The following is a 55,189-nucleotide window of genomic DNA, read 5'->3' on the forward strand; positions in this document are numbered from 1 at the left end:
AATCCGTCTGGGGATTGGGGTAGTTCGACCTGTGGCTGATTTGTGCAACAAAGCCGCTTACGATCCACAAAACTGGCAGTTACTGCGGATATCGGCTTGGCGTGACGAGCAGGACATCACTCACCTGGACATGGATGGGGAGCGTTACCAGATAGGCTATGTTGCGATGAAGGCATGAGCCTTCCTGCTTGTGACGATTAAAACCCATCCAATGCGCAATGGCCTGTTCTCCGTGGAGCCTAGTCATTTTTTGAAAATGCACGTAGATCGGGCAGGCATAGCCGATGACTGCGGGGCAGGGCTTGCTCTATCTTTTGCTTGGCAGGGAGGGTGTCTGGGACGGGACCGGGAGGAGCGACAAGTGGTTTTGCGGAGCACGGCCAGAATTGCGGAGTAAAGCAAACGGGCCTCGTATCGCTACGAGGCCCGTGGGTATTGGTGCCGGCGGCAGGAATCGAACTCGCGACCCCCTGATTACAAGTCAGGTGCTCTACCAACTGAGCTACACCGGCGAAGGGCTCGAACTATAACGGTTCAACCTTGCCATGGCAAGTACTGAAACATTATTTTTTCTGCTGCTTCTTGTGCTTTTTCGCTACCTGCTTGTTTTGATGAGACTTCTTGCCGACGGTATGTTTGGCTGGGCCTTTGGAGGCTTGCTTGGCGCGGGCCTTGCTGGCTGGTTTGCGCGCATGCGGCGCTTTGCTTTTCTTGCCGGCGGCCGCTTGATGTTTACCGGCACTTTTTGCACCCTTGCGATGCTTTGTGCTCGGGGCAGGGCTGGTGGTTTCCGTAGCGGCTTTATGCTTAGTTGGCTTGTGCGCGCTTTTTGCCGGGGCGGTCTGGTAATCGCCGGGCAGGGGGATGTCTTCAGTTTCGGCGTGCGCGAGCGGGCTTAGCAGCAAGGCACCCAGCAAGCTCAGGGCCGAAGCAAAAATGCGATGGTTCATGTCTGTCTCTTGGCCTCTCGGGCCAGGGTCGTTGGCACAAGGGTGCAATACTAGCACGCCTTTCCCAATGATTATCAGTGGCTTGCAAACGAACGTTTGCCGAAGGCCCGTAGGTTTGCCGAGGGCACCGTGCAACCCCGGATGATTCGGGGCGGATTATTCGCCGATGCACATGCGCGAAGAGGCGCTCTCGTGCTAGAATCTAGGCTATTTTTGATTCCCGAAAAGATAGCCATTTACCCATGACAGACCAGCTTTTCGCCAAGGAAACGATCCCGATCAGCCTCGAAGAGGAAATGCGCCGCTCCTACCTTGATTACGCCATGAGCGTGATTGTGGGCCGGGCGCTGCCGGATGTGCGGGATGGTCTCAAGCCCGTGCATCGCCGAGTGCTGTTCGCCATGCACGAGCTGTCCAATGACTGGAACCGCGCTTACAAGAAGTCGGCCCGTATTGTTGGCGACGTCATCGGTAAATACCACCCTCACGGCGATTCCGCCGTGTACGACACCATCGTCCGCATGGCGCAGGATTTCAGCTTGCGTTATCCGCTGGTGGACGGGCAGGGCAACTTCGGGTCTGTTGACGGCGACAACGCCGCAGCCATGCGTTACACCGAAATCCGCATGGCGCGCATCGCACACGAACTGTTGGCGGACATCGACAAGGAAACCGTCGACTTCGGCCCCAACTACGACGGCTCCGAGCATGAGCCGCTGATCCTGCCCGCCAAGATCCCGAACCTGCTGATCAATGGCGCCTCCGGCATCGCCGTGGGCATGGCCACCAACATCCCGCCGCACAATCTCACCGAGGTGGTGGACGCCTGCCTAGCCCTGCTCGGCAATGGCGAACTCACCATCGATGAGCTGATCGACATCATTCCGGCACCGGACTTCCCTACGGCGGGCATCATCTACGGCACCGCTGGGGTGAAGGAAGGCTACCGCACCGGCCGCGGCCGCGTGATCATGCGCGCGCGTACGCACTTTGAAGATATCGGCAAGGGCGATCGCCAAGCCATCATCGTTGACGAGATTCCGTACCAGGTAAACAAGGCTCGCCTGCTGGAGCGTATTGGCGAGCTGGTGCGCGACAAGCAGATCGAGGGCATTTCCGACCTGCGCGACGAGTCGGACAAGTCCGGCATGCGCGTGGTGATCGAGCTCAAGCGCGGCGAAATGCCGGAAGTGGTGCTCAATCATCTGTACAAGATGACCCAGCTGCAGGATAGCTTCGGCATCAATATGGTGGCGCTGGTCGATGGCCAGCCGCGCCTGCTGAACCTGAAGCAAATCCTGGAAGAATTCCTGCGCCACCGCCGCGAAGTGGTGACGCGTCGCACTATCTACGAATTGCGCAAGGCGCGTGAGCGCGGCCACATCCTGGAAGGCCTGGCCGTCGCCCTGTCCAACGTGGATGAGATCATCGCCCTGATCAAGGCCTCGGAAACGCCGCCGGCCGCCAAAGCCGCGCTGATGAGCCGCGCCTGGCGCTCGCCGCTAGTGGAGGAGATGCTCTCCCGCGTGGATCAGAACATGGCGCGCCCGGAGGGGCTGGGCGAAGATGTCGGCCTGTCGGACGAAGGCTACCGCCTGTCCGAGAATCAGGCGCAAGCCATTCTGGAAATGCGCCTGCAGCGCCTTACCGGCCTTGAGCAGGACAAGATCGTCGGCGAATACCGCGAAGTGATGGCGGTAATTCTGGATCTGATCGACATCCTGGCACGGCCTGAGCGCATCAATCAGATCATTTCCGATGAACTGAACGCCATCAAGACCCAGTTTGGCGACGGTCGCCGCTCTGAAATCGAGCCATTCGGCGGCGACATCAATATCGAAGACCTGATCACCCCGCAAGACATGGTGGTCACCATCTCGCATACCGGCTACATCAAGGCTCAGCCGATCGACGACTACAGCGCCCAGCGCCGCGGCGGTCGCGGCAAACAGGCGGCAGCTACCAAGGACAACGACTTCATCGACACACTGTTCGTGGCCAACACCCACGACTACGTGCTGTGCTTTTCCAGCCTTGGTCGCTGCTACTGGCGCAAGGTATACGACCTGCCGCAAGGCGGCCGTACCAGCCGTGGCAAGCCGATGGTGAATGTATTGCCGTTGGCCGAAGGCGAGAAAATCAACGCGCTGTTGCCGGTGAAGGAATTCCGCGACGACCAGTACGTATTCATGGCCACTGCCGACGGCACCGTGAAGAAAACGCCGCTGCGCGCATTCTCCAAACCGCGCGCGGCCGGCATCATCGCCATCAATCTGGACGAAGGCAATTATCTGGTGGGCGTGGCGCTGACCTGCGGCAAGAGTGTCGCTGGCCTCGCCGAAGAGGACGACGAAGTCATCGCTGAAGACAGCGCCGTCGACGACGCCGAGCTGATCGAGGACGCGCAGGCCGTGGAGGGCGATCAGGTCATGCTGTTCTCCGACGCCGGCAAGTCCGTCCGCTTCAGCGAAAGCCAGGTTCGCCCGATGGGCCGCACTTCTCGCGGCGTGCGCGGCATGAGGCTGGGCGAAGGCCAGAAGCTGATCTCCCTGCTGGTCACCAACTCGGAAGACCAGATGGTGCTGACCGCCAGTAATGGTGGCTACGGCAAACGCACCCGCACTGGCGATTTCCGCCTGACAAGTCGTGGCACGCAAGGTGTAATCGCCATGGATCTGACCGAAAAAACCGGTCTGAAACTGGTGGCGGCCAGTCTTGTGGAAGAAACCGACGACGTGATGCTGATCACCACCGGCGGCGTGCTGATCCGCACCAAGGTGGCGGAAGTGCGAGAGACCGGCCGCTCCGCACAAGGCGTGCGACTGATCAATCTTGACGAAGGCGAACAGCTGATCGGCCTGGAGAAGGTGGCCGAAGCGGAGCCCGAAGAGGAGATTGACGGCGAACAGGCAGCTGCGGAAGGAGACGCTGAGGCATGACGCCGACGCCGGCCAATAGGGAAGTGCTGGAGACGATGAGCAAGCTCTTCGTCTCCTTGCCCCACTGCGCCACACTGGGTTTCCAGTATCTTGGCACCGATGGACGCAAGCCGGTGCTCAAGGTGGAGTGGCGGGAAGACCTGGTGGGCAATCCAGTCACGGGGGTTATCCACGGCGGGGTCATTACCTCGCTGGTGGATACCACCAGCGCCGTATCGGTAACCGCGCACCTGCCGGACTTCGAAACCATCGCCACGCTGGACCTACGCATCGATTACCTGAAAGCCGCCACGCCAGGCAAGGCAATTCACTGCCGCGCCGAGTGCTACCGGCTGGCCAGCCAGATCGCCTTCACCCGCGCAGTCTGCTATCACGACGATCCGGCCGACCCGATCGCCCACGGCGTCGCCACGTTCATGCGTGAATCCAGCCGGGCATCCATGCTGCAGGAGCCGGCGCAATGAGCGACTTCATGGAGAAATTCGCGGCGCTGCGCGACAGCAAGGACTTTGCTGCGCTGATCGAGGCCATTCCCTATGCCCGCCTGATGGGGGTGGAGATTGCCGAAGACGAGCAAGGCGAGCTGCTGTTCAGCCTGCCGTTTCACCCGCGCAACGTCGGCAACACAGCCTTGCCTGCGCTGCACGGCGGATTGATCGGTGGATTTCTGGAAAATGCCGCCTTGCTGCATTTGATGTGGCATCGCGAATCGCAAGAAACACCCAAAATAGTGGACTTCTCGCTGGACTATCTGCGCTCCGGCCGCTCGCAAACGCTGCACGCACGCTGCGAAATCACCAAGCAAGGCAAGCGGGTAGCCAATATGCTGATCGAGGCATGGCAGGAAGATCGCAGCAAACCCGTCGCCGTGGCGCGGGCGCATTTCCTGCTGTCTTAGCGACAGACCCAACGACGCGCCTGCCGCAACCGCGCGGTCGGGCCACATGACCAGACTGCAAGGATCGAGGACAGACATGGCCAAGGTGTACAACTTCTCCGCCGGCCCGGCGGTATTGCCCCATCAAGTATTGGCGGAAGCCCAGAGCGAGATGCTGGACTGGCACGGTTCGGGCATGTGCGTGATGGAAATGAGCCATCGCGGCAAGGAGTTCATGGAGATCATCCATGACGCCGAACACGACCTGCGCGAACTGATGGGCGTTCCCGGCAATTACAAGGTGCTGTTCCTGCAAGGTGGCGCCTCCATGCAGTTCTCCATGGTACCGCTCAACCTGCTGGGCGAGAAAACCTCGGTGGATATCGTCAATACCGGGCATTGGTCCAAACTGGCCATCAAGGAAGCGCGTCGCTATTGCAATGTCAATGTGGTAGCCAGTAGCGAAGACCGCAATTTCGCCTACGTGCCGGACGAGTCCGTCTGGCAGCGCGACCCCAATGCCGCCTACCTGCACTACACCTCCAACGAAACCATCGGCGGCCTGCAATTCGACCACGTGCCGGCTTCGGCCAACGATGTGCCGCTGGTCTGCGACATGTCGTCCGACTTCCTCTCCCGCGAAGTGGACGTCAGCCGTTTCGGTCTGATCTACGCCGGCGCGCAGAAAAACATCGGTCCCGCCGGACTGGTGGTGATGATCATCCGCGAAGATCTGCTGGGACACGCCCGCGCCGACCTGCCCACCATGCTCAACTACCAGGTACATGCCGATGCGGATTCCATGTACAACACGCCGGCCACCTATCCGATTTATATTGCCGGCCTGGTGTTCAAGTGGCTGAAAGAGCAGGGCGGCGTCAAGGGTATGGCCAGTCGCAACGAAGAAAAAGCCGGCTTGCTCTACCACATGATCGAAAGCAGTGGCGGCTTCTACAGCACGCATATCGATCCGGCCTTCCGCTCGCGCATGAACGTAGTATTCCGCCTCAAGGATGAGTCGCTGGAAGAAACCTTCTTGCTGGAAGCGCGGAAAAACGGGCTGGTGCAACTGAAGGGGCATCGCGTGGTGGGCGGCATGCGCGCTTCCATCTATAACGCCATGCCGATTGAAGGCGTGAAAGCACTGGCCAATTTCATGCAGGATTTTGCCCGCCAACACGGCTGATTGTTCTGACTGGCGAACGAATTGTGCAAAACCCTGCGCGGTGCGCGGGGTTTTTTGTACCTGAATCCGGTTTATGATGATGAACTAAGAACAGTTGACTGGCAGCCTTATGCTCGTCACCGCAGCGCCAGGCCAAAGGGTAGCAAAACAAAATGGCCGCGCACCCACACAACAAGAGACATCACATGGATCGCTCACTGCATCGCCTGCTGCTGGCTGGCGGCCTCATCGTTTCACTTGCCATGGGCATCCGTCACGGCTTCGGCTTCTTCATGCCGCCAATGACCTCGGCCTTTGGCTGGACCCGCGAGAGTTTTGCCTTCGCGCTTGGTATGCAAAACCTGCTATGGGGGCTGGCCCAGCCCTTTGCCGGCGCACTGGCGGATCGTCACGGCCCAGGCAAGGTGCTGCTGGGCGGCGGCGTGCTGTATGCGCTGGGCCTGCTGCTGATGACCGTTTCGTCAACGCCGGGCCTGTTTTCCCTGTCCGCCGGCGTTTTGCTTGGACTGGCGCTGTCCGGTACCACCTACAGCGTCATTTTTGGCGTACTGGGGCGCAGCGTGCCGACCGCCTACCGTTCTCGCGCCATGGGCTTGACGGCTGCAGCCGGCAGTTTTGGCCAGTTCGCCATGGTGCCGATCGAGCGCTCTCTGATCGACGGCATGGGCTGGCTGCCCGCGCTGGTTGTGCTGGCGGCTTGCGCCTTATTGATGCTGCCACTCAGCCGCATACTCTCCACCGAAGCGAAACGCTTTGCCACGGAGCCGGTTGCCCATGCGCATCCCAATATCTTGCAGGGCATGTTGCACACCTTCAGTCGCGCCTGGACGGAGCCGGGCTTTCGTCTGCTGATGGCGGGCTATTTCGTCTGCGGTTTTCAAGTAGTGTTCATCGGGGTGCACTTGCCGGCTTACCTGCGCGATCACGGTCTCGGCGGTAATGTGGCCAGCATGGCGTTGGCTCTGATCGGGCTGTTCAATATTTTTGGCACCTTCCTGTTTGGCGAAGCCGGCAGCCGCTATTCCAAGCCCTACCTGCTGGCCGGCATTTATCTGGCGCGCAGCATCGCCATCGGCGCGTTTTTGTACTTCCCGCTCAGCACGGGCAGCGTGCTGATTTTTGCAGCCGTCATCGGTTTTTTATGGCTATCCACCGTACCACTGACCAATGGCGTCATTGCCAGCCAGTTTGGCGTGCAGCACCTTGGCATGCTGTCCGGCGCCGTCTTCTTCTCGCACCAGGTGGGCAGCTTCCTTGGCGTCTGGCTGGGGGGCAAGCTATACGACCTTAACGGCAACTACAACGTGGTGTGGGGAATCGCCATCGTGCTCGGCATCCTTGCCGCGCTGGCCAATTTGCCGGTGCGAGAAACGGCATCCCGCGCCTTCGCCGCCGAGAACGCCAGATGAAGCGCTGGCTGGCCGGTGCGCTGCTGACAGGGGTTTTGCTTTTGCTGCTGCTGCAATACCACAATCCGCGTTTTGTATTGTCGTTCGCGGATCTGATCACCCAATGTTTCTGAATAAGGTCGACATGTTGAAAAAAGACTGGTTCGATGCGCTGCAAGCCATCTGGGAAGAGGGCGAACGCCAGGATGCCGTCGCCACGGAGCGATCCCGTAAGAATCTATTCATCACCCCCGATACGGGGCGCTTTCTCTATCAACTCGTTCGCAGCAAGAATCCGGCGCAAGTATTGGAGATCGGCACCAGCAACGGCTATTCCACACTCTGGCTGGCGCTGGCGTTGCGAGACCAGCCCGGGCTCATCACCAGCCTGGACATCCTTGCCGCCAAGCAGGCCCAGGCTTCGGCCAACCTTGAGCGGTTTGGCCTCGCGGGCAAAGTTTCGCTGGAGCTGACCGATGCCGGAGACTGGCTGCGCGCCGCGCCTGACGCCAGCATCGATCTGGTGTTTCTGGATGCGGATCGCAGCCGTTATGCCGAATATTGGCCGGATTTGCAGCGCGTCCTGCGTAAAGGCGGTCTTATCGTGGTGGATAATGTCCTATCGCACGCCGACGAGTGCGCTGAATTTATCGGTCAGGTGCTTGCGACGAATGGCTATCTCGCGGAAACTTACCCGATTGGAAAAGGCCAGTTTGTCATTGTGAAAGACTGATTCGTGTCAGAAGAACTGCTCAAGCAACATCGCGACGCCATCGACTCCATCGATGTCCAGATTCTCAACCTGCTTAACCAGCGCGCCAGTCACGCCCGCGAGATTGGCGAGATCAAGGGCGGCGGCATCATCTATCGGCCAGAGCGCGAAGCCCAGGTACTGCGCCGGATCAAGGCACTGAACCCCGGCCCGCTGCCTAGCGAAAGCGTGGCCCGCCTGTTCCGTGAAATCATGTCGGAGTGCTTGGCGCTGGAAAAGCCGCTCTCCATTGCCTACCTCGGCCCGGAAGGCACCTTCACCCAACTGGCCGCCACCAAGCACTTTGGTCATGCGGCGCATACCGTGGCCTGCGCTTCGGTTGACGAAGCCTTCCGCTTGGTCGAGTCCCGCGCGCTGGATTACGTTGTCGCGCCGGTGGAAAACTCCACCGAGGGCGCCGTCGGCCGCACCCTGGACCTGATGGTGAGCTCCCAATTGAAAATTTGCGGCGAGGTAGTGCTGCGCATTCATCACCATCTGCTGCGACAAAGCGAAGGACTGGACGGCATTACACGCGTTTATGCCCACGCCCAGGCACTGGCTCAGTGTCACGAATGGCTGAACAAAAACCTGCCCGCCGGCGTCGAGCGCGTTTCCGTGGCCAGCAACGCTGAGGCCGCCCGCCTTGCCAGCGAGGACCCGCGCTTCGCCGCCATCGCAGGCCAGGCCGCCGCCGAGCGCTACGGCCTGCTGAAGTTGGCCGAAAACATTGAAGACGAGCCCAACAACACCACGCGCTTCCTGGTGCTGGGTCATCAAGAGGTCGGCGCAACCGGACAGGACAAAACCTCCATCGTCGTGTCCGCGCCCAATCGCCCGGGCGCGGTGCATTACCTGCTGGCCCCGGTGGCGGAGAACGGCGTCTCCATGACCAAATTCGAATCGCGCCCATCGCGAGCCGGGCTGTGGGACTACGTGTTCTTCATCGATATGGAAGGCCATCACGGCGATGCCAATGTCGCCGCCGCGCTAGCAGGGCTTGCAGAGCGCACTTCCTTTGTGAAGGTGCTAGGTTCCTATCCGCAAGCGGTGCTCTAAACCCTGTTAGCAGCCCGCCACGCGCCGGCGCTGCCACATACATCACCGGGCGGGAAGCATCCAGCCCGGTTTTCATTTTGGAAGGCATGTCATGAAATCAATCTGTCTGTTTTGCGGCTCCAACAAAGGGGTCAAGCCCGAGTACCAGACAGCGGCGCGCGAGTTTGGTCGCACCCTGGCCGAGCAAGGCATCACACTGGTTTATGGTGCCGGCAAGGTTGGCTTGATGGGCGTGGCGGCCGACGCTGCGCTCGAGGCCGGCGGGAAGGTCATTGGCATCATTCCGGAATTCCTCAAGGCCAAGGAAGTGGCGCACCTGGGCCTCACCGAACTGCATGTCACTGAAACCATGCACCAGCGCAAGGCCATGATGGCCGAGCTCTCGGATGGTTTTGTCGCATTGCCCGGCGGCTTTGGCACTTTTGACGAACTGTTTGAAATTCTCACCTGGGGGCAACTGGCCCTGCATCGCAAACCGGTAGGCCTGCTGGATGTGGCCGGCTTCTACCAGCCGCTGCTTGCCATGGCTCGCCACGCCTCGAGCGAGGGCTTTGTCTCTTCGGCCAACCTGGAACTGTTTGCCGCCGACAGCAACGTCACCGGCCTTCTGCAACGCATGCGCGAGTACAAACCGATGACAACCGACAAATGGCTTGATCTGTCGCGCGCCTGACCCCATCTTCTGCACATCGCCATCACACAGGCATTCACCATGACGGCAACTCGCAGATTGCGCCGCTGGCTCAGCGCCCCTCTTGTCTGGCTGGCCGCGCTTGTCATCGCCTTTGAAGAGCTGGCCTGGGACGAACTATCGTCCCTGATGGGCTGGCTTGGCCGTTTACCAGTGCTGCGCGAACTGGAGCAGTGGATCGCCAGCCGTTCGCCAAAAATATCCTTGCTGTTGTACCTGGTGCCGATGCTGGCACTGCTGCCGGTCAAGCTGCTGGCAGTGTTCGCCATCACTCAGGGCTATGCCATATTCGGCCTGCTGGTCATCCTGCTGGCCAAACTGGGCGGCACCGCCATTTTGGCGCGGCTTTTCACACTGACTCAGCCGCAACTGATGCAGCTGCCCTTGTTTGCCTTATGGTATGCGCGCTTCTTGCGCTTCAAGGCCTATATCAACGAGCGGCTGGCAGAGTCGCCCACCTGGCAAGCCGCTCATCGCGGCATCCAACAGGTGCGCGCCATGCTTCGCCGCCCGTCGCGCTGGCGTCGCCGAGGAAAATGGTTGTCACGACGCTGGCCGGTTCTGAGAAAATAGCAAATCGACTCAAGGAGAATCCAACATGAAACGCATGGCTGTGGTCCTGTCTGGTTGCGGCGTCTACGACGGCTCGGAAATCACCGAGGCTGCTGGCGTTGTCATCGCGTTGTCCCAAGCGGGCTGGCAGGCTGCCTTTTTCGCGCCGGACCGGGATCAAATGCATGTGGTGGATCATGCCAAAGGGCAACAGGCTGGCGAAAGCCGCAATATGCTCAGCGAGTCGGCGCGTATTGCGCGCGGCGACATCAAGCCGCTCAGCCTGCTTGAAGCCGGCGATTTTGATGCGCTGATTTTCCCCGGCGGTTTTGGCGCAGCCAAAAACCTGACCCGCTTTGTAGAGCTGGGGCCAGCCGCGACGCTTTTTCCGGACGTATCACGCGTAGTCAATGCTTTCATGCAGGCGGGGAAGCCTGTGGCCGCGCTTTGCGCCGCGCCGTTGGTGCTGGGCCTTGCAGCCCGCGACGCCGGCCTGAACGGCGTGCGGATCACTTTTGGCCATGAAGAAGAGGGGCGAGACATGATTGCCGCGCTGCAAGCCTGGGGGCAACAGCATGAAGAAAAGCCGGTCAGCGAAGCCTGCGTGGACGCCGAGCGGAAATTCATCAGTGTGCCGGCCTATATGTACGGTGCCGCCACGCCGGCACAGGTGTTTGCCGCCTGTCAGTCGGCCGTAGCCGCTGTTGATCAATTGCTTGTCGGGAAGTTTGCATGATCATTGTCATGAAAGGTCCGGCCACCGAGTCGGATATTCAGTCCGTTATCGACAAGATTCGCCATGCCGGGCTGACCGAGCATGTGTCGCGCGGTACGGAGCGCACCATCATCGGTGCAGTGGGCGATGAACGCTCGCTGTCGCCAGAAATGTTTGAACTGATGCCGGGCGTTGAACGCGCCATGCGAGTGCTCAAGGATTACCGCATTGTGGCGCGCGACGTACATCCTGCCAACACGGTGGTGCATGTGCGAGGCTTGGCCATAGGCGGCCCGGAGCTGCAGATATTTGCCGGGCCGGCGGCGGTGGAGTCCGCAGTGCAGATGGATGCGGCGGCGGCCATTGTTAAACAAACCGGCGCGCGCTTACTTTGTGGCGGCGCGTTCAAGCCGCGAACCAGCCCTTACGCTTTTCAGGGCTTGGGCATGGAAGGACTGGAGTTGCTGCGCGATAGCGCGCGAGGGCAGGGTTTGCCGATGGTGACCGAGCTGCTGGATGTGCGGCAACTGGAGGCGTTTCTGGAATACGACGTGGATGTCATCCAGATCGGTGCGCGCAATATGCAGAATATCGGTCTACTCAAAGAAGTGGGTCGCATCAACAAGCCGGTGATTCTCAAGCGAGGTCTGTCCGCCACGTTGAATGAATGGCTGACCGCCGCCGAATATATCGCCGCCGGCGGCAACCACAACATCATTTTTTGCGAACGCGGTATCCGCAGCTTCGAACCGAGCTATCGCAACACCTTGGACATCAGCGCCATTCCAGTGCTGAAACGGGAAACCCACCTGCCCGTCATTGTCGATCCATGCCACTCCGGCGGCAAAGCCTGGATGGCGCCAGCGCTGGCCAAGGCATCGCTGGCCGCGGGGGCGGATGGCTTGTTGCTGGAAGTTCACCCCGAACCCGCCAGTGCGCTGTGCGATGGGGACCAAGCGCTGTCGCCAGATGAATTCCAGCAGCTGATGACAGAGCTGAGCTCGCTGGCTGCGGCGCTTGGACGCCCGCTGGCTTGAGTCTGCGCACGTCTCCGTGGTCTGAAACAAAAAAACCGGTCATCTGACCGGTTTTTTTGTTTCTACATTATCTCAAGTCCAGCCAAGCAGTATGGGGGCCAGCCAGTGGCCCAGCCCCATCAGCACCAGAGGCATCAACAACAGGCAGCCCAGCAACACCACCCACGGCAACGAAGCTGCCTGCCTGCGCCGGAAAATGTCGGCATAGAATCGGTAGAAGATGTAACTAAGCACTACCACCAACGGCGGCAACATCACATAGGCGGCCAGGGGTCGCCACTCCAGCCACGGCGACAGCAGCGCCGTGCCCGCCGTCAAGGTTAGCTGGGAACTGAACAGGGCGGCCAGACGAGGCTCCTCACCGGTGAAATGCAGCCCTTGCCGACTGATTCGACCCACACCCAGCACCCAAAATGCGGCGGCAATCGACACCCAGACATAACCGAAGACGAAGGGCAACCAGATCGGGCGCAGAGGCTGGATCGGGTCGGAATGGCGAAACATGAAGGACAACACAAAATATCCGGCAACAAAAGAGGCGACGGCTACGCCGCTGCGACCCGCAATCAGACGCCAATACACGTGCAGCAAGTAGCTGGCCACCAAGGCCATCAGCAGCCAGCCGGTAGGAGTTGCCGTCATGCCTTGCCCAGTACGCGCGTTAAAGCGGCAGAGATGAGCTGGCCCATCTGGGCCAGATAGTGGGTGTGCATGTCGAAGGTAAACCGCTGCGGATCATCGCTGGCCAGCACCAGAATGCCAAAGGCCGCGCCGGTCGCATCCTGCAAGGCAATCTGGCTGAAGGACTGCAACACAGGCATTGGCGGAAACCAGCCCAGCACTTCGTCGTTGACGTATGGCCCGCAATAGGGCGCGGACAGGTTGCGCGCCAAAGCCAGCACTTCGTGCCGGGCGTTGTAACAGGGATTGGCTTCGGCATTCGGATGCCACAAGCGAATGGCCAGCCGGTTAATGCCGAAATCTTCGTGGAAGCATTTTTCCAGCGCCGCAATCACATCCGGCAGGGTGGCCGCGAGCTGCAGCGCCAGCGACATGCGATGTGCGCAGCCGATGATGCGGTCATTGGCTTCGCCGTGGCGGATCAACTGATGCAGACGGGCTTCCAGCTGGCGATTCTTGTCTTTCAGCTCCAGCATCTGCCGTTCGGCAAGGGAGACCACCACGCGGTCTTGCGCGGCCGGCGCAGGGCGCAGGCCGAACTGTTCCGCGTGATGCAGCAGAAAGTCAGGATGGTTTTCCAGATAAGTCAGCACCTCGTCGCTATGCATCAGCGGTTTCCTTTTCTGTAATCAGTGTTGTTGCTAGATATCAATCTCGCCCTGGAACACGGTAACGGCTGGGCCGGTCATGCGAACCGGGTGGCCTTCGCCATGCCATTCAATCTGCAAATCGCCACCGCGTGTATGCACTTGCACCTTGGCGTCCAGCAAGCCGCGACGAATGCCGGACACTACCGCCGCGCAGGCACCCGTGCCGCAGGCCAGCGTTTCGCCTGCGGCGCGCTCGTAAACGCGCAAGCGGATTTCGTGACGGGAAACAATCTGCATGAAACCGGCGTTGACCCGCTCGGGAAAGCGATGATGGTTTTCGATCAGGGCGCCCAGCTTGCCTACCGGGGCGGAGTCCACATCATCGACCACCTGGACGGCGTGCGGGTTCCCCATCGAGACCACGCTGATGTCGCAAGCGTGACCTTCGATGTCCAGCGGATGCGTGATGGCTTCGCCTTCCGCGACGAAGGGAATCTCCACCGGGCGGAAGCGGGGTATGCCCATGTCCACCACTGCCTGATCCTTGCCCAGATATTCGGGGATGATCACACCGCGCGCGGTTTCCACACGGATTGCTTTCTTGTTGGTAAGCTTCTGGTCGCAGACAAACTTGGCGAAACAGCGCGCGCCATTGCCGCACTGCTCCACTTCGCCGCCGTCATTGTTGAAAATGCGGTAGCGGAAGTCGTTGCCGTCGGCAATGGGAGGCTCGACCAGCAGCAGCTGGTCAAAGCCGATGCCAAAATGGCGGTCGCCAAGGCGGCGAATCTGGTCGTGCTCGAGATTGATGGCCTGGCGGACCCCGTCAATGACCATGAAGTCATTGCCAAGCCCTTGCATCTTGCTGAATTTGAGTCGCATCGAAGTGTGTTCAGGTTGCGGATTAGGCCGAAATGCCTTCCATCATAACCGATAGGTTGCCCCTGTCCAGCGCTGAGATGCCGGTGTGATTGACACCTTACTAACCAGTAAGTAAAGTCGCCAAATGAAAGCAGAAACTGATTCCCGCACCGATACGCGCAAACGCATTCTCGACATCGCCGAGGAATTGCTGCTGACCCGCGGCTACAACGCCTTCAGCTACCAGCACATCAGCACCGAGCTGGGCGTGCGCAACGCCGCCATTCACTATCATTTTCCCAAAAAGAATGATCTTGGCGTGGCGCTGATTCAGCGCTACCGCCGTCGTTTCCAGCGCTTTATCGATGCGCAGGCCGAGCTCAGCCCCGCCGAGCAGTTGGAGCGCTATTTCACCCTGACCGACGCTTACTTCGACAGGGATCAGCAAATTTGCCCCAGCGGCATACTCACCACGGAATACCAGACCCTGCCCGACGACATGCGCGCAGAGGCTAATGCCTTTGTCGATGAAATGCGCGACTGGGCAGTGCGCATCGCCGAATCGGGGCGGACTGACGGCAGCATGCGGTTTGCCGGCACGCCGGAGGCGATGGGGCTATTGATGCTTGCCGCGCTTCAAGGCGGGCTGCAACTGGCGCGCACAGACACCACCGTGCTGGCCACCTTGAAAACACAGGTCAAGTCGCTGCTCGGCTTGGTCTGATCACTCACTCCATGACAATACGATAAAGGGCTGACACGCATGGAATACAAGAAAAACAGCATGAGCAGAATTGCCGACAAGGCAGGGCGCTTGCCGGTGGGCTTGCGCAGCACGGTGTTGAGCTTGCTCTTCGGCAAACTGGTGCCGTTTCTCTCTACAGCCGGGCTGCGCTTCGAGCAGGTAGGACACGAACAACTGACCGTCTCCATCCGCAATCGCCGCAAAGTGCAGAACCATATCAAGGGCGTGCATGCCGCAGCCATGGCGCTGCTGGCCGAAACCGCCACCGGCTTCGTCGTCGGCATGAATGTGCCGGACGACAAGCTGATGCTGCTCAAGTCGATGAAGGTGAACTACACCAAGCGCTCTCAAGGGAATATGCGCGCCGTGGCGCGCCTGACGCCGGAGCAGATTCAACTGATGCACGATACCGAAAAGGGTGATGTGCTGGTGGAAGTGACCGTGACCGATGAGTCCGGCGAATCGCCGGTACAGTGTGAGATGGTCTGGGCCTGGATTCCCAAAAAGCGTCCGCAACCGCAAGCCTGAGGAGAGCGCAATGCCGCAATGGAATACGCTGGACATCGCCATTCACGACAAGGTGGCGCTGATCAGTTTTAATCGGGCCGACAAGGCCAATGCGCTCAATCAGGCCATGTGGCAAGAACTGAAGCATGCCATGGAGTGGGCCGATGGCGAGCCGACAGTCCGTGCAGTGGTGCTGGCCGGCAAGGGCAAGCATTTTTGTTCTGGCATCGACCTGAGCATGCTGATGGGTGTCCAGGCGGCAGTCCAGGACGAGTGCGAAGCGCGCAAGCGGGAAAAACTGCGTCGTCTGATTTTGGATCTGCAAGCCTGCGTCAGCAGCCTCGAACAGTGCCGCAAGCCGGTGATTGCGGCCATTCACGGCGCCTGTCTTGGCGGCGGGCTGGACATCGCGCTGGCGGCAGACTTCCGCCTGGCGGCGGCCGACGCAGTATTTGGCGTGCGCGAAGTGGACATCGGCATGGTGGCGGACGTTGGCACGCTACAGCGCCTGCCTGGCGTGGTCGGGCAGGGCATCGCACGAGAGATGGCGCTGACCGGGCGCGACATGTTGGCCGAAGAAGCCTGTCGAACGCAGCTGGTGAACCGGGTATTGCCCGATGGCGCCGCCGTGCTGGCGGACGCACTGGCCACGGCAGCCCTGATCGCCGGCAAGTCGCCGCTGGCGGTGCGCGGCAGCAAGGAAATCCTTAACTACGGCCGCGATCACAGCGTGGCGGACGGCCTCAACTATGTGGCTACCTGGAATGCCGCCATGCTGCTGTCCGAAGACATCCAGAAAGCAGGTATGGCAGCCATGACGCGGCAGCAGGCAAGCTTTCGCGACTAAGCCATTCCAGTCCGCGGGCCACAAAAAACGGCACCAGATGGTGCCGTTTTGTTTTTTTACGTACGCCGTTTATTGCGCAGCGCTGGCGGCCTGCGCGGCCGGCTGCTTGACTGATTCCCACTTGCCAGCCTTCAGCTGGTACAGGGATACCGTGCCATTGCGGATATTGCCCTTGTCGTCAAAGGCGATTTCGCCGGTGACACCCTTGAAGTCGGTCTTGCCGATTTCCGGCAAATACTTGGCGGGGTCGGCGGAGCCGGCGCGCTTCATCGCTTCGATCATCACTCGAGTGGCGTCGTAGGTATAAGGCGCATACGCCTGGATTTCCGCATTGAAGCGCTTCTTGAACTTGTCGTTGAAGGCAGCGAATCCGGGCATGCTTTCTTTTGGCGAACCCGCAGTGGAAGCGTAAGCGCCTTCGGCCGCATCGCCGCCCAGCTTGGCGAACTCACTGGTATTGACGCCATCCGCCCCCATGAAAGCTGCGGCAATGCCCAGCTTGCGCATCTGCTTCACCATCGGGCCGGCTTGCGCGTCCATGCCACCATAGAACAACAGATCCGGCTTCTCACCCTTGATGGAGGTGAGGATGGCCATGAAGTCCGTCGCGCTGTTGGTGGTGTATTCGCGCTTGATAACCTTGCCACCAGCCGCTTCCACGGCCTTGGCGAAGTCGTCCGCCAGGCCCTGGCCATAGGTAGTGCGGTCATCGATGATGGCGATGCGCTTGGCTTTCAACTCGCCCACTGCGAACTTGGCCAAAGCCTGGCCTTGCTGCACGTCGTTGGCGATGATGCGGAAGGTGTTCTTGTAGCCTTGCTCGGTGAATTTGGGGCTGGTGACCGAGCCTGCGATCATCGGAATGCCAGCATCAGAATAGATGCGAGATGCAGGAATGGCCGCGCCGGAAGTCAGGTGGCCGATAACGCCGGCAACCTTAGCGTCCACGAAACGCTGCGCCACCTGTGTGGCGGTTTTCGGATCGGCCTGATCATCTTCCGACACAACTTCAAACTTGACGGCTTTGCCATCCAGCTTGATCTTCTCTGCATTAGCTTCTTCAGCGGCCAGCTTCACGCCGTTGTCGGCATCGCGGCCCCAGTGAGCAAACGGGCCGGTCAGGGGGTTGGCCGATGCGATCTTGATGACAGTCTCGCCTGCGGCGGTCGCAGCGGCGCCGGAACTATCGGCGGAGGAAGTGGATTGCTGTTGGCTGCAGGCACACAAAGCCAGCACGCCGCTCAGGATAAGGGTGTTACGTGGGGGAAACATGGAAATGCCCTGGTCTGTTTGAAAGTTATAAGGGTCATTTACCACAAAGCGCTTTTGGCATTTCAGGTCAGCCGACCCAAGGGTGGCGGGGCGGTTTGAATGACGCGAATGGATACAATCGACGCCACTGACCCGACTATTTTTGCTGCTTTGCAAAAAAGCGTCAACTAACGGCTACGTCAATGGGATGGCCTCGGGCCGGCAAAAGCTTGCGGCAAAGCAAAAAAGGCGCAGATTGCTCTGCGCCTTTTGCTTGATGCGTTAGCCTGTTACTGGGCAGCGCTGGCTGCGGCCGGGCCGCCAACGGTGGAAACCACTTCCCACTTGCCGCCCTTGACCTGGTACACGGTAACGGCGCCGTTCTTGATGTCGCCCTTGTCGTCAAAGGCGATCTTGCCGGTAACGCCGGTGTAATCGGTCTTGCCCACTTCCGGCAGGTAAACCTTCGGATCCGTGGACTTGGCGCGCTTCATTGCGTCTACCAGCACGCGAACAGCGTCATACTCGTACGGAGCGTAGATCTGGACTTCGGTATTGAACTTGGCCTTGAACTTGTCGTTGAAGGCATTGAAGCCCGGCATCTTGTCGCGCGGAACGCCGCAGCTGGACGCGAACTGGCCTTCGGAAGCTTCGCCAGCCAGCTTCACGAATTCCGGAGTTTGCCAGCCGTCGCCACCCATCAGCTTGGCCTTGATGCCCAGGCGGGTCATTTGCTTGGCCAGCGGGCCGGCTTGCGCGTCCATGCCGCCGTAGAAAATGACATCCGGCTTGGTGGCCTTGATGGAGGTCAGAATGGCGTTGAAGTCGGTAGCGGTGTTGGTAGTGAATTCACGCTTCACCACTTCCACGCCCTTGCCCTTTACGGCTTTCTCGAACTCGTCGGCCAAGCCTTGGCCGTAGGCGGTGCGGTCATCAATGATGGCCACTTTCTTGGCCTTCAGGCCGTCAGCCGCGAACTGACCCAGAGCAGTACCTTGCTGAACGTCGTTGGCGATCACGCGGAAGGTGGTTTTGAAACCCTGCTTGGTGTAGTCCGGGTTGGTAGCGGACGGGGAGATCTGGGGAATGCCGGCATCGGAGTAAATCTTGGAGGCCGGGATGGTGGTGCCGGAGTTCAGGTGACCAACTACGCCAACCACACCCGCGTCAACCAGACGCTGAGCAACTTGGGTACCGATTTTCGGGTCGCCTTGGTCGTCTTCGGAAACCAGTTCGAACTTAACCTTCTTGTCGCCGATGGTCACGCCTTCGGCATTCAGGTCTTCGATAGCCAGCTTGGCGCCGAATTCGTTGTCTTTGCCCAAGTGCGAGATCGGGCCGGACATCGGGGATACCTGGCCGATCTTGACTACCACGTCGCCGCCGGCGGCTGCGGCCGGAGCGGAAGCGGCGCCGGCTGCAGGCGCAGCCGCTTGTTCTTGCTTGCCACAAGCAACCAGAGTCATGGCTGCAGCGGCGATGAGGCTCAGACGAGCGTATTTATTCATGTTTTATTTCCCCTGATCTTATCTATGTAGACTTGGCGATCTCTATGAACCGCCTCGCCGGGAAGCGAGACCGGTCCTCTACTGATTCAGGCCATTCTTTTGGAATAGCCATCAGTTGCGCTGATTATGGGGAGCACTTTACGCGAGTGTCAACGGGGTATTCCGAGCCGTCTGCAATTAATTTCCTACAGTGTCACCTGGCCGCACCAAGCGCCCTTGCGCGAGCGCAGCGCGCAGCGCCATCTTCTTCTGGCAAACCGCTCCAGCCCTGCAGGTTTTTCTCCACGATGTCCGCCAGTGCGGCAATCCATTGCGGGTTGTCATTCAGGCAGGAAAGGTAGCGATATTCCCCACCGCCGGCGTGCTGGAAGATTTCCTTGCCTTCCATGGCGATTTCCTCCAGCGTCTCGAGGCAATCGCCAAGAAATCCGGGGCAAACAATATCCAGTCGCTTAACGCCGGCCTTGCCCAGCTCGTCCAGCACAACGCTGGTATAGGGTTGCAGCCACTCGGCGCGACCGAACCGGCTCTGGAAACTGATGACATATTGCTCCGGCTTGAGCCCGAGCTTTTCCGCCAGCAGACGGCCGGTTTTCTGGCATTCGCAGAAGTAGGGGTCGCCTTTGTCCAGCGTGAAGCGCGGCACACCGTGAAAACTCATTACCAGTTTGTCCGGGGCACCTTGCAACTGCCATTGCTGACGGATGTGGGTCGCTAGGGCGGCGATATAGCCGGCGTCGTCATGAAAGTGGCGGATAGTGCGCACTTCCGGCATGTTGCGCATTGTCATCAGCACGCGAAACACTTCATCCAGCGCCGTGGCGCTGGATGAGCCGGCGTATTGCGGATACAGCGGCACCACCAGAAGTCGCTCGACCCCTTGCTCGCGCATGCGGCCGATAACGCTTTCAACCGACGGATTGCCGTAGCGCATGGCGAAATCCACCACCAGCCCGCGATGACCGCGTTCGCCTAGCAAGCCTTTGAGCAAGGATGCTTGTTTGCGAGTATTCACCAGCAAGGGGGAGCCATCCTGCGTCCAGATACTGGCGTACTTTTCCGCGGACTTGGCTGGCCGGGTGTTGAGGATGACGCCATTGAGAATGAACCACCACACAGCACGCGGAATTTCAATGACGCGGGTGTCGGAAAGAAACTGCTTGAGGTAGGGGCGCAGCGCTTTTGCAGTTGGCGCGTCGGGGGTGCCCAGATTGACCAGCAGGATGCCGGTACGCGACTGATCTTCGTGGCGACGGACGGGTTCTGTGAGATAGCGGGGCATGAAAACCTCGTGTTCGATCAAAAAAGCCGGCTAAGCCGGCCTTGTTCAGTCTTCTCTGGCCGGAGCCAGCACCGTGCGGTTGCCGTTGGTTTCCATACTGGAAACCAAGCCGGCCGCTTCCATTTGTTCTATTAGCCGGGCCGCGCGATTGTAGCCGATGCGCAAATGACGCTGCACCGAAGAGATAGAGGCTTTACGGGTTTTGACCACGATGGCGACGGCCTCGTCGTAAAGCGGATCGCTTTCGCCGCTGCCATCCACATCGCCGCCCGCCGAGCCGCCGGCGTCATCCGCCTCGGCCTGCCCGGAGAGAATGCCTTCCACGTAGTCGGGCTCGCCGGTGGTTTTCAGGTACTCCACCACATGGTGCACCTCGTCATCGGCGACAAATGCGCCGTGCACGCGGTTGGGGTAGCCGGAACCCGGCGGCAGGAACAGCATGTCGCCCTGGCCCAGCAGGGCTTCTGCGCCCATCTGGTCCAGGATGGTGCGAGAGTCGATCTTGCTGGACACCTGGAACGCGATGCGGGTAGGAATATTGGCCTTGATCAGGCCGGTAATCACGTCCACCGAAGGCCGCTGGGTAGCCAAAATAAGATGGATGCCGGCAGCCCGTGCTTTTTGCGCCAAGCGCGCAATCAGCTCTTCGATCTTCTTGCCGGCCACCATCATTAGGTCGGCCAACTCATCAATCACCACCACGATCATCGGCAGCACGTCCAGCGGCTCTGGTGTTTCCGGCGTCAGGCTGAACGGGTTGGGCACCTTCTCGCCGGCCTTTTCCGCATCGCGAATCTTCTGGTTGTAGCCCGCCAGATTGCGCACGCCCAGCTTGGACATCAGCTTGTAGCGCCGTTCCATCTCGCCCACGCACCAGTTGAGCGCGTTGGCGGCTTGTTTCATATCAGTGACCACCGGGGCCAAGAGGTGCGGAATACCTTCGTAAACCGATAGCTCCAGCATCTTTGGGTCCACCATGATCAGCCGCACTTCGCGCGGGCTTGCCTTGTACAGCAACGACAGGATCATGGCATTGATGGCAACCGACTTGCCGGAGCCGGTGGTGCCCGCCACCAGCACGTGGGGCATCTTGGCGAGGTCGGCCGATACCGGCTGACCAGCAATATCCTTGCCAAGTGCGATGGTGAGGCGGGAGCTCATGTTCTGATAACCGTCGGAGCCGATGATTTCCGACAGGCGCACGATCTGGCGTTTCGGATTGGGCAGCTCCAGACCCATATAGGTTTTGCCCGGGATGGTTTCCACTACGCGGATGGAAACCAGCGAAAGGGCACGGGCCAGGTCCTTCATCAGGTTGACGATTTGCGAACCCTTGACGCCCACGGCCGGCTCGATTTCGTAGCGGGTGATGACGGGCCCCGGATAGGCGGCGATCACCTTCACGTCCACGCCAAAATCAGCCAGTTTGCGCTCGATGAGCCGCGAGGTGTATTCGACGGTTTCCTGCGACACCGACTCCGATTGTTCTTTCGGCGCTTCCAGCAACGTCAGGCCGGGCAACTCGCCGCTATTGGGATCGGCAAACAGAGACTGCTGCACAGGCTTTTGCAGCTTGGGCGACACCGGCACTTCCGTCTGGGCCGGCTCGATGCGGATCGGCGTCTTGTCTTCCTGTTTTTTCTTTTCGGTGCTGACTTTGGCCTCGCGCTGCTGGGCTGTCTCCCGACCGATTTCACGGTCCTTGCGCGCTTGCCACGCATGCCAGACGTTCAACACCCCATCCTCCACCGCGCCGCCGATGCGCTCCATGATGTCCAGCCAGGATAAACCGGTGAACAGGGAAAAGCCGATGGCGCCCGTGACGGAAAGCAAGAGATAGGAACCCGACAAGCCAAGCCCGTGGGAGACACCCTTGCCGATGAAGTGGCCGAACATGCCGCCGGCGGACAAAGGCAGGTTCAGCTGTTTACCACCCAGCACAATGCTTTCAAAGCTGGCGCTGGAGACCAGCAACAGGAAAAAGCCGCCTATCGCAGCAGCGGTAATGGGATTGAATTTCCAGCCCAGGGTCTCAATGCGGCGATAGCCCCAGGCGATGGCCACCAGGCAAAATACCACCATCCACCAGGCGGACAGACCAAAGATATAAAGCAGCATATCGGCGAGCCAAGCGCCGAACGCGCCGCCGTAATTGCGCACGGTGGGGTCGGAGGAACTGTGAGACCAAGACGGGTCTTGCGGAGAGTAGCTGGCCAGAATCAGCACCAGATACACGGCCACCACCGCCATCAGTAACCACCATGCTTCTCGCAGCAGGTTGGCCAGCTTGGGCGGCAGGGGCGTTTGACTGTTCTTGACGACGGCCTTTCGTTTGAAAAGTCGCATGTTTATCGCATTAGGCTTATGACAGTGCGAGATTATAGCCTGATACGGCGTCTCAGTACGGATAGAGTGCGCCAAGTACGCGCAAGCCGCTGGCTCCGGTGACTTCGGGCAAGTTGGCGGGCTGCCGGTGGTGGAAGCGCCAACCCAGCCAGGCAAAGGCGGCGGCCTCCACCTGGTGTACCGGCAGGCCAAGCTCTGCCGTGCTGGCCCAACGCATGTCGGGCGCCATGGCGGCCAGCTCGGCCATCAGGGCGCCATTGAGCGCGCCGCCGCCGCAGACGTAGACCGACCGGGTGTCGGGGCAGGCGCCATGAATGGCATCGACAATGCTGCGCGCCGTCAGCGCGAGCAAGCTGCACTGCACATCCGCCGGCGGCACGTCGCCGTGCCGAGCCAGTTTGCCGACCAGCCAAGGCAGGTCGAACAGGTCCCGCCCCGTGCTTTTGGGCGGCGGCTGAAGGAAAAAGTCTTCGGCCAACATGTCGCGCAGCAAGCCGGCATGAAGCTGGCCGCTGGCGGCCCACTCGCCATTGACGTCGTAACGTCGGCCGGTGTGCTGGTGACACCAGGCATCCATCAGCATATTGCCCGGCCCGCAATCAAAACCGATCACGGGCTGACCCGCTGCCAGTCGGGTGAGGTTGCTGATGCCGCCGATATTGAGGATGACGCGACTTTCCGTTGCATCGGCAAACACGGACTGATGAAAGGCGGGCACCAGCGGCGCGCCCTGGCCGCCGGCCGCCACATCGCGGGCGCGGAAATCGCCCATGACATCAATGCCGCAGCGCTCCGCCAGCAGGGCCAGATTCACGCTTTGCAAGGTGTAGCCCTGATGAGGCGCGTGGCGAATGGTCTGACCGTGACAAGCCACGGCAATGATGTCGCCTTCGGATTTGCCTGCCTTCAGCAGCAAACCGCGCACCGCATCCGCGTACAGCAGGGCCAGTCGATTGGCCAGCAGCGCCTCCCGGCGCAACTCGTCATGACCCACCGCCTGCAGGCTCAGCACCTCGTCGCGCATGTCCTGTGGGTAGGGAGTGCAATGTTCAGCCTCCACGTCGAGGCGGCCATCTTCGGCAAACCTTGCCAGCACAGCGTCGACGCCGTCCAGGCTGGTGCCCGACATCAATCCGATAAAGCGTTCTGTCATCAGTCCTTTTGCGCCAGCACCAGCGGCACGCCGTCCAAGAGGGCGAGCTTGCTCGACATGATCTGGCGATCCTTCCTGAATTGGGTGAGCTGGGCGGTGGTGAGGCCCTGCGCCGGCAGGGCGGCGGTGGCCGGGTCCACCGGCTGGCCATTCACTTTCACCTCAAAATGCAAATGCGCACCGGTAGAGCGACCGGTGCTGCCGACATAGCCTATCACGTCGCCGGCCTTCACCACCTGGCCAGCCTTCAGGCCGGCGGCAAAACCCTGCATGTGGCCGTACAGCGTCGCCAGCTTGCCGCTGTGGCGAATTTCCACCGCCTTGCCATAACCGCCTTGCCAGCCGGCGGACTTCACCACGCCATCCGCTGGCGCCACAATGGGCGTTCCGGCCGCGGCTGCGTAATCCACTCCCTCATGCATGCGAAGAGAGCGCAGTATCGGATGATAGCGCGTGCCGAAGCCCGAGCTGATGCGGTAATTGCTGACCGGCTGACGGCTGAAACCCTTGCGTACCGGCTGGCCCTGTTCGTCGTAATAAGCACCCGACTCGCTGTCGTGCGCCACGTAGAAAGCCTGGCGGATGTGACCGTCGTGGGTCACTTCGGCAGCCAGTATCCGCCCGGTAGCGATGGGGCTGCCATTATAAAGCAGGGTTTCGTAGACCAGTCGCACGCTGTCGCCATTGACCAGCTTGTCGAGATCCAGCCGGTCGGCGAACACATCATCCAACTGGGCAGTCACCTCGCGCGGAATGCCGGCACGGGCAAAGGAGGAGGACATGGAACCGCGAATGCCCACGGTGCGCAGGGTGTCGATCGTGTCGGTTTCCACTGGGTCGGCGCTGGCTTGCCATTGCCCCTTGTCCAACGTCAGCGCTACCAGCACTTTCTCGCCGTTTTCGTCATCGTTGAGAAAACTCAAACCGAACAGGTCGCCGTCATCATTGGTTTGCACCGAGATGCTGGCGCCCGTTTTCAGGCGCAGCAAATCCTTGGATACTGGCCCCGACGCTAGGAAGCGGCGGGCGTCGCTGTCGCGCACGCCAAGCCGGTTGAGCACACGAAAGAGGGTGTCGCCGCGCTGAATGATTTCAGCGCGCCAATAGCGCGCATTGCTGGCCGCAGGGCGGAACTCGGGCAGTGCCAGCCGCTGGGTTACGGTTTGGACAACCACATCGGGCACACTGGCGGCTTTGTCGCCAGGCATCACGGCGAAAGCGGTAACGGTGCCGAAAAACGGCAGACTGCCGGCCAGCAAAAACAGGCCAAGCGGGTGATTGATCAGGGAGTGGGCGCACTTTTGCGGGAAACGGAGCAGTTTGCGATAATCCATCATTCTCGAGGGCGGCGGGCTGGGCCCGCTTCAGGGTTCTGGTTGGCGACGGCCGAAACGGCAAATGGCTGTTGGTGAAGCGTCTCTGTCATAAGTTCCTGATCCTGCCCGACTATTTTCCAATCCTTCGCATCGCCGTCGCGCGATGCCCTGCGACACACCCTGACATCATGAAGTTGACCCTGTTCATGCCCGGGCTTGGCTGGCTGGACGGCCACGACGGCGCGGAAGTCTGCAAAGGCTTGGCACTACCCGCCCTGAGCCTGCTGCTGGGGCGCGGCCAGCTGACGCGCCAGACTTGCACCCTGAGCGAGCGTAAGGCCAGCCTGCTGCCGGCTGGCGACGCCAGCCCCGCCAGCCGGTTTGCCGCCCAATGCGAGCTCGACCCTTCGGCCAACTGGCTGCTGGCCGACCCGGTGCATCTGCGCATCGACCGGGATCGCGCTTTGCTGGCCGATGTCGGGGTGATGCGCTTGTCGCAAACCGAGGCCGACCAGCTGCTGTGCAGCCTCAACCATCACTTTGCCGAAGATGGGCTGCGCTTTCATGCGCCGCGTCCGGATCGCTGGCTGCTGAGCCTGCCAACGCCAGCCGGCGCGGCCTTTACGCCCCTGCAAGACGCTGTGGGTGAAAACGTCAACCAGCACTTGCCGCGCGGGGAAGATGGTTTGCGCTGGAGCCGCCTGCTTAATGAAATGCAGATGCTGCTCTACACACACCCCGTCAACGACGAACGCGAGTCGCGCGGCGAGCTGGCAGTCAACAGCGTCTGGCTGTGGGGCCAACAGGCCGCCCGCTCGAGCCTGCCCATCCATGGCGGCTGGCAAACAGTGCTCACCGACGACGATGACGCCCAACAGGCTGCCTTGCGCGGAGGCCTGGATGCCGATGCCGCCCCCTATGCTTATGTGGGCCTGGCCGAAGCCGGCCTTGGCAACCGCAACGTCCTGGTTGAAGTGGACGCCCTACTGGCCGCGGCACAGTATCGCGATGCTTGGGGCTGGCGCGAAGCCCTGCAAAGACTGGAAGCCGACTGGTTTGCCCCCTTGCTGGCCGCGCTGAAGCGGGGCGAAGTCAGCGAGTTGACCCTGATCACGCATGGCTCAGCGGGTTTCACCCTGAGTCTGACGCCGGCCATGCTGTGGCGATTCTGGCGTCGCCCGCTTGGCCTGCCAGCCCTTTACACTGACCTAGAATAAGCACCGCATGTCCCGAATCATTGCCCGCAACATCCCGGCAGACACCCATGGCGCACTGGTGGCGCAAGGTCTTACCCCCTTGATGGCGCGCCTGTACGCCGCGCGCGGCATCGCCGGCTCCACCGAGCTGGACTACACGCTGAAAGCCTTGCTGCCTTACCACGATCTGAAAAACATCCAGCCCATGGCCCGGCGACTGGCGGACGCCATCGATCACCGCGAGCGACTGCTGGTGGTGGCCGACTATGACGCCGACGGCGCCACCGCCTGCGCCGTGGCAGTGAAAGGCCTTGCCATGCTGGGCGCGGTGGTGGACTTCATCGTACCCAACCGCTTTGAGTACGGTTACGGGTTGACGCCGGAAATCGTCGAACTGGCGGCGCACAAGCAGCCGGACATCATTGTCACCGTGGACAACGGCATCGCCAGCGTGGCCGGCGTCAACGCCGCCAAGGCCCGCGGCATCGAAGTGCTGGTGACGGACCATCATTTGCCCGGCGACGAATTGCCGGACGCGCTCATCGTCAACCCGAATCAGCCGGGCTGCGCTTTTCCGTCGAAGAACCTGGCCGGTGTCGGCGTGATGTTTTACGTACTGATGGCGCTGCGCGCCGAACAGCGTGCGCGCGGCATGTTTGAAGGGCAGACGGAGCCCAATCTGGGCGAGCTGCTGGACTACGTGGCCCTGGGCACGGTGGCCGACGTGGTGCGGCTGGATCAGAACAACCGCATTCTGGTGGAAAATGGCCTGCGCCGCATGCGCGCCGGGCGCATGACACCAGGCATCGCCGCCTTGTTCCGCGTAGCCGGTCGGGCTGCGCACAAGGCCAATACCTTCGACCTGGGGTTCACGCTGGGACCGCGCCTGAACGCCGCCGGACGGCTGGACGACATGAGCTTGGGCATTGCCTGCCTGCTGGCCAGCAACGAACAGCAAGCCGTGGCGCTGGCGCAAGAGCTGGACCGTCTCAACCGCGAACGCAGACAGATCGAGCACGGCATGCAGGATGAGGCTCTGGCCGTCCTGTCTTCGATCGACCCGGCCCATCGTTACACACTCACCCTGTATCGCGACGACTGGCACCAGGGCGTGGTGGGCATTGTCGCCTCGCGCCTGAAAGAGCGCTTCCACCGGCCATCCATCGTTTTCGCCCCCGGCGACGAAGGCGAAATCAAAGGCTCGGGTCGCTCCATTCCCGGCTTTCATTTGCGCGATGCACTGGATCTGGTGTTCAAACGCCACCCCGGCCTGATTCTCAAGTTCGGTGGTCATGCCATGGCCGCTGGTCTGACCGTGGCGGAGGCGCGCTTTGCCGAGTTCCAGCAAGCATTCGAGGCCGTGGCGCGCGAATTGCTGCCCGAGGCGGAGCTGACGCGCACCATAGAAACTGACGGCAGCCTGGACGCGCGCGAAATCCACCTGAGGTTTGCCGAAGAGCTGGCAGCGGAGGTCTGGGGGCAGGGCTTTCCCGTGCCGTACTTCCATGACCGTTTCGCCGTGATGAGCCAGCGCATGGTAGGCGAGAAACACCTCAAACTGCGCATCGCAAAGCAGGGCCAGGAGTTCGACGCCATGATCTTCAATCACGCCGACTGGCTGCCAGACAACATCGATGCGGTGTATCAACTGGTGGCCAACGAGTGGCAAGGGCGCAAGGAGCTGCAGATCTATCTGCAGCACTGGCAAGAAGCCGTCCTCTGAAAGGAATCGCCATGATGTTCCTGCCTTTGTTCATCGGCCTGCTGCTGGGCGCTGCGGCAGCCTGGTTTGCCGGCCGCGCCAGACTGGCGACGGAACAGCGCGCGGCGCTGGATGCGCTGCTGACACAAAATGCCGGCCTGCAGGCTCAGCAGGATGCTTTGCGCCAACAACAGCAGCAGGCGGATCAGCGTGAAAGCCGGCTGGAAGAAGAGCTGCGCCAGCAGCGGCAACAGTTGGCCGAAGCCCAGCAGCAAACCGCCGCCCACTGGGCGGCGCGCCAAGAACAGGGCAAGCAGGTGGAGGAGTGGCGACAACAGCTGGCGCAACAGCAGCAACGGCAGCAGCAACTCACCGACGAGCTAACCCGGCTGACTGGCCGCGAGCAGGAACTGCAAACCTTGCTGGCGCAGGAGCGCCTGCAGACGCAGGAGAAGCTGGCCATGTTGGCCGAGGCGCGCGAAGCGCTCAGCAATCAATTCAAAGCGCTGGCGGCGGACATTCTGGAAGAAAAATCCAAACGCTTCACCGAACAAAACCAGCAAAATCTGGGCGCATTGCTCAATCCGTTGCACGACCGCATCCAGCAATTCGGCAAGCTGGTGCAAGACACCTACGACAAGGACAGCAAGGAAAGGCTGACGCTGGAGCAGGAATTGCGTCGTCTGCAAGAACTCAATACCCGACTGAACCAGGATGCGGTGGCGCTAACCAATGCGCTGACCGGCTCCAACAACAAGGCACAGGGCAACTGGGGCGAAATGGTGCTGGAAAAGGTGCTGGAAACCTCCGGCCTTACCCGGGATCGCGAATATCGCGTACAAGTGTCGGACACGCTGGAAACCGAAGACGGCGCCCGACGCTATCAACCCGACGTGGTGATAGACCTGCCGGAAGGCAAGCATCTGGTGGTGGACTCCAAGGTATCGCTCAATGCCTATGTGCGCTACGCCGCCAGCACCGATGAGGCGGAACGCGAAGCCGAATTGAAAGCCCACGCGGCGGCGCTGCGCCAGCACATTCGCTCGCTGTCGGAAAAGCGCTATCAGGATCTCTACAAGCTCAATACCGTGGACTTCGTTTTCATGTTCGTCCCGGTGGAGCCGGCCTATCTGCTGGCGGTTCAGCACGACATGAGTTTGTTCAGCGAAGCCTTTGAGCGCCGCATCATGATTGTGGGCCCCAGCACCTTGCTGGCAACGCTGCGCACGGTGGCCAGCATCTGGCGCTACGAATACCAGAACCAGAACGCGCAGGAAATCGCCCGCCAAAGCGGCGCAATGTACGACAAGCTGGCCGGCTTCGTAGACAATATGGAAAAGCTGGGCAAGCAACTGGATGCCTCGCGCGACACCTTCAACAACGCCATGAAACAGCTATCCAGCGGCAGCGGCAACCTGCTGACTCGCGCCGAAAAACTGCGCGCCATGGGCATCCGCAACAACAAGCAATTACCGCGTCACCTGCTGGATGACGCGGCGGCCGACGACGAAAACTGAATCACCGGCATGGCGGACAAAGCCCGCCTGCGGTAAGCTGGCGTCCGCTCAATTTTTCGCACTGTCCCTCACAGGAGAAACAGAATGGTTTTCTTTAAGATCCCGATGCGCAATTCCGATGAATGGGAAAAAATGTACGACTTCATCATCGTGCAGATGAAGTCCGCCGACGAGCTGGACGACGTGCTGGGCGCGCTGCTGTACGACGTATTCGGCGAATTCGACGACGAACAGCCGGAAGGCTGGGCTCCGCAACAGCTGACGTTGGAACAGGCTCTGAACGCCGGCTGGCCGATCTTCTCCTACGCCACCTACCTGCGTGAGCGCGAAGTAGAATAAGCATTCAGCCGCAAAATGCGAAAAGCCCCCGACAAGGGGGCTTTGTTTTTCCTGCGACGCCAAGGTTGGCCGAAGGGGCTCAGCAGCAAGGATTGGGCATGCCTGCGTGAATAGCCTCCAGCTCTTGCAACAGCGCATCCGGCAGTGCTACGTCAACGCTGGAAAGATTCTCCTCCAGCTGAGCCAGCGATGTGGCGCCGATGATGTTGCTGGTGACAAACGGCCGGCTATTGACCCAGGCCAGCGCCAGCCGGGCAGGGGACAGACCATGCTTTTGCGCCAATGCCGCATACGCCGCCGCCGCCGCGCCTGCTTGCGGGCTGCTGTAGCGGGTGAAGCGCTCAAACAGCGTAAGGCGTGCGCCGGCAGGCTTGGCGCCGTTCAGATACTTGCCGCTCAGTACGCCGAAAGCCAGCGGGGAATACGCCAGCAAACCCACGCCTTCGCGATGGCTGAATTCCGCCAAACCCACCTCATAAAGACGATTCAACAGACTGTACGGATTCTGGATGCTCACCACGCGCGGCAGATCCAGCTCATCTGCGGCGCGCAGAAACTGGGCCAGCCCCCAAGGTGTTTCGTTGGAGACGCCAATGTGGCGAATCTTGCCGGCATCGACAAACTCCTTGAGGATGGCCAGCGTCTCACGAATAGGCGTACTGCCAGGCGCGTCATCCTGCCAGGGATAGCCCAGCACGCCGAAAGTGTTGGCATTGCGGTCCGGCCAGTGCAACTGATACAGATCGAGATAATCAGTTTGCAGCCGCTCCAGACTGTCGTGCAGCGCCTGCGTCAGATGCTGGCGATTGAAATGCACTTTGCCGTCGCGGATATGGCCCGGGCGTTTGGGGTCGGAGGCGGGCCCGACAATCTTGCTGGCCAGCACGATCTTGTCGCGCCGACCGCCCTTGGCCAGCCAGCTGCCGATATAGCGCTCGGTCAACCCTTGCGTCTCCGGCCTCGGCGGCACCGGATACATCTCGGCGGCATCAAAAAGGTTCACGCCGCGCTCAAGCGCCAGGTCCATCTGACTATGCGCTTCCGCTTCGGTGTTTTGTTCGCCCCAGGTCATGGTGCCCAGGGCAATGACGCTGACAGCCACATCGGTGTGGCCCAGTTTGCGGTATTCCATGTTGTCCGGATGAAAAGGGAAGGGTGGGTGGATCGCTCATCTTAAAACATCCACCCTGCCGGATGTTAGCGCTTTCCTGCATGAGCTTATGCCGCGGCCGGGCAAGACAATGCATGGACGCGAGTAGCGCCGAGTGGCAATCAGGCGTGTCCGTTCAAGGCAATGTCGCCGACGATGCAATATCCGTCTTTTGTCTCATGTTGAGGGTTTTGCACCGCAGGTAACCGCCTTTGCGCCAAAACTGTAATACCCGTCTTTGGCACTCCTTGCACAGCAAGGACTCAATCGAGACTCCCGGACGTAGGCCCACCTTGGGACCGGATAGCGCTCGGATCGCCAACGGCCAAGCTGGGCCGCCTCGAGGCCGCACTCGCTGGCCACGGCTTCAACGTCACCAAAACAAACAGCCCTGACCAGATCGGCAGGGCTGCAGCCAAACTCACACCACGGAAGCTTTTTACGCATGGTTTTGCACCAGGTCTGTTATGGGCTCCCTTCGCCCGAGTGAGTATTCCATGTGAAAGCACGTTGCAACGCCGCAACGGATTTGCGGATCCATAATTTGACATAATATATATTATGCGCACTTTCGAAGCATGTTCCGTGCCCGTTTTTGGCTTTGTGCAAATTCATTACGAAATTGGCACACATTGTAAAATTTGCCCTGCCGTGGCACTTATGCGGCATATAACAAAACCCATACATAGAACATCGTGATGAAAACTAAAACATCTAACAAGAGCAGGAAAAGTGTTGCACGCAGGCGTCAACGGGCCGCCGCAGCAAGCAATGAACTACAGCGCCGCGCATGGGTGGATGCGCGTGAATGGCAGATTGTCACCTTTGGCATGCGTGATCCTGAAATCGCCCAGGCGTTGCGCGTTTCCCCCGCAACGGTCGGCCGCTGGCGGCGTGGCGAGGCCCGTATCCCTTGGATGGCCTTCGAAATCATGCGCCAGCGCAAAGGCATGTCACTGCCCGGAGCCTATCGAGAGTTTGAGGATTTCTTGCTGATGCGCGGCAATGACGGCTTGGTGTTGGTGCCGCCCGGCGCACACTGGAAAGACGGGATTACCGCACGAGATGTCAAGAACTGGTGGATGCTCAGAAAGATTGTGCAGCGTGCCCTTGTAAAGAATCCGGAGCTGACACATATCTCTGTCCCTGCTTCCCACTTGTTGAAGCCCGCGAGCAATGAAAGCCGCGTGCCTATCGCGGATGTGATTCCGCTACCCGTCTAAACGGCTATGACGGTTCGGCCTTGCCGGGCCGTTAGAACTTGTCCCACTTCGAACCCTGCTGCATGCGTTGCAGGATCAAACCACCGACCACCGTCGCCACCACGGCCAGCAATACCGCCTTGATATCGCTTTTCATGCCGGAATGCCTTGCATGCGGTCAATGCGAGTATGCGCTTTGTCCACATCGCGCCGCAGGTAGCGCAGTTCGACGCGCAGGCCGCCCCACGTCACCAGCCCGGACACCGCGCCAGTCAGCAGGATTGGCAGCAAGTCTGCCATCATGCGGCCGCTTTCTCCGGCATGAAGATAGCGAACAGGCCCGCCAGCATCGCCGGCACGGCAACAGCGGCCGGCGTACCCGACGCCATGCCCGCCGCATTGCTGATCACAGCAGCCAGACCGGCCGCGCTGGAAGGCTCTTTCAGCCGTTTGAAAAGATTGCCCATCATTTCCCCCTTACAAGGTCAGTTTGATATCCGCCCACCCCGCAGAGGTCGGCGGCACAGTTGCGGCCGGAGCCGCGTTACCAGCACCGGACGTCGCCGCGCTTGCGGTCGCTTTGTCCTGTGTGCCGAATTTCCAATACGCAAAGGCCAGAATCGCCAGCAGCGCCCATTGTTCGTTACTCACCAGTTACCCCCCGCGCCGCCATATAGCGCCTTGGTTTTTGTGACTTGATCATTTGCCGCGCCGGCCGCGCTGGCTTTCTTGTCCGGGCCGATGCCCTTCGTTTTGCCGGCCAGCCAGTCGGCAATCATCTTGTCTTCATTCGGGTGCAGCCACTTGTAAAGCTGCGTCCCAGGCGTTTCGCCCTTGTCGATGATGCCAAACCACTGATCTACCTTGCTCGCAGTGCCATAGACAACATTGTTCGGGCTGGTGACGTTCAACGCGCCGTTGTCCAGCGCCTCCGACACTTTGTCGATGACGATTGGCACCGTTTCGCCGGCTTTCTTGAGCAGGTAAACCGCCACAATGCCACCGGCCAGCGCCAGCCAGCCCATGGGCGGAATCTGTTTTAGCAGCCGGCTAGCGTCCATTGCCTACGTTCCAGTATGGTTCATCATCAATCACGGTATACGCCGGTCCGTCTGCTCCGCCTGCATTGGCAAAAATTCCCGTTGGACCATGTACCGGCGACCCATCACTAGGGAACTTTCCGTCATATACGCCACCTGAGCCCAAGTCTTCCGAGAACATCTTTTGCACGTCATCCCATGTTGCCCCTGCTTGAAGCGCAAATCGCTTCATCGCATTGTCAATGCGTGCATTGTCTTGATTCTCATCCGACTGCAGCAGGCCAACAATCGGCGACGTGAGTCCGTCTAAAAACTCTCTCGGTGCCCCGCCCTCTTGCTGAATTTTCTTTGCCAGCATGAAGCCCACAAACGCGAGCCCCGCCACCATTACCATGGTTTCCGTCTTACTGAGTGCCATTGTTGCCCCCTACGCAAAGCGCATAGCTTACAGCACTCCGGCACCCGTTTTGCTGGCTTGTGTGGCTGTGTAACCGTCCACCACAATCAAGCCATACATGCGGGTTTCCAGCGGCAAGGCTTTTTTCTCGCCTTTCAGGTACTTGGCCACATTGCCCTCGCCCCAGTTGTAGGCCCAGACAGCTTTTTTCCAATCGCCGAACTTCTTGTACAAGCGCGCCATGTAGGCCATGGCAGCATCAGTTGCCGCCTCCGGCTTGGTCGGATCGATGCCCAGATTCCTGGCCGTAATCGGCATGAACTGGAACAGGCCGGAAGCGCCGGCGCTGGACTTCACCTTGCCGCTGATGACGGCCGGGTCAAAATGGCGCGATTCTTGGTCAGCTTGGCGCAGTGCCATCCCGGGCGGTACGCCGTACTTCTGCGCGGCCTTGATGATCATTGCGTTGTAGCCCTTGTCATCGGGAATACGCTCTCCGTCCATCACCAGCGGCATGCCACTGCCTGCCGGGTCAGATGCTGCTCGCTTTACGTCTACACGTGCACCCAAATTTGCCATTTACTGCTGTCCTTCCTGTTGAATGATGTTTTCCACGCGCCACGCGCCGCCCTCTTCCTTGGCGATGCCGGTTTCCCAGAATGCCGGCGTATAAAACGCCGCTTGGCCATCGGCCACCGTGGGCACCGGGTCAAACGTGGCGCAAGCCGGCACAATGTAAGTGCCGGGTTCAAAGTTGCATTCATCCGCCACGCCTTGGCAGATATAGCGGCCGGTTTTCGGCTCGTAGTGATAGATGATCTTCGGCATGGGTTTCCCTTAGTACTTGATCAGCACCAGCGCCGCGACGTTGCGCGGCCGCGTCTCGCTGCCGCCCGTTGCAGCCGTTCTGATATTCCAGCCTGCTTGATAGTCCTGCCCGGAAATCTGCTGATAGCCAATGTAAGTGCCCGGACCGCCAGACATGTTTTGCGCATGGCCGTGCGACCTGAGGTCATCGGCCTGAAACGCACCGAGCATGCGCCCAGCATCTACGCCGCGCCCGTCATCCAGACCGCGCAGGAACTCTCCGCGATAGTCGGGCAAGTTGAAGGTGTTGACGCCATCGCCCGCACCGTAGAGCGTACCCAGCACGGCATACAGTGCCGCATAGGTGCTGCGACTCACCGCCGCGCCGTTGCACTTCAACCAGCCAACCGGCACGGATACCGATCCGCCAGCAAAGTGGACGATTTCACCCGCCATAAAAATAGACCCTTCCGAATTGACAAGCCCGGCCGTACCGGTCTTTCGTTTGAACTTTTGCGAGCGCCTCATACAAGCAACTCTTGCACCTTGATAACGCCGCCAGCGGCATCGCTGATTGCCGACCACGCCGCGCCGGGTGCGGTCTCTTCCTGCCAGACTTCACCCGCAGCCAGCACAATGACGGCGCTTGCGTAGGTAATGCCTGGCCCGCCCAATGCAATGTTGGTGCTGCCACTGTTGAGCACGCGGAATGCAATGCGGTCGCTTCTCGCCGTGATGACAGCCGTTTCAGCCGTCCCCACATTGGTAATCGGCTTGTTCAGCACTGACGACGCCGTTTTGATGGTTGCCACAACATCGCCCGTCATGCGGTTCGTGCCGCCCGATCCGTCAGAGATACCCACCTTGACGCGCTGCTGCACAGCGCTGGTCAGTTCGATGCGGTCAAAGCCTTCGCCCGGCTCAGCGTAGAAACCGGCTTCCATGTCGTCAGCCTGCATCAGCACCTTGCCGTTGCGCATGAATCGCACGGTCACAGGCGAATAGCTCTCGAAAATCTGGAAATAGGAACCCGGCTGCGTTAATGCCAGCATCTGGCCGGCGTTCAAAATCTGGCTGGTAGTCTGCATGTCAGCCCTTTTTCATAGCCTGCAAAGCGGCCAATCCCACCACGGCGAAACCAGCAACTGTGAGAATTTGCTTAGTAGATTGTGCATCTTTCGATAACTCCGTTTCCCGCGCCGTCTGGTACATGGTGCCAACGCTGGCGAGTGTTTCTTTCACGCTTGCCCGCGTTGCGTCCGTTTCCGCGTAGGCTTTGTCGAGCAGGTATTTGCCGGCGTTGACCACTTCGGAAAATTCCTTGTTTGCCAACTCCCTGCCGGATTTCGCCAGATCAATCGCCCCCGCCACTGCGCCGCCGTCCAGTACGTTGACGGTAGTCCCCGTCGATGCCGATACGGCTACCCCGCTTTGTTGCGAAATCCGGTTGTCCTGGCTGGTCGAACTGTAAGAGCTCGACGTGTTATTTGTTGTCGAGCTGGCCGAACTGCTAGACGATTTACCGCCCATTGTTCACCCCCTTCCTGTAGACGATTTCGGCCACGCCGTAACCGTGTTGCGCCAGTTTCCGAGCCATGCCCGGCCTTGCGCTGTGAATTCGTACAAATTCGGCTTGGCTGTTTTTTTCGATGTGCGGCAGGATCACGTCCAGCAGCGACACCCCCGGCAGACTCCCGCCAGCGGCCACTACAACGCACTCCGGCCCTTCCCATCGCAGCACGAATGCCGCCACATCCCGGCCGCCCTGCTCTACTGCAAACAACGCAGCACCCTGCAAGACTTGCGCCGTTTCGCTAACGGTCGGATCGTGCTTCACCGCCTTTTCCAGCATCCGCAGCAAGTGCGGCGAGGCATCCACCACGCGCCGGACGATCATTTGCCGAACTTCCGCCACAGAATCAGGCCGGCCAGCGCCAGCCCGGCATACAACATCAGGTTGGCCGGACTGGACTGCGCCATGTTTCCGTAGTTGACCGTCCAGTTACTGCCATCCATCACCCCCTTCTGCGCGCTGCTGTTGTCGCTGCTGGAACTGTTACGCGCCGAAGATGGCCCCGCACCGGGGGCGGACATCACTTTGCCCGCTGCCCCGATTGCCTGCCCTGCTACCATGCCCCACATCGGTTATTTCCTCAGCAACAGGACGGCCAGCACCAGCCCGCCACCGATCAGCAGCCACGGCATGGCCTTGGTGACGGTGCTTTTCTTGACGTCGCCAGCGGTGAATGTCTCGCCATCGTTGCCTTGCAGCGCGAGTTGGCGTTGTGCGATGTCGTGCGGGTAGTTGTATTCGGCATCGATGACGGACTTTGCCGCATAGCCCACGGTGTTTTGTAAAACCGTGTTCCAGCCATCGAACCACGAACCGCCACCGCCGCCACCGCCGCCGCTGTCCATCAAGCCTTCCGTCGCGCCCATAAAGGTTTCCGGGTCCATACGTTCCCCCTTACAGGTTGCCGATGGCGTCTACCGCTTCGACATAAACGTACATCTGGCCGGAGTTGCTCAGATCGAGCAGCAGTTGCAGGTTGCGCACGCTGTTGCCTCGCGTATCCAGCATGTTCGACTGGTTGCCATCCAGCACCCAATCAATGGTGTGCATGGATGCCTGGGGCACGCGCTTGTATTCCTGCTGTCGGAAACGGTTCAAGGCGTCGCTGCTTTCATGCACGACGAGGCCATTGACCTTGACGGTGGAGTTCTTCACCAGATTGGTGCCGCCCGGGCCGATTACGTGGATGCGCTTGTACAGCGTGCCAGTATCGCCCTTGGGCAGACTGTCGATGTTGAACAGGCCGGACGTTGCCGCCGACACCGGGTACTGGATCAGCTTGTGTACGATGTATTCAACGCCGCGATCCGCAGAACCGGCTTGCGGGTCATCCAGCTCTGCCCACGCGTCCAGCGTCGGTGCGGTCGCGCCGGCAATCTTGATTTCGAGCGTGAACGAACTGATGCGCGTGGTATCCAGTGCGCCCAGCATTTCGCCGTTAATGGTGCGAGCGCGGATTTCGGAAAAGTCGATGGTCAGAAAACCCGGATCGTCGTAAATGCCCTTGAACTTGTTGATCAAGTCCAAATCCGAGCCGCTGGCCTGAATGATGACTTTGCCCTGCACTTTCACCTTGATGTCAGCAATGTGCGACTTCTGGAACGTGGTGCCGCCCAACGCCATGATGATGCGCTTGTAAGTCGGCCCGGTTTGCAGACTGACAGTGGCGACGCCGTTCGCGGTCACATTGGAGAACGGGTTGCACTTTTGAACGTACTTGGTCATGTTGCGCCCTTAACGGTTACTGGCCGATAACGACTTTGCGCACCGGACCAACGCGCCACACCAACGCCATGATGATGGCAACCGGAATGGCCATTGCGGTGATTTGCTTAACATTCGGCATTTTTTCCCCTCCCTGTCGGGGTTGTTTAACGAAAGAGCCCTCAGGCTATCCGCGCCCCTTCCCCGCCTCAATCCCCCCTTTCCCGTAACGGTTACGGGAAAATGGGCGAAAAAAAACCGGCGCACGGCCGGTTTCTGTTGCGCACCGGATACACTAGCCAGCCGTCAACACGGCGTCGCGCATGTCTTTCTGTATGAATTCGTACCCTTTCAACGCCACCACCCTATCCACGCTGATATCCAGAAACTGCGCCAGCGCCTGCCGGTCAGCCTGATAGTTGAGACGGTGCGTCCTGACGTGGGTCGCATTGCCCAAAAAGTGTTTGTCGATGCTGGCCGGCCGCTGGCTGGTGCCGTACACGGTCAACTTACGGTGCCGCCCTTGGGTGCTGATCTGCCGCCATGGCCCCGGTGCCCATGACGGGCTTGTGACGTCCGACAGTTCTTCGGCAATGAATGTGACATTGCCCGCTGCAAAGATGATCTTGCACAGCGTTTCGAACTTGGCGCGCAACACCTTCTCGTCCATCGTTTTGGGCCGATATGCCAGCTTCACCCGCTTGCCGGAGCGCAAACCGCCCAGCACGTCGGCAAGGCTGGTTGTCGGCTTCGCAAAGTCGCCGTATTCCTCCCGCGCATCCCAAATGATCAACCGTTGCGGCTTGGCCTTGCGGATCTGGCTTTTGACATAGTGCGACTTCCCGCAACCGGACGCGCCCATGACGGCCTCGATATGGGCGGTGTTGTCACATCCCTTAGCCGACATTCACCGCACTCCAGCCCGGCAGGTCGCTCTCCTGCTTCGGCGCTTCCTGCATGTCAGCGGCCGGCGCCGGCTCTTTCTTGGGCTTTTCCGCAGCCCGCGCCGCGATGTCCGCTTTGATGCCCGCATAGACGCCAAAACCAAAGGTGGAGCACGTCACCAGCGCAGCCAGTTCCGCGCCGTACTGACTGAGCCAGCCGCCAGCCGCCACGCCGTACTTGTCCAGCACCGCGCCAACGCTCTCTGCCACCGCCTGGCACTTTTCAGGCGGTGCCGTGTTTTCCAGCGACGGGAAATAGTGCTTACCCATCGACACCGCCATTTCCAGCCCCATCGCTACACATTGGGCATTGCCCATGCTGGCCGGTGCCGGCGCTTCGCCCGGCTGGTATTCCTGCGCGACCGGCTCATGCTGCGCGACAAGCGCATCCAGTTCCGGGTTTTTGAGTTCGTCGGACACCACTTCCGCGCCTTGATCTTCTTTTGCCATTACTTCTTTCCTTTCCGTTTCTGACGTTTCGCCGCGGCAACGCCGCTCACCCTGCCCGGTGCCGGACGGACGCACACAGGGCTTACTCCTGCCAAGTGGAAAGCCGGCTGCACGCAACCGGCGCTTGCCATCAGCTGCCACATGCTGACCTTGCTCAAGTCACGCAGCTTCATGCGACCCCCGTCAGGTTTTCCCAGAAACCGCCCTTTGCCGGCTCCGGCTTGTTGTCGTCAACGGCTTGCACCACCGCTCGGCGAATGCGCGACAACATTCCTTCGGCTTGCTCCGGCCTGCGCGTGAAAAGCTGGGCCTTGCAGCCATGGCGGCAGAACATCAGCGGCCGGCCGTTCTTATCTTCGTTGACATCGGCTTGACTGCCGCAGCACGGGCAATCCATGTGCCCGATCAAATCCCCCTTAGCCATGAGCGCGCCCTTTCGATGCTTGCGCCAAGCCCTCCAGCGCCGTTTCGAATTCGGTCAATTTCTTTGCCATCGCCTCCAGCGCGCCCGCTGTCGCCTTGGCGAACGCGGTCGCTCGCGGCTGGGCGTTCATCATGTTGGCCAGCGCCAGCGCGTCGGCCGCATCCTGCAATTGCTTCAGAGCGGTTTCCATCACGGTTCCTTATCCCGGCTAAGCCGGCGTTTTTCCATCCGCGCAATGCTGCGCGGCTTCTATGCAGCCCCCAATCAACCCCACGTTGATAGGCTGCATCCTCTTCTGCCTGCTGCATGGCCCCGGTTTCGTATTCCCGTAACGGGCGAGGCTCAAGCGGCAGGTAATGCTCCGGCTCCGTCAGCGGCGCTCCGCCGTTGACGGCCATCAGTTCGCGCCAGCCTTCGGGCAATTCCACGTCGTAAAGCTGGCGGTTTTCGGTATCCGTACAGTTATTGACACGAGTCCAAGGCGACGCGGCTTCGCCGCATCGCTGCAAAACCCACTCATGCACACGCGTTGTAACGAACTGGCCCGACGCATCTTCGATGACGCCGACCAGCTTTCCCTTAACGATTTCCCCGTAACGGTTACGAGTTTCTTCGTCAGACTCTTCGCGCACGATTTTCAGCGGCATGTCTTTGCGCGGATTGAACGGCCCACCCATCAGGCGAACAAACGTATTCCAGTGCCCGGCGTCTGCCGCTTCGACGGCTTCATCCAGTACGGACTTTGGGCCGGGCGGCAGGCCACGGACTTCGCGCCACAGCACATAGGCCAATTGCTCTTGCATGGCCTCTTCGCCGGTCAACTGCGCCCGGCGCAACTCGCGCCAAACCGTGACAGGCGGCCCGCCGATCTGCTGGAACTGGCGAATGCCCCACGTTGAGGCCCAGGCGTCAACACGCTGCGCACCTTCGGCCGCTTCCATCGGGCTATCCGCCTCGAATTCCGCGCCAATGCCGTTACCATCTGCGCCCATGCCGTCGATGTTTTTGGAGATGTACTTGGCGATGTAACCAACCGCACTTCCCTTGCTCCAGTCGATAGCCTTGGCGGTAAAGCGGTGTTCCTTCGCGCCGCGTTCGTTGCCATCCTCCGCCAGCGCATAGCGCGCCATGATTTCGCGCACTTGTGCGACTGCCGCCGCTTCCATGAAAAACAGCATGTGCCAATGAACTGTGCCGTCGTGATGCGGCTCCGCCACGCGAAAACCGTAGATTTTCAGGCCGCTACGGCTGAGGGCAGCACGTATGCGCGCCCAGACTTTGCACAGGTATTTCTGCGCCTCTTGGGCATAGGTTCGTTGCCACTTGGCGTTTTGGTGCCCCTCTTCGTGAAAGGCATGAAACTTTGATGGCGTGGTGAGCGTGTAGAACTCGGCGGCATGCCCCATGCCGATGGCGATCAACTCAAAGCCAGCAATGCGCGTCATCAGTTCAGCGCGGCGGATAGCCTTGTTGCTGGTCGACACTTCGGCCAGTTCCTCAAGGGTGAATGCCTGGCCCATCTCGTTGATTGCCTGCATGGATGCAAGCAAGGCCCGGTTTCTGGCGTTCTGTGCCAGTCGTGCAGAAACGGTTTCATGCGAGCAGAACAGCCCGCGCACCCGGTTTACGTGGCCTAGGTCGATGTGAAGTTTTTCGACTGTCTGGCGCTGGCGGGTGCGGAATTGCTTGCGCCACCATCTGGCATCGATCACCCGCGCCCACTTCGCGGCCAGCGTCTTGCCCTGTGGCATGGAAACGCCCTTGTCGCGGCAAAGGTCAGCCAACGGTAGCAATTGGCAGAACCCCACCGCCGCCGCTGCTTCCACCTTGCGGCGGGTTTCTTCGGCTTCCTGCGCCGCGTCGTTTGCCTTCGCAACTAGGTCCGCGTCGCAATCGTTGAAATCGACATGCGGGCAAATGTCATGCAGCACACGAGAAACCCAGACGTCCGCCTTGACTGCCGCTCCCGGCCGCTTTGCGTCAGCGCGACGGCGGTATTCCCGCACGATGGCCTTGTTGAATCGCTCCGGCAGTTGCGCCCATTCGATAGGCTCCCGCACCCAATCGGCCACCGGCCAGCGGAAACCGGCCTCTGTACGCGGTACGGCCAGCATCATGCAGCCTTGCGCACCTTGCTATGCCCGTTGCGGAGCTTTGCGGAGGCGATGTTGTGACTGAAAAGCAGGCCCTCGAACTGGTGCCAGAGTTGGCCGCATTGCGTAATCATCAGCGGCGACACCTCCAGCTTTGCCGCCAGCATCGTGGCGTTCACCTGCTTTTCCAATTCCATGATCATGCGGAGCGCTGTTTGAACTTGCGCCATGGCGTCGAGCTGAGAGGGGGAGAGGGTTTGCGCTTGCAGGGTAGAGACCGATTGCAAGGCGTCACGATGGAATGGCTGTTGCTGGGTTTTGGCCGGCTTCATGGCGTCCGCCTTTTCGAGAATCCCGGCAATTGCTGCCATCGCTTCGAAATGACATTCGCGTATTTCTTGATTTTCCATGCTGACCACGCCGAATTCCACCGTAACGGTAACGGTTTGTAAGTTTCAGGAACGCGGCCCAGCGCATGATGTCTGCATGATCAGTTGGGTGTCAGTCATTTCACCGGACCGCTGGAGCCAATGGTATAGCGGTTTTCCGACGTACTTCGACACCCCCTGAGGATTTCCTTTTTTACTCTGCCCAGCTATAAAGAGGGCATCAACCTATAGGGATTTTTGAATATGTTGACCTCCATCGAATGGCTTTCCGTTCTGAAATCAAAGATTTGCGCGCAATCCGATTACGCTGTTTCGAAAATCCTTGGTGTTTCCACTGGAACAGTGTCTAGTTACCGCACTCGGAAAACTTTCCTAGACCAAAACATCTGTAATTTGGTGGCTGAGCTGATAGAAATTGATGCGAAGTACCTGTATATCTCGACACACTACGAGCGTTCGCACTCCAAGGAGGAAAAGGAGGTATGGCTGCGCCTTTGGGAGGATGTCGGCGGCGCGCAACTTGAGGAAAACATTAGAAAAAATCTGGACGTGAAATGGCTTCAGCCTGCCGTAAGATTCGTCAGGACATATGCATAGCAGACTATATATTATGCGTCTTTATGTTTTATGTCATGCAAGTGGTCTTCCGCACAGGCGGCCCGCATACAAGGCTCAGATCACATCCGGGTCTATGAACATGGGGCTGCCATCGCTGAAACGCGACAATCTGAACTCGTGAGGATCGACAGTCGGGCCGGTTTGCATCAGCAAGTCGGCCGCCAACTCTCCCGCGCCGGGGCCAATGCCAAAGCCGTGGCCGCTGAATCCTGTTGCCACCACCAGGCCTGGCAAGGCACTTACCGCTGAAATAACCGGCACCAGATCCGGGGTGAGATCGATACGCCCGGCCCAGGCAGCCGCCAGTTGAACGTCGGCCAACTCCGGGCGGCCCAGCTTGAAGCGGCGCATAGCCTCGTCGATCTGACGCATGTCCGGCTGCGGGTTATAGATGCGCTCGCGTTCAAAAACCGTTTCACCTTGAGTTGGCGGCATGGCCTGCCAGCGACGCTGCTGCACATAGCTTGCCGGCAAGGCATTCAGATGCATGTGGCGCCAGTTTTTCGCCAACAACGGGAAAAACTGCCTGAAGAAACGAAAACTGTCCGGGCCGATGTCGTGTTGCTCACCCTCCAGCAGCGTGAGCGTAAAGCCGCCATCCTCCCGGTAGCGCAGGCAAAAATCGCTGGCGCAGAACGTCCCCGGAATAATCGCCGGTGCTGGCGTGGTGCGCGCCACGGTGGCGCGCACATTCAACTGAGGCAGGCTGATTCCGTGCTGCCGCAGGAACAGGCTGCTCCAAGCCCCGCCTGCCAGTAATACCCGTGACGATCGCACCTGCCCTTTTTCAGTTTCCACTCCCACTACACGCCCGTCTTCCACCAGCAATCGCCTTACAGCTGTCTGTTGATGCAAGGAAGTCCCGGCCCGGCATGCCGCCTGAGCCAGCGCAGGAACGGCAATGCCAGGCTCCGCCCTGGCGTCTGTTGGCGTCTGCAATCCGCCAATCCATGGTGCGCCGCTGGATGGCAAGGCAGCCTCTGCCTGCGCGCCGTTAAGCTCCAGCACGTCAATGCCGGCAGCCCTGCCGCGCTTGGCCCAACGCTGCCATCGAGCCAATTCGGCGGGCTCGCGCGTCAAGCTGATCAGGCCGGTGCGACGAAAGCCCAGATCCGTATCCAGCTCGGCTTGCCATTGTTCCCAGATGGCCAGGCTGCGTACGATCAAAGGCAGTTCGCGCCGGTCTCTCCCCTGCTGCCGTACCCAACCCCAATTGCGACTGGATTGTTCCGCCGCCACCAAGCCCTTCTCCAACAACACTACTCGCAAGCCGCGCTTGGTCAGATGCAGCGCAGCCGACACCCCGGCCACGCCTGCTCCAATGATGATGGCGTCGGCCATGGCTGGGAGGCTCGCACTATTGTCTATCCAGCTGAAAGGCTGGCGGAGAATGTCTGCGTAGGCGTTTTGAGTCATGTCTTGCTTTCTGCCATGCGCTGCTGGCAATGGCGCGGCATTTGCCGATTGACAGCGCTAAGTGGCTTGCGTATAAACCGTACCGTACGGTTTAATTATGGGCGGATTATTGTCTCTACCGTATCACTTGCCTAAGTGTGAACCAACTGCTCAGCAGATATCGCACAGTGTTTCGCCCCCGTCAGGGGGCATTTTTTTGTCCGCGCTTGCGCTCGGCGATCCAGTTCGAGAACGCTGCCGCCGACATGGGTTTGCCGAAGAGATAGCCCTGCCCTTCGCCGCACCCCAGTTCTGACAGCAGCCGGCACTGCTCTTCGGTTTCCACGCCCTCGGCAATAGCTGACAAGCCAAGACTTTCCGCCATATGGATGATGGCGGCGACAATGGCGTGATCATCCGCATCCACGCTGATGTCGCGCACGAAACTCTGGTCGATCTTGAGTTTGCCGACTTTGAACTGTCGAAGCAGGCTTAGTGAGGAATAACCCGTTCCGAAATCGTCAATGGACACGCGCACGCCGTGCGCATGCAACGCATTCAAGGCTTCGATGGCTTGTTGCGGGTCACTCATCGCCGCCCCCTCGGTCAACTCCAGTTCAAGAGCGGAAGCAGGCAAATCTTCTTCCGCAAGGATGCGCACCACGCGATCTGGCAAATCCGCCTGTCGCAGCTGCACCGCGGACAGGTTTACCGCCATGACCAGTTCAATACCCTGCCTGCGCCAGCGGATGGCTTGCCGCACCGCTTCGCGCAGGACCCACTCGCCTATCGGCAGGATCAGCCCGCTCTCTTCGGCGGCCGGAATGAATTCGGCAGGGGATACTGCGCCCAGGTCGGGGTGATGCCATCGCAGCAAGGCTTCAACGCCTATCAATGCGCCGTCCGCAATACGAATCTGCGGCTGGAAATGCAGCGCCATCTGTTGCTGCTCCAGCGCACCGCGCAAGGCGTTGAGCAAGACCAGGCGGCGTTCAGCCTGATGCTGAATGGCGGCGGTGAAAAACTGGTAGCAGTCGCGGCCGGCGCGCTTGGCCTGGTACATGGCGGCGTCTGCGCGGCGGGTCAAGGTATCCAGATCACGGCCATCCTTGGGGTATAGTGCAATGCCCATGGAGCCAGACAAACTGAGATTGTATGCCTCCACCTGATAGGGCTGGCCGATCAGGCGCAACAACTCGCCAGCGGCAGTAGCGGCTGACTCTGCGTTGGCATCCGGCAGCAACAAGGTGAATTCGTCGCCGCCCAACCGCCCGAGCAGGCTGCCGGCCGGTGCGGCCGCCTTCAATCGCTCGGCCAATTGCACCAACAAGGCATCGCCAACACGGTGCCCAAGCGAGTCGTTGATATCCTTGAAATGATCTATATCCAGAAAAATAAAGGCAGGTTGCCGACCAGCCGCACCGGCTTCGTCTAGCGCCTTGGCGGCCTGTTCGGCCAACATGGTACGGTTGGGCAGCCCGGTCAGTACATCATAGTGCGCCAGGTACTGAATGCGTTTCTCATTCTGTTTGCGCAATGTGATGTCGCGCGTGATGGCCAGCGTCATGCTGATCTGGCCATTTTCACCGCGCATTGGCGCTGCATGGGTTTCCAGCCAGCGGCGCGACCCGCGCAGACCGGTGACTTCAAACTCCAGCGTGCCGCTTTTGCCGGTCATCACTTGCTGATTGAGATCAATGAAGGCCTGGTGGTACGCCGGATCGATAAAAGCCAATAACCCACGCGTTTGAATCTGCTCCAAGGAGTCCGCCTCCAGCATGGCCATGCCCGCGGCGTTCATCTCCAGCAGCGCGCCTTCGGCGCTAACCACCTTGATACATTCCGGCTCGGTTTCGATGATGGTGCGCAGACGCTGCTCGCTTCGCTGTAGCGCCAGTGCAGCGCCTTGCGCTTCGCGTTGACGCTGGAAACTATCCAGCGCGTAGTTCAGATCCATCGCCATTTCTTCGATCAGCTTGCGTGCCGGCTCGTCGAACGCGTTGCATTCGCTGCTGTAAAGCGTCAGCGTGCCTATGCTGCGGCCATCCCTTTTCAATGCCAGCGCAGCGGAAGAACCCCAGCCGTATTGCGCGCCGCGTTCATGCCAGGGCGCAGTGAGCGGGTCGTGGAGAAAATCCTGGCACCAGACGGGGTGCCCTTCAATAAAAGCCCGTCCGGTAGGGCCATGGCTGAGCGGACTGCCCTCCTCCGTAAGCAATCGCAGGCTGCCGACGTAGTCGGTCCCCTCACCGTATGCGCACAGCGGCTCGATAACGCCGCCAAGCTCATCGCACATGCCCACCCACGCCATTTTCATGCCGCCATATCTGACTGCGGCTTCGCAAACTCGCTGGAACAGTTCCAGTTCGCTCTTGCTGTGCACGATGGCCTGATTGGACTGCGACAAGGCGGTATACAGGGCAGTGAGGCGATGGTTGGCGCGGTCGGCTTCATGACGCTGTCTATCCAGCTGGGCAAGCTTGCGCCGGGTTTCCACCACCCAGCTCAACACGCTGTTGCGATTGGCTGGGCCGCCTCCTTCTGCATCATCTTCGGCAGAGAACTCGCCGCGCCCCAGTTTCTCGATAGCGCCATGCAGTTGCGACACCGTGCCGCCCAGCACCTCGCGGACATTCCGCCGCAAGCCCCACAGCAAGGGCATCTGCAGCAGACCAAATGCGATGAAGAGATAGCGCATGCGCAAGGCGTAGGCTTCCGCATCGCTGACTGCCTTGCCGGTACGCGCCTCCACCTGCCGTTCGGTGGCGGCGATCGGCGCCATGATGGCGGCCTTGGCATGGTGGTAAGCGCGATCGTGCAGGATGGTGATGGCCTGCCGGCGACGGCTTTCCATATCGCCCTGCCCGTTTTCCATTAGCGATATGGCCTGCCTCTCAGTACGGGTCAGCGCATCGGAGTGCGCTTTGGCCTGAGACAGCAAATTCATTTCTTCCTCGGTGAAACCGGCGTCCCGCATGCGTTGCAGCAAGGGCTTGCCAGGCTGCGCCGGCTCGGGCCGGCGATCGTCTTCCAACACCAGGTCCCAATACACGTTCTGGTAATCCACCGGCCTGTTTGCCCGACCGTCGCGGATGGCGAGGATTTCTTCATAGTGACGCTTGTAACCTGCATCACTGGTTGCGACATAGGTTCTCACCATGCGGGTGAGATCTTCGGAAGACTGGCGCAATTCATGCGTCAGCATCAGGGAAAGATGGCGATTGTCGTTGGCGTGATCAATCGCTTTCTCAGCATGGACATACAGGGCAAAGCTGACCACAAAGGCGAGAAAAGCCAGCAGAATGAGCCAGTAATACCCGGTCAGCACCAGCAGTTTTCGTTTGACGGTCAGCATTGCTCAGACTTTGTTTATGGTGTTGCGGGACTGTTTATCAAATTGGCATAATATTTAGGATTATGGATCAAACCCTGCCGTTACGGTAGCGACATGCTCATGTCCGGCGTTGCCGATACCACGTATTGTCAACAGGCCAATCACCGGTTCATGCCACTGAGCACTGTTGAGCTGGCACAAGAGCTTGCCCGCGCAGTTTCTTCGATGCCTCGCACTCTGATAGTAAAGTACGGGTTTAGTGTCGCCGCACTGAAGGTTCGGCGCGGGAAAGGCGCGGCCATCCTCGCTCGAATTTGGCAAATGAGAATAAGTGTTATTACTTATTGGAAGTTGGCCAGCATGGCCTACAGTGAATAAGGGACCCTCCCCGATGCTCTTGTTGGCCCAGCGCACCTCCCCCTCAGCGCTGGGCTTTTTCTTTTGTTCTCTTGCCGCACCCGCCAAGAGGCGCAAACAAAAAGGGGAAGGCATCGCCCTCCCCTTTGTTTGCCGGCCACATCAACACAATCAGCGCGTATACCAGCCCACCGGCCCGGGTTGCAGATTGATGCTGACCTGCTTCACCTGTTGATATTCCAGCAAGCCGTTGACGCCCAGATCGCGGCCGTAACCGCTCATCTTGTAGCCACCCCATGGCGCTTCGTTGAATGTGGGGTTGTAACAGTTGATCCAGGTGACGCCGGCGCGCAGCTCCTTCATCACGCGCAGCGCGCGGGCGCCGTCGTTGGTGAACACCCCGCCAGCCAAACCGTAAGGCGTGTCATTGGCCATGCGGATGGCCTCTTCCTCGGTACGGAAGGTTTGCACCGCCACCACCGGGCCGAATACCTCCTCGCTGGTGATCGCCATGTCGCTGGTGCAGTTGTCGAAAATGGTAGGACGGATGAAGTAGCCCTTGGCGCAATTGCCTTCGGTATAACGCTCGCCGCCGCACACCAGTCGCGCGCCCTGCTGCTTGGCCAATTCGATATGGCCGAGAATCTTGTCCAGCTGGCCAGCCGAGACGATGGGGCCGATATCCGGATCGTCCAGTCCCTTTCCGATGGTCATGGCGTTGGCCCTTTCGGCCAACCTGGCGACAAAACGGTCCTTCAGGGATTCCTCAATCAGGATGCGCGAACCGGCGGAGCACACCTGACCCTGATTGAAGAACACGCCGATCATGGCCCACTCCACCGCGCCTTCGAAGTCGGCGTCGGCAAAGATGATGTTGGGTGACTTGCCGCCCAGCTCCAGCCCTACCCGCTTGAGATTACCCACGGCGGCGCTGGCGATGATCTGGCCGGTGCGCGTGCTGCCGGTGAAGGTGATCATGTCCACGTCGTGGCTGTCGGCCAGCGTTTGTCCAGCATCCGGCCCGGTGCCCAGCACCAGGTTGGCCGTGCCGGCGGGCAAGCCGATTTCATGGAAAATCTCGAACAGCGCCACAGACGACAAGGGCGTCAGCTCGCTGGGTTTGAACACCACGCAGTTGCCTGCCGCCAGCGCCGGGGCCAGCTTCCAGGTAGCCATCAGCATGGGATAGTTCCACGGGGTAATCAGGCCGCAGACGCCAACGGGTTCGTGCATGCTGTAGGCGTGCATGGGGCCGAAGCCGTCCGGCACTTCATAAACACCGCCCTGCGGCTTGCCGATCAGGCCGGCGTAATAGCGGAAGCAGGCTGCCGCGTCTTCGATATCGGCCCGCGCCTCGCGCAGCGGCTTGCCATTGTCCAGACAGTCCAGCAAGGCCAGCTCTTCCACCCGCGCCTTGATGGCATCGGCAATGCGATACAGCATGTCGGCCCGATTGGGGCCGCTCATGCGCCGCCAGTCGCCCTTGTCGTAAAAAGCGGCCTTGGCGGCGGCGATGGCCTGACGGGTGTCTTCCGCCGAGCTGTCTGTCACCTTGCCGATGACTTCGCCGTTGGCGGGATTGATCACGTCGCGGGTCTTGCCGCTGTGCGCGGCTTGCCACTGACCGTTGATGTAGTTCTTCTTGATCTCCATTCCTCTATCTCCGTGCAGTGTGTTCAGGCTTTGGCGATGTAGATCTTGCGCAGGGTCTGGCTGATCGACCAAGTGGTGGCGGTGCCGGCCTTGAGAAAGCCCACCACGCCCGGTGCCAGCGTCAGCGAAGGCGTGCCGTCGTCAAAGGCCACCGTGCCGGCGCCAGCCAGCACCACAAAACACTCATCCACCTCGACATCGGTGGTCACCGAGGGCGACATTTCCCACACGCCGATCGCCACGTCACCCAGCGCGGCCAACTCCGCCACGCCGACGCGAGCCGGGCCCTGGATGGTTTTCTCTGCGGGCACCGGTTGGTAATCCAGCTCGGCGGTGGTGGCGAGGACGGCATAATTGTTCAGCAGGTTCTCAGTACTCATCTTTGTGTTCCGTGAAGCGTGTTGTTGTTCTGTCAGGAATCGAAACCCAAGCCCAGCGCATCCATGGCGCGGAGGTAAAGATTGCGGCGACCCTGATTGTGATCGGCCTGATCCAGGCTCCAGCGCATGGACTGCACTGCGGCATAGGTCAGCGGCTCCGGCGGGAACGGCAGCGGCTTTTCCCGTACCATGCGCAGCCGGGTGCGCACCGTATCCAGCCCTTCCACCTTGTCCAGCAGCACATTGGCGGCAAAGCGGGTCGCGCCCACGCCAAGGCCGGTAAAGCCGGCGGCGGATGCCACCTTGCCGCCCATGGCGTCGGTGAAGAAGGCGCAGAAGCGCGAGGAGGTGTCGATGACGCCGGCCCAGCGATGGCTGAAGCGCAGGCCTTCCAGTTGCGGGAAGGTGGTGAAAAAGTGGCTGGCCAGCGTTTCGAAACTGGCCTGTCGCTCTTCGTACTCCGGCTTGATCTTGCCGCCCAGGTGATAGATGGCGTCGTAGCCGCCAAACAGGATGCGATTGTCGCGCGTCAGGCGATAGTAGTGAAACTGGTTGCCCACGTCGGCCAGGCCCTGCCGGTTGCGCCAGCCGATGGCTTCCATCTGCGCCGCGCTCAAAGGCTCGGTCATCAGCACGTAGTCGTACACCGGGATGGTATGCCAGCGGTAACGCTTGAGCAGCGCCGGAAAGGCGTTGGTGGCCAGGATCACCCTTTCGGCCAACACCTCGCCGCCGGCGCAGCGCACACGAACCTTGCCGTTGGCGCGGGCTATGCCGCTGGCCGGGCTGTTTTCAAAGATGCGCACGCCCAGTTGTCGTGCCACGCGGGCCAGGCCCGCCACCAACTTGCCCGGATGCACCATGGCCGTGCCGTGCTTATCCCAGTTGCCGGCCAGAAAAGTGGGGGAATTCACTTCTTTGCGCACCTCGTTCTGGCCAAGGTAGCCTTCGCCGGCGAGGCCGGCGGTTTGATAGGGCTCCACCGCTACCACCAGCACGCCGGTGCGTTCAAAATCGCAGTCGATACCGTAGCGCGTCAGCGTGGCTTCGATTTCATTGAGGTTTTCCAGGCCCAACTGCTCCAGCAGTTCAAACTCTTCGGCCCAACGGCGCATGCCGTTCTCTTCGCCATGCGTGAGGCTGGCTTCGCAGAAACCACCATTGCGGCCCGAGGCCGCCTGCCCGACGCGGCCCGCTTCCAGCAGCACCACATCGCGCTCGGGCTGGCGCTCCTTGGCCATCACCGCCGACCACAAACCCAGAAAGCCGCCGCCGACAATCGCCAGCCCGGCCGTTTCGCGCCCGGCTATCGGCGGGTGCTCAGGCCCCCGGTCGACGTCGTCGAGCCAGAAGGGCATGGCTTTACTGCCGGCCAGGGATTGACGGATAAGGGCGGCGCTGGGCGCCTGGCGTTCGAATATGGTCTGAGCCATAAGATGTGTGCGGCTTTCGGGTGGTTGGAAAAAGGCTGATCGCCATCGGGCGACAATTTCGCGTGAGCATGACTTGCCAATCGCGCAAGTTAAATTCAATATTTCCAATCTTCACATTTGAAAATACTCACGCAATGAACAAGCCGGCCACATTGGGACAGGTTAGCGATTTCGACATTCGTCTGCTGCGGATTTTCAAAACCGTGGCCGAGTGCGGCAGCTTCTCCGCCGCCGAGAGCGTGCTGGGCATCAGCCGCTCCGCCATCAGCCTGCATATGGGCGACCTGGAAAAGCGGCTGGGCGTGTGCCTATGCCGGCGCGGACGCGCTGGCTTCGCCCTCACCGACGAGGGGCGAGAAGTGCTGCGTGCCGCCAAAATCCTACTGTCGGCCATGGAGGAATTTCGTGACGAGGTAAATCAGTTGCACCGGCAACTGCGCGGCGATCTGAATATCGGCATCATCAATAATCTGGTGACCCAGTCGCACATGCACATCACCCGCGCGCTGAAGTCGCTCAGCGCTCGCGGGCCGGGCGTGTGCATCAACATCGCCATGATGGTACCCAGCGAAATCGAACTGGGCGTGCTGGACGGCACGCTGCAAGTGGGCGTGATACCGGAAACCCACCCCCTGCCCGGGCTCGATTACCTGCGACTGTACGAAGAGCAATCCTCGCTCTACTGCAGCAACGAACATGCCTTTTTTACGCAGGACGAAGCGGCGCTGACCGATGAGGCCATCGCCGCCGCCAGCGCCATCTTCCCCAACTACCGCATTACCGACGAGGCACATCGCTGGTTGAACCAACTGCACTGCACGGCTCGCGCCTCGGACCGCGAAGGCATCGCCTTTCTCATTCTTACCGGGCACTACATCGGTTTTCTGCCCGACCACTACGCCGCCAGCTGGGTGGCTCGCGGCCTGATGCGCCCCATCCGTCCGCAAAGCTACCGCTACAGCACGCCGCTGAGCGTGGTGGTGCGCAAGGGCCGGCGTACCAATATGGTGCTGGACTGTTTTCTGGCGGAGCTGAACGTGGCGGAAAACGCGCCCGCCTCACCGTAAGGGGTTAGCCGAAGGGCGTCGCCTACCCCTGCCGCGCGATTCTGTCGCCCCGTCGCTCGTCCTAGCATGCTTGCAAGACTTAACTTTTGGCCGCGACGCCACCCTTTGCAAGGAAAACGCCATGACGCTCTACGCCCGCCGCAGCACGGCCGACTATCAGGCCATCGACGCCGCCCATCACATCAACGCTTTTCTCGACCAGGCCGCGTTGAACCGTGAAAAACCCATCGTGATGGTGAAAGGTAAGGGGCTGGAATTGTGGGACAGCGAGGGCAAGCGCTATCTGGACGGCATGTCCGGCCTGTGGTGCACCAATGTCGGCTATGGCCGTCAGGAGCTGGTGGATGCGGCCACGCGCCAGTTGCAGGAACTGAGCTACTACAACCTGTTCTTCCATACCACCCACAAGGCGGTGCTGGAATTGTCCGACCAGCTGTTCGAGCTGCTGCCGGATCATTTCAGCCACGTGATTTACACCAACTCCGGCTCTGAAGCCAACGAGGCGCTGATCCGCACCGTGCGCCGTTACTGGGATGTGGCCGGCAAGCCGCAGAAAAAAACCTTCATCGCCCGCATCAACGGCTACCACGGCTCCTCGGTGGGCAGCGCCTCGCTGGGCGGTTTCAAATTCATGCACGAGATGGGCGACCTGCCCATCCCCGGCGTGGTCCATATCGGCGAGCCCTACTGGTACGCCAATGGCGGCGCGCTGAGCCCGGCCGAGTTTGGCCGCGAATGCGCACTGGAGCTGGAGCGCAAGATTCTGGAACTGGGCGCCGACAAGGTGGCCGCCTTCGTCGCCGAGCCTTTTCAGGGCGCCGGGGGCATGATCTTCCCGCCGGAAAGCTACTGGCCTGAAATTCAGCGCATTTGCCGCCAATACGATGTACTGCTGTGCGCCGATGAGGTGATTGGCGGTTTTGGCCGTACCGGGGAGTGGTTTGCCCATCAGCATTTCGACTTCCAGCCGGACACCCTTTCCATCGCCAAGGGCCTGACTTCCGGCTACGTCCCGATGGGCGGGCTGGTGCTGTCGCGCCGCATCGGCGAAACGCTGGTGGAGCAAGGCGGCGTGTTCGCCCACGGCATGACCTACTCCGGCCATCCGGTGGCCGCCGCCGTGGCCTTGGCCAATATCCGCCTGATGCAGACTGAGGGCATGCTGGAGCGCGTCAAGAACGACACCGGCCCTTATCTGCAGCGTTGCCTGCGCGAAGCCTTCGACCGCCACCCGCTGGTGGGCGAAGTGCAAGGCGCGGGCCTAGTGGCGGCCATCCAGTTCACCGCCGACAAAACCAGCCGCCGTCTGCTGGACGACGAAGACGCTGTCGCCTGGCGTTGCCGTACCCACGGCTTTGACGAAGGCATCATCATCCGCTCCACCCGGGGGCGCATGATCATGGCGCCGGCGCTCACCATTACGCATGCCGAGATCGACGAACTGGTGCAAAAGACGCTGAAGGCCGTGAACAAAACCGCTGCCGAACTGGGCTGAGCGTGGCCCTGCAGCCACCCAAGGACAAAGCGCCGGGGCGATATGCGTCCCGGCGCTTTGTTTACCGCGTTTCCCTCACCAAGAACCGCCAACCCAAATCAGTATCGCGGCAGAGGCCAGGCGCTGCCCGGGGTACGGCGCAGCGGAGCAAAGCAGGCGCAAACGCTTGGCTTGCCAGTGCAAAAGGTTGGCCGAAGACCGCCATCACAAACTGCTGAGCACCTCATCCAGCGCATCCAGCAACAAGTGAACATGTTCTGACTGGAAAACCAGTTGCGGCCGCACCTTGAGGATGTGTCCCTCCCTGCCGGTGGCGCTGATCAGCACCCGCCGCTCGCGCAATCCGTTCACGACGCGGGCAGTTTCCACCCAGGCGGGCGTTTTCAGCCGGCGATCCGTCACCATCTCCACGCCCAGGAAAAAACCTGCGCCGCGCACATCGCCAATCAGCGCATGCTTCTCAGACAGACGTTCAAAGCCCGCCTTGAGCAGCGCACCGGTAGCGTGGGCATTGGTTTGCAGGTTTTCGTCGCGAATGACGTCCAGCACCGCCATGCCGGCGGCGCACGATACCGGATTGCCGCCAAACGTATTGAAGTAACGCACCTTGCGGCTGAATGCCTCGAGGATGTCGCGCCGGGCTACCAGGCCAGCCACCGGATGGCCGTTGCCCATCGGCTTGCCCATGGTGACGATGTCCGGCGCTGCACCATGCCGCTGGAAGCCCCAGAAATGGCTGCCGGTGCGGGCAAAACCCGCCTGCACCTCATCCGCAATGAACAAACCGCCCGCCGCGCGAACCATTTCCGCCGCGCGAGCAAGACAGCCCGCCGGTTCGGCATACACCCCGTCGCTGGTAAACAGCGTATCCACCAGCAAAGCCGCCGGCTGCATGCCGTGACGTTTGAGGTCGGCGATGGCGGCTTCCACATCGCGCAGGAAGCGCGGCCCCGCCTGCTCGCCTTCGCGATAGCTGTCCGGCGGCGGTACGGTGCGCACATGCGCCCCCAGCGGCACCCCCTCGCCAAAAGCGGGCGAACACTCGGCCACGCTGGCGGTAACGCCGTGGTAGGCGTGGCGACTGACAATGAGGCCGCGCCCGCCGCTGACGTTCCACGCCAGTCGCAACGCCAGATCGTTGGCTTCGCTGCCCGTGCAGGTAAACACCGCCTGCCTGTCGTCCAGCCCCAGCGTGCCCAGCAAGCGCTCGGCGTAATCCACCACGATGTCGTTCAGATAGCGCGTGTGCGTATTGAGGGTGGAAGCTTGCCGGGCAATGGCCTCCACCACGCGCGGAT

At 60.4% G+C, this 55,189-nt stretch carries 56 protein-coding genes and 1 tRNA gene (1 of these 57 cut by a window edge); 22 read left to right on the forward strand and 35 right to left on the reverse strand.

All coding sequences use genetic code 11. The annotated features are described in order from the left end of the window. Window positions 1-436: 436 nt before the first annotated feature. Together Q0P52_RS11710 and Q0P52_RS11715 are read right to left on the reverse strand one after the other, a co-directional pair. Window positions 437-512: transfer RNA gene (locus tag Q0P52_RS11710), tRNA-Thr, on the reverse strand. A gap of 51 nt (window positions 513-563) precedes the next feature. Next, on the reverse strand, window positions 564-950 hold the full coding sequence (locus Q0P52_RS11715) for a hypothetical protein (protein ID WP_293762507.1): 387 nt from the start codon (window positions 948-950) through the stop codon (window positions 564-566). Window positions 951-1,192: 242 nt separating this feature from the next. Between Q0P52_RS11715 and gyrA the strand changes: the two genes are divergently transcribed. The 11 genes from gyrA (at window position 1,193) to aroF (ending at window position 12,145) form a co-directional block, all read left to right on the forward strand. Continuing rightward, the gene (gyrA, locus tag Q0P52_RS11720; protein WP_293762509.1) at window positions 1,193-3,889 is read left to right on the forward strand and encodes a DNA gyrase subunit A; all 2,697 of its coding nucleotides are present in this window, start codon (window positions 1,193-1,195) and stop codon (window positions 3,887-3,889) included. Next, window positions 3,886-4,353: a PaaI family thioesterase gene (locus Q0P52_RS11725; protein WP_293762512.1), complete on the forward strand. Its 468-nt coding sequence runs from the start codon at window positions 3,886-3,888 to the stop codon at window positions 4,351-4,353. Before gyrA ends, Q0P52_RS11725 begins: the two co-directional genes overlap by 4 nt. Continuing rightward, on the forward strand, window positions 4,350-4,787 hold the full coding sequence (locus Q0P52_RS11730; protein ID WP_293762514.1) for a PaaI family thioesterase: 438 nt from the start codon (window positions 4,350-4,352) through the stop codon (window positions 4,785-4,787). The genes Q0P52_RS11725 and Q0P52_RS11730 overlap by 4 nt, the downstream gene beginning before the upstream one ends. Before the next feature lie 76 nt (window positions 4,788-4,863). Next, window positions 4,864-5,952 (forward strand): 3-phosphoserine/phosphohydroxythreonine transaminase, encoded by a 1,089-nt coding sequence (gene serC / locus Q0P52_RS11735; RefSeq protein ID WP_293762793.1) that lies wholly within the window; start codon window positions 4,864-4,866, stop codon window positions 5,950-5,952. A gap of 185 nt (window positions 5,953-6,137) precedes the next feature. After that, the gene (locus Q0P52_RS11740) at window positions 6,138-7,361 is read left to right on the forward strand and encodes an MFS transporter (protein WP_293762516.1); all 1,224 of its coding nucleotides are present in this window, start codon (window positions 6,138-6,140) and stop codon (window positions 7,359-7,361) included. 103 nt (window positions 7,362-7,464) lie between these two features. Then, a complete protein-coding gene (locus Q0P52_RS11745; protein WP_293762519.1) occupies window positions 7,465-8,073 on the forward strand; it encodes an O-methyltransferase in 609 nt (202 codons plus the stop codon). A gap of 3 nt (window positions 8,074-8,076) precedes the next feature. Next, window positions 8,077-9,150: a prephenate dehydratase gene (gene pheA / locus Q0P52_RS11750; protein ID WP_293762522.1), complete on the forward strand. Its 1,074-nt coding sequence runs from the start codon at window positions 8,077-8,079 to the stop codon at window positions 9,148-9,150. 91 nt (window positions 9,151-9,241) lie between these two features. Continuing rightward, on the forward strand, window positions 9,242-9,823 hold the full coding sequence (locus Q0P52_RS11755; protein ID WP_293762524.1) for a TIGR00730 family Rossman fold protein: 582 nt from the start codon (window positions 9,242-9,244) through the stop codon (window positions 9,821-9,823). A gap of 39 nt (window positions 9,824-9,862) precedes the next feature. After that, entirely contained in the window at window positions 9,863-10,414 is a 552-nt protein-coding gene (locus Q0P52_RS11760; RefSeq protein WP_293762527.1) for a hypothetical protein, read from the forward strand. Window positions 10,415-10,439: 25 nt separating this feature from the next. After that, window positions 10,440-11,129, forward strand: coding sequence for an isoprenoid biosynthesis glyoxalase ElbB (gene elbB, locus Q0P52_RS11765; protein ID WP_293762528.1), 690 nt, complete (start codon window positions 10,440-10,442; stop codon window positions 11,127-11,129). Continuing rightward, entirely contained in the window at window positions 11,126-12,145 is a 1,020-nt protein-coding gene (gene aroF / locus Q0P52_RS11770; protein WP_293762530.1) for a 3-deoxy-7-phosphoheptulonate synthase, read from the forward strand. Before elbB ends, aroF begins: the two co-directional genes overlap by 4 nt. Before the next feature lie 72 nt (window positions 12,146-12,217). Here the strand turns inward: aroF and Q0P52_RS11775 are convergent, their stop codons facing one another. From Q0P52_RS11775 to dapF, 3 genes are read right to left on the reverse strand one after another with little or no spacing between them, the layout of a single operon-like run. Beyond that, window positions 12,218-12,787 (reverse strand): hypothetical protein, encoded by a 570-nt coding sequence (locus tag Q0P52_RS11775; protein ID WP_293762531.1) that lies wholly within the window; start codon window positions 12,785-12,787, stop codon window positions 12,218-12,220. Then, window positions 12,784-13,434, reverse strand: a complete 651-nt coding sequence (locus Q0P52_RS11780; RefSeq protein ID WP_293762533.1) for a DUF484 family protein — start codon at window positions 13,432-13,434, stop codon at window positions 12,784-12,786. Before Q0P52_RS11780 ends, Q0P52_RS11775 begins: the two co-directional genes overlap by 4 nt. Before the next feature lie 33 nt (window positions 13,435-13,467). Further along, window positions 13,468-14,298 carry a diaminopimelate epimerase gene (dapF, locus tag Q0P52_RS11785; RefSeq protein ID WP_293762536.1) on the reverse strand — a complete coding sequence of 277 codons (831 nt, stop codon included), beginning with the start codon at window positions 14,296-14,298 and terminating at the stop codon, window positions 13,468-13,470. Window positions 14,299-14,422: 124 nt separating this feature from the next. Between dapF and Q0P52_RS11790 the strand changes: the two genes are divergently transcribed. From Q0P52_RS11790 to Q0P52_RS11800, 3 genes are read left to right on the forward strand one after another with little or no spacing between them, the layout of a single operon-like run. Next, window positions 14,423-15,001, forward strand: a complete 579-nt coding sequence (locus tag Q0P52_RS11790) for a TetR/AcrR family transcriptional regulator (RefSeq protein WP_293762539.1) — start codon at window positions 14,423-14,425, stop codon at window positions 14,999-15,001. 60 nt (window positions 15,002-15,061) lie between these two features. Further along, window positions 15,062-15,550 carry a DUF4442 domain-containing protein gene (locus Q0P52_RS11795; RefSeq protein WP_293762542.1) on the forward strand — a complete coding sequence of 163 codons (489 nt, stop codon included), beginning with the start codon at window positions 15,062-15,064 and terminating at the stop codon, window positions 15,548-15,550. Between the two features lie 10 nt (window positions 15,551-15,560). Next, window positions 15,561-16,376: a crotonase/enoyl-CoA hydratase family protein gene (locus Q0P52_RS11800; protein WP_293762545.1), complete on the forward strand. Its 816-nt coding sequence runs from the start codon at window positions 15,561-15,563 to the stop codon at window positions 16,374-16,376. A gap of 69 nt (window positions 16,377-16,445) precedes the next feature. Here Q0P52_RS11800 and Q0P52_RS11805 read toward each other — a convergent pair whose 3' ends face one another. From Q0P52_RS11805 to Q0P52_RS11830, 6 genes are all read right to left on the reverse strand, one after another. Next, window positions 16,446-17,648, reverse strand: coding sequence for a branched-chain amino acid ABC transporter substrate-binding protein (locus Q0P52_RS11805; RefSeq protein WP_293762547.1), 1,203 nt, complete (start codon window positions 17,646-17,648; stop codon window positions 16,446-16,448). 269 nt (window positions 17,649-17,917) lie between these two features. Next, the gene (locus Q0P52_RS11810; protein ID WP_293762550.1) at window positions 17,918-19,135 is read right to left on the reverse strand and encodes a branched-chain amino acid ABC transporter substrate-binding protein; all 1,218 of its coding nucleotides are present in this window, start codon (window positions 19,133-19,135) and stop codon (window positions 17,918-17,920) included. Window positions 19,136-19,328: 193 nt separating this feature from the next. After that, entirely contained in the window at window positions 19,329-20,417 is a 1,089-nt protein-coding gene (hemH, locus tag Q0P52_RS11815; protein WP_293762553.1) for a ferrochelatase, read from the reverse strand. A gap of 45 nt (window positions 20,418-20,462) precedes the next feature. After that, complete coding sequence (locus Q0P52_RS11820) at window positions 20,463-22,763, reverse strand: DNA translocase FtsK (RefSeq protein ID WP_293762556.1); 2,301 nt, start codon at window positions 22,761-22,763, stop codon at window positions 20,463-20,465. Between the two features lie 52 nt (window positions 22,764-22,815). Further along, window positions 22,816-23,916, reverse strand: coding sequence for an anhydro-N-acetylmuramic acid kinase (locus tag Q0P52_RS11825; protein ID WP_293762559.1), 1,101 nt, complete (start codon window positions 23,914-23,916; stop codon window positions 22,816-22,818). Next, window positions 23,916-25,250, reverse strand: coding sequence for a M23 family metallopeptidase (locus Q0P52_RS11830; protein ID WP_293762561.1), 1,335 nt, complete (start codon window positions 25,248-25,250; stop codon window positions 23,916-23,918). The genes Q0P52_RS11825 and Q0P52_RS11830 overlap by 1 nt, the downstream gene beginning before the upstream one ends. 170 nt (window positions 25,251-25,420) lie before the next feature. Between Q0P52_RS11830 and Q0P52_RS11835 the strand changes: the two genes are divergently transcribed. The 4 genes from Q0P52_RS11835 to Q0P52_RS11850 all read left to right on the forward strand — a co-directional run bounded on the left by Q0P52_RS11835 (window position 25,421) and on the right by Q0P52_RS11850 (window position 29,986). Next, complete coding sequence (locus Q0P52_RS11835; protein WP_293762563.1) at window positions 25,421-26,449, forward strand: hypothetical protein; 1,029 nt, start codon at window positions 25,421-25,423, stop codon at window positions 26,447-26,449. Window positions 26,450-26,456: 7 nt separating this feature from the next. Continuing rightward, window positions 26,457-28,151: a single-stranded-DNA-specific exonuclease RecJ gene (gene recJ / locus Q0P52_RS11840; protein ID WP_293762565.1), complete on the forward strand. Its 1,695-nt coding sequence runs from the start codon at window positions 26,457-26,459 to the stop codon at window positions 28,149-28,151. Window positions 28,152-28,162: 11 nt separating this feature from the next. Then, the gene (rmuC, locus tag Q0P52_RS11845) at window positions 28,163-29,647 is read left to right on the forward strand and encodes a DNA recombination protein RmuC (RefSeq protein WP_293762568.1); all 1,485 of its coding nucleotides are present in this window, start codon (window positions 28,163-28,165) and stop codon (window positions 29,645-29,647) included. A gap of 84 nt (window positions 29,648-29,731) precedes the next feature. Then, window positions 29,732-29,986: a hypothetical protein gene (locus Q0P52_RS11850; protein WP_293813715.1), complete on the forward strand. Its 255-nt coding sequence runs from the start codon at window positions 29,732-29,734 to the stop codon at window positions 29,984-29,986. A 79-nt stretch (window positions 29,987-30,065) separates the two neighbouring features. Here Q0P52_RS11850 and Q0P52_RS11855 read toward each other — a convergent pair whose 3' ends face one another. Further along, window positions 30,066-31,118 carry an NADP(H)-dependent aldo-keto reductase gene (locus tag Q0P52_RS11855; RefSeq protein WP_293762573.1) on the reverse strand — a complete coding sequence of 351 codons (1,053 nt, stop codon included), beginning with the start codon at window positions 31,116-31,118 and terminating at the stop codon, window positions 30,066-30,068. Window positions 31,119-31,834: 716 nt separating this feature from the next. On the opposite strand from Q0P52_RS11855, the gene Q0P52_RS11860 reads away from it, so the two are divergent. Next, on the forward strand, window positions 31,835-32,359 hold the full coding sequence (locus Q0P52_RS11860) for a hypothetical protein (RefSeq protein WP_293762576.1): 525 nt from the start codon (window positions 31,835-31,837) through the stop codon (window positions 32,357-32,359). Between the two features lie 132 nt (window positions 32,360-32,491). Here Q0P52_RS11860 and Q0P52_RS11865 read toward each other — a convergent pair whose 3' ends face one another. From Q0P52_RS11865 to Q0P52_RS11945, 17 genes are all read right to left on the reverse strand, one after another. Next, complete coding sequence (locus Q0P52_RS11865) at window positions 32,492-32,641, reverse strand: hypothetical protein (RefSeq protein ID WP_293762578.1); 150 nt, start codon at window positions 32,639-32,641, stop codon at window positions 32,492-32,494. Next, complete coding sequence (locus Q0P52_RS11870) at window positions 32,638-32,808, reverse strand: hypothetical protein (protein ID WP_293813716.1); 171 nt, start codon at window positions 32,806-32,808, stop codon at window positions 32,638-32,640. The genes Q0P52_RS11865 and Q0P52_RS11870 overlap by 4 nt, the downstream gene beginning before the upstream one ends. A gap of 177 nt (window positions 32,809-32,985) precedes the next feature. Continuing rightward, complete coding sequence (locus tag Q0P52_RS11875) at window positions 32,986-33,363, reverse strand: hypothetical protein (protein ID WP_293813717.1); 378 nt, start codon at window positions 33,361-33,363, stop codon at window positions 32,986-32,988. 25 nt (window positions 33,364-33,388) lie between these two features. Beyond that, entirely contained in the window at window positions 33,389-33,796 is a 408-nt protein-coding gene (locus tag Q0P52_RS11880) for a hypothetical protein (protein ID WP_293762587.1), read from the reverse strand. Between the two features lie 27 nt (window positions 33,797-33,823). Then, window positions 33,824-34,291, reverse strand: a complete 468-nt coding sequence (locus tag Q0P52_RS11885; protein WP_293762589.1) for a transglycosylase SLT domain-containing protein — start codon at window positions 34,289-34,291, stop codon at window positions 33,824-33,826. A 63-nt stretch (window positions 34,292-34,354) separates the two neighbouring features. Continuing rightward, the gene (locus Q0P52_RS11890; protein WP_293762591.1) at window positions 34,355-34,603 is read right to left on the reverse strand and encodes a hypothetical protein; all 249 of its coding nucleotides are present in this window, start codon (window positions 34,601-34,603) and stop codon (window positions 34,355-34,357) included. Window positions 34,604-34,612: 9 nt separating this feature from the next. Next, complete coding sequence (locus tag Q0P52_RS11895) at window positions 34,613-35,110, reverse strand: phage tail protein (RefSeq protein ID WP_293762593.1); 498 nt, start codon at window positions 35,108-35,110, stop codon at window positions 34,613-34,615. After that, window positions 35,107-35,670 carry a hypothetical protein gene (locus Q0P52_RS11900; protein ID WP_293762595.1) on the reverse strand — a complete coding sequence of 188 codons (564 nt, stop codon included), beginning with the start codon at window positions 35,668-35,670 and terminating at the stop codon, window positions 35,107-35,109. Before Q0P52_RS11900 ends, Q0P52_RS11895 begins: the two co-directional genes overlap by 4 nt. Before the next feature lies 1 nt (window position 35,671). Next, on the reverse strand, window positions 35,672-36,112 hold the full coding sequence (locus tag Q0P52_RS11905; protein WP_293762597.1) for a hypothetical protein: 441 nt from the start codon (window positions 36,110-36,112) through the stop codon (window positions 35,672-35,674). Continuing rightward, window positions 36,102-36,479: a hypothetical protein gene (locus tag Q0P52_RS11910; protein ID WP_293762599.1), complete on the reverse strand. Its 378-nt coding sequence runs from the start codon at window positions 36,477-36,479 to the stop codon at window positions 36,102-36,104. The genes Q0P52_RS11905 and Q0P52_RS11910 overlap by 11 nt, the downstream gene beginning before the upstream one ends. Next, the gene (locus Q0P52_RS11915) at window positions 36,476-36,724 is read right to left on the reverse strand and encodes a hypothetical protein (protein ID WP_293762600.1); all 249 of its coding nucleotides are present in this window, start codon (window positions 36,722-36,724) and stop codon (window positions 36,476-36,478) included. The genes Q0P52_RS11910 and Q0P52_RS11915 overlap by 4 nt, the downstream gene beginning before the upstream one ends. A gap of 3 nt (window positions 36,725-36,727) precedes the next feature. Beyond that, a complete protein-coding gene (locus Q0P52_RS11920; protein ID WP_293762602.1) occupies window positions 36,728-37,039 on the reverse strand; it encodes a hypothetical protein in 312 nt (103 codons plus the stop codon). Window positions 37,040-37,049: 10 nt separating this feature from the next. Continuing rightward, window positions 37,050-37,880, reverse strand: a complete 831-nt coding sequence (locus Q0P52_RS11925) for a major capsid protein P2 (RefSeq protein ID WP_293762603.1) — start codon at window positions 37,878-37,880, stop codon at window positions 37,050-37,052. A gap of 274 nt (window positions 37,881-38,154) precedes the next feature. Next, complete coding sequence (locus tag Q0P52_RS11930; RefSeq protein ID WP_293762605.1) at window positions 38,155-38,766, reverse strand: hypothetical protein; 612 nt, start codon at window positions 38,764-38,766, stop codon at window positions 38,155-38,157. Next, complete coding sequence (locus Q0P52_RS11935; protein WP_293762607.1) at window positions 38,756-39,253, reverse strand: hypothetical protein; 498 nt, start codon at window positions 39,251-39,253, stop codon at window positions 38,756-38,758. The genes Q0P52_RS11930 and Q0P52_RS11935 overlap by 11 nt, the downstream gene beginning before the upstream one ends. A 405-nt stretch (window positions 39,254-39,658) precedes the next feature. After that, complete coding sequence (locus Q0P52_RS11940; RefSeq protein ID WP_293762609.1) at window positions 39,659-41,794, reverse strand: replication endonuclease; 2,136 nt, start codon at window positions 41,792-41,794, stop codon at window positions 39,659-39,661. Beyond that, window positions 41,791-42,180, reverse strand: coding sequence for a hypothetical protein (locus tag Q0P52_RS11945; protein WP_293762612.1), 390 nt, complete (start codon window positions 42,178-42,180; stop codon window positions 41,791-41,793). Before Q0P52_RS11945 ends, Q0P52_RS11940 begins: the two co-directional genes overlap by 4 nt. Before the next feature lie 222 nt (window positions 42,181-42,402). Between Q0P52_RS11945 and Q0P52_RS11950 the strand changes: the two genes are divergently transcribed. Continuing rightward, window positions 42,403-42,756, forward strand: coding sequence for a hypothetical protein (locus Q0P52_RS11950; RefSeq protein ID WP_293762614.1), 354 nt, complete (start codon window positions 42,403-42,405; stop codon window positions 42,754-42,756). Window positions 42,757-42,831: 75 nt separating this feature from the next. On the opposite strand, the gene Q0P52_RS11955 is transcribed toward Q0P52_RS11950, so the two are convergent. The 5 genes from Q0P52_RS11955 to Q0P52_RS11975 form a co-directional block, all read right to left on the reverse strand. Then, window positions 42,832-44,193 carry an FAD-binding oxidoreductase gene (locus Q0P52_RS11955; protein WP_293762616.1) on the reverse strand — a complete coding sequence of 454 codons (1,362 nt, stop codon included), beginning with the start codon at window positions 44,191-44,193 and terminating at the stop codon, window positions 42,832-42,834. Window positions 44,194-44,374: 181 nt separating this feature from the next. Further along, window positions 44,375-47,527: an EAL domain-containing protein gene (locus Q0P52_RS11960; protein ID WP_293762618.1), complete on the reverse strand. Its 3,153-nt coding sequence runs from the start codon at window positions 47,525-47,527 to the stop codon at window positions 44,375-44,377. Between the two features lie 507 nt (window positions 47,528-48,034). After that, window positions 48,035-49,516, reverse strand: a complete 1,482-nt coding sequence (locus Q0P52_RS11965; protein WP_293762620.1) for an aldehyde dehydrogenase family protein — start codon at window positions 49,514-49,516, stop codon at window positions 48,035-48,037. Between the two features lie 23 nt (window positions 49,517-49,539). After that, the gene (locus tag Q0P52_RS11970; protein WP_293762622.1) at window positions 49,540-49,896 is read right to left on the reverse strand and encodes a cupin domain-containing protein; all 357 of its coding nucleotides are present in this window, start codon (window positions 49,894-49,896) and stop codon (window positions 49,540-49,542) included. Window positions 49,897-49,928: 32 nt separating this feature from the next. Next, on the reverse strand, window positions 49,929-51,329 hold the full coding sequence (locus Q0P52_RS11975) for an FAD-dependent oxidoreductase (protein WP_293762624.1): 1,401 nt from the start codon (window positions 51,327-51,329) through the stop codon (window positions 49,929-49,931). A gap of 134 nt (window positions 51,330-51,463) precedes the next feature. Here Q0P52_RS11975 and Q0P52_RS11980 point away from each other — a divergent pair, with 134 nt between their 5' ends. Both Q0P52_RS11980 and Q0P52_RS11985 read left to right on the forward strand, forming a co-directional pair. Beyond that, window positions 51,464-52,396, forward strand: coding sequence for a LysR family transcriptional regulator (locus tag Q0P52_RS11980; RefSeq protein WP_293762626.1), 933 nt, complete (start codon window positions 51,464-51,466; stop codon window positions 52,394-52,396). A 121-nt stretch (window positions 52,397-52,517) separates the two neighbouring features. Continuing rightward, the gene (locus tag Q0P52_RS11985; RefSeq protein WP_293762628.1) at window positions 52,518-53,891 is read left to right on the forward strand and encodes an aspartate aminotransferase family protein; all 1,374 of its coding nucleotides are present in this window, start codon (window positions 52,518-52,520) and stop codon (window positions 53,889-53,891) included. Window positions 53,892-54,095: 204 nt separating this feature from the next. On the opposite strand, the gene Q0P52_RS11990 is transcribed toward Q0P52_RS11985, so the two are convergent. Then, window positions 54,096-55,189 carry the 3' portion of an aminotransferase class III-fold pyridoxal phosphate-dependent enzyme gene (locus tag Q0P52_RS11990; RefSeq protein ID WP_293762630.1) on the reverse strand. It continues 235 nt past the right edge of the window, so only the last 1,094 of its 1,329 coding nucleotides appear in the window; the start codon falls outside the window, past its right edge; its stop codon occupies window positions 54,096-54,098.

Source organism: uncultured Aquitalea sp., from assembly GCF_945957525.1.
In the GTDB taxonomy this organism is placed as follows: Bacteria; Pseudomonadota; Gammaproteobacteria; order Burkholderiales; family Chromobacteriaceae; genus Aquitalea.

What these genes read in the sequence shown, in the direction of transcription:
- Q0P52_RS11715 (WP_293762507.1), bottom strand. Translation starts at nt 950, where the DNA reads ATGAACCATCGCATTTTTGCTTCGGCCCTGAGCTTGCTGGGTGCCTTG.
- gyrA (WP_293762509.1), top strand. Translation starts at nt 1,193, where the DNA reads ATGACAGACCAGCTTTTCGCCAAGGAAACGATCCCGATCAGCCTCGAA.
- Q0P52_RS11725 (WP_293762512.1), top strand. Translation starts at nt 3,886, where the DNA reads ATGACGCCGACGCCGGCCAATAGGGAAGTGCTGGAGACGATGAGCAAG.
- Q0P52_RS11730 (WP_293762514.1), top strand. Translation starts at nt 4,350, where the DNA reads ATGAGCGACTTCATGGAGAAATTCGCGGCGCTGCGCGACAGCAAGGAC.
- serC (WP_293762793.1), top strand. Translation starts at nt 4,864, where the DNA reads ATGGCCAAGGTGTACAACTTCTCCGCCGGCCCGGCGGTATTGCCCCAT.
- Q0P52_RS11740 (WP_293762516.1), top strand. Translation starts at nt 6,138, where the DNA reads ATGGATCGCTCACTGCATCGCCTGCTGCTGGCTGGCGGCCTCATCGTT.
- Q0P52_RS11745 (WP_293762519.1), top strand. Translation starts at nt 7,465, where the DNA reads ATGTTTCTGAATAAGGTCGACATGTTGAAAAAAGACTGGTTCGATGCG.
- Q0P52_RS11755 (WP_293762524.1), top strand. Translation starts at nt 9,242, where the DNA reads ATGAAATCAATCTGTCTGTTTTGCGGCTCCAACAAAGGGGTCAAGCCC.
- Q0P52_RS11760 (WP_293762527.1), top strand. Translation starts at nt 9,863, where the DNA reads ATGACGGCAACTCGCAGATTGCGCCGCTGGCTCAGCGCCCCTCTTGTC.
- elbB (WP_293762528.1), top strand. Translation starts at nt 10,440, where the DNA reads ATGAAACGCATGGCTGTGGTCCTGTCTGGTTGCGGCGTCTACGACGGC.
- aroF (WP_293762530.1), top strand. Translation starts at nt 11,126, where the DNA reads ATGATCATTGTCATGAAAGGTCCGGCCACCGAGTCGGATATTCAGTCC.
- Q0P52_RS11775 (WP_293762531.1), bottom strand. Translation starts at nt 12,787, where the DNA reads ATGACGGCAACTCCTACCGGCTGGCTGCTGATGGCCTTGGTGGCCAGC.
- Q0P52_RS11780 (WP_293762533.1), bottom strand. Translation starts at nt 13,434, where the DNA reads ATGCATAGCGACGAGGTGCTGACTTATCTGGAAAACCATCCTGACTTT.
- dapF (WP_293762536.1), bottom strand. Translation starts at nt 14,298, where the DNA reads ATGCGACTCAAATTCAGCAAGATGCAAGGGCTTGGCAATGACTTCATG.
- Q0P52_RS11790 (WP_293762539.1), top strand. Translation starts at nt 14,423, where the DNA reads ATGAAAGCAGAAACTGATTCCCGCACCGATACGCGCAAACGCATTCTC.
- Q0P52_RS11795 (WP_293762542.1), top strand. Translation starts at nt 15,062, where the DNA reads ATGAGCAGAATTGCCGACAAGGCAGGGCGCTTGCCGGTGGGCTTGCGC.
- Q0P52_RS11800 (WP_293762545.1), top strand. Translation starts at nt 15,561, where the DNA reads ATGCCGCAATGGAATACGCTGGACATCGCCATTCACGACAAGGTGGCG.
- Q0P52_RS11805 (WP_293762547.1), bottom strand. Translation starts at nt 17,648, where the DNA reads ATGTTTCCCCCACGTAACACCCTTATCCTGAGCGGCGTGCTGGCTTTG.
- Q0P52_RS11810 (WP_293762550.1), bottom strand. Translation starts at nt 19,135, where the DNA reads ATGAATAAATACGCTCGTCTGAGCCTCATCGCCGCTGCAGCCATGACT.
- hemH (WP_293762553.1), bottom strand. Translation starts at nt 20,417, where the DNA reads ATGCCCCGCTATCTCACAGAACCCGTCCGTCGCCACGAAGATCAGTCG.
- Q0P52_RS11820 (WP_293762556.1), bottom strand. Translation starts at nt 22,763, where the DNA reads ATGCGACTTTTCAAACGAAAGGCCGTCGTCAAGAACAGTCAAACGCCC.
- Q0P52_RS11825 (WP_293762559.1), bottom strand. Translation starts at nt 23,916, where the DNA reads ATGACAGAACGCTTTATCGGATTGATGTCGGGCACCAGCCTGGACGGC.
- Q0P52_RS11830 (WP_293762561.1), bottom strand. Translation starts at nt 25,250, where the DNA reads ATGGATTATCGCAAACTGCTCCGTTTCCCGCAAAAGTGCGCCCACTCC.
- Q0P52_RS11835 (WP_293762563.1), top strand. Translation starts at nt 25,421, where the DNA reads ATGAAGTTGACCCTGTTCATGCCCGGGCTTGGCTGGCTGGACGGCCAC.
- recJ (WP_293762565.1), top strand. Translation starts at nt 26,457, where the DNA reads ATGTCCCGAATCATTGCCCGCAACATCCCGGCAGACACCCATGGCGCA.
- rmuC (WP_293762568.1), top strand. Translation starts at nt 28,163, where the DNA reads ATGATGTTCCTGCCTTTGTTCATCGGCCTGCTGCTGGGCGCTGCGGCA.
- Q0P52_RS11850 (WP_293813715.1), top strand. Translation starts at nt 29,732, where the DNA reads ATGGTTTTCTTTAAGATCCCGATGCGCAATTCCGATGAATGGGAAAAA.
- Q0P52_RS11855 (WP_293762573.1), bottom strand. Translation starts at nt 31,118, where the DNA reads ATGGAATACCGCAAACTGGGCCACACCGATGTGGCTGTCAGCGTCATT.
- Q0P52_RS11860 (WP_293762576.1), top strand. Translation starts at nt 31,835, where the DNA reads ATGAAAACTAAAACATCTAACAAGAGCAGGAAAAGTGTTGCACGCAGG.
- Q0P52_RS11865 (WP_293762578.1), bottom strand. Translation starts at nt 32,641, where the DNA reads ATGATGGCAGACTTGCTGCCAATCCTGCTGACTGGCGCGGTGTCCGGG.
- Q0P52_RS11870 (WP_293813716.1), bottom strand. Translation starts at nt 32,808, where the DNA reads ATGATGGGCAATCTTTTCAAACGGCTGAAAGAGCCTTCCAGCGCGGCC.
- Q0P52_RS11875 (WP_293813717.1), bottom strand. Translation starts at nt 33,363, where the DNA reads ATGGGCTGGCTGGCGCTGGCCGGTGGCATTGTGGCGGTTTACCTGCTC.
- Q0P52_RS11880 (WP_293762587.1), bottom strand. Translation starts at nt 33,796, where the DNA reads ATGGCACTCAGTAAGACGGAAACCATGGTAATGGTGGCGGGGCTCGCG.
- Q0P52_RS11885 (WP_293762589.1), bottom strand. Translation starts at nt 34,291, where the DNA reads ATGCCGCTGGTGATGGACGGAGAGCGTATTCCCGATGACAAGGGCTAC.
- Q0P52_RS11890 (WP_293762591.1), bottom strand. Translation starts at nt 34,603, where the DNA reads ATGCCGAAGATCATCTATCACTACGAGCCGAAAACCGGCCGCTATATC.
- Q0P52_RS11895 (WP_293762593.1), bottom strand. Translation starts at nt 35,110, where the DNA reads ATGAGGCGCTCGCAAAAGTTCAAACGAAAGACCGGTACGGCCGGGCTT.
- Q0P52_RS11900 (WP_293762595.1), bottom strand. Translation starts at nt 35,670, where the DNA reads ATGCAGACTACCAGCCAGATTTTGAACGCCGGCCAGATGCTGGCATTA.
- Q0P52_RS11905 (WP_293762597.1), bottom strand. Translation starts at nt 36,112, where the DNA reads ATGGGCGGTAAATCGTCTAGCAGTTCGGCCAGCTCGACAACAAATAAC.
- Q0P52_RS11910 (WP_293762599.1), bottom strand. Translation starts at nt 36,479, where the DNA reads ATGATCGTCCGGCGCGTGGTGGATGCCTCGCCGCACTTGCTGCGGATG.
- Q0P52_RS11915 (WP_293762600.1), bottom strand. Translation starts at nt 36,724, where the DNA reads ATGTGGGGCATGGTAGCAGGGCAGGCAATCGGGGCAGCGGGCAAAGTG.
- Q0P52_RS11920 (WP_293762602.1), bottom strand. Translation starts at nt 37,039, where the DNA reads ATGGACCCGGAAACCTTTATGGGCGCGACGGAAGGCTTGATGGACAGC.
- Q0P52_RS11925 (WP_293762603.1), bottom strand. Translation starts at nt 37,880, where the DNA reads ATGACCAAGTACGTTCAAAAGTGCAACCCGTTCTCCAATGTGACCGCG.
- Q0P52_RS11930 (WP_293762605.1), bottom strand. Translation starts at nt 38,766, where the DNA reads ATGTCGGCTAAGGGATGTGACAACACCGCCCATATCGAGGCCGTCATG.
- Q0P52_RS11935 (WP_293762607.1), bottom strand. Translation starts at nt 39,253, where the DNA reads ATGGCAAAAGAAGATCAAGGCGCGGAAGTGGTGTCCGACGAACTCAAA.
- Q0P52_RS11940 (WP_293762609.1), bottom strand. Translation starts at nt 41,794, where the DNA reads ATGATGCTGGCCGTACCGCGTACAGAGGCCGGTTTCCGCTGGCCGGTG.
- Q0P52_RS11945 (WP_293762612.1), bottom strand. Translation starts at nt 42,180, where the DNA reads ATGGAAAATCAAGAAATACGCGAATGTCATTTCGAAGCGATGGCAGCA.
- Q0P52_RS11950 (WP_293762614.1), top strand. Translation starts at nt 42,403, where the DNA reads ATGTTGACCTCCATCGAATGGCTTTCCGTTCTGAAATCAAAGATTTGC.
- Q0P52_RS11955 (WP_293762616.1), bottom strand. Translation starts at nt 44,193, where the DNA reads ATGACTCAAAACGCCTACGCAGACATTCTCCGCCAGCCTTTCAGCTGG.
- Q0P52_RS11960 (WP_293762618.1), bottom strand. Translation starts at nt 47,527, where the DNA reads ATGCTGACCGTCAAACGAAAACTGCTGGTGCTGACCGGGTATTACTGG.
- Q0P52_RS11965 (WP_293762620.1), bottom strand. Translation starts at nt 49,516, where the DNA reads ATGGAGATCAAGAAGAACTACATCAACGGTCAGTGGCAAGCCGCGCAC.
- Q0P52_RS11970 (WP_293762622.1), bottom strand. Translation starts at nt 49,896, where the DNA reads ATGAGTACTGAGAACCTGCTGAACAATTATGCCGTCCTCGCCACCACC.
- Q0P52_RS11975 (WP_293762624.1), bottom strand. Translation starts at nt 51,329, where the DNA reads ATGGCTCAGACCATATTCGAACGCCAGGCGCCCAGCGCCGCCCTTATC.
- Q0P52_RS11980 (WP_293762626.1), top strand. Translation starts at nt 51,464, where the DNA reads ATGAACAAGCCGGCCACATTGGGACAGGTTAGCGATTTCGACATTCGT.
- Q0P52_RS11985 (WP_293762628.1), top strand. Translation starts at nt 52,518, where the DNA reads ATGACGCTCTACGCCCGCCGCAGCACGGCCGACTATCAGGCCATCGAC.